53 protein-coding genes, 2 tRNA genes and 1 other RNA gene (2 of these 56 running past the window's edge) are annotated in these 55813 nt (G+C 71.0%); 26 read left to right on the plus strand and 30 right to left on the minus strand.

Translation table 11 applies throughout. From position 1 onward, the window contains the following. The 6 genes from recR to KV097_RS16100 all read right to left on the minus strand — a co-directional run. Window positions 1-172, minus strand: the 5' portion of a protein-coding gene (recR, locus tag KV097_RS16075) for a recombination mediator RecR (RefSeq protein WP_220366426.1). The gene continues 425 nt to the left of window position 1, outside the view; the window shows 172 of its 597 coding nt (coding positions 1-172); its start codon is at window positions 170-172; the stop codon falls past the left edge of the window. A gap of 4 nt (window positions 173-176) precedes the next feature. Continuing rightward, a complete protein-coding gene (locus KV097_RS16080; RefSeq protein ID WP_308289465.1) occupies window positions 177-608 on the minus strand; it encodes a YbaB/EbfC family nucleoid-associated protein in 432 nt (143 codons plus the stop codon). Between the two features lie 8 nt (window positions 609-616). Continuing rightward, window positions 617-1063 carry a hypothetical protein gene (locus KV097_RS16085; protein ID WP_220366427.1) on the minus strand — a complete coding sequence of 149 codons (447 nt, stop codon included), beginning with the start codon at window positions 1061-1063 and terminating at the stop codon, window positions 617-619. After that, entirely contained in the window at window positions 1060-3207 is a 2148-nt protein-coding gene (locus KV097_RS16090; RefSeq protein ID WP_220366428.1) for an MMPL family transporter, read from the minus strand. Before KV097_RS16090 ends, KV097_RS16085 begins: the two co-directional genes overlap by 4 nt. 130 nt (window positions 3208-3337) lie before the next feature. Beyond that, window positions 3338-3988, minus strand: a complete 651-nt coding sequence (locus KV097_RS16095) for a response regulator transcription factor (RefSeq protein WP_220343111.1) — start codon at window positions 3986-3988, stop codon at window positions 3338-3340. Beyond that, window positions 3985-5124, minus strand: coding sequence for a sensor histidine kinase (locus KV097_RS16100; RefSeq protein ID WP_220366429.1), 1140 nt, complete (start codon window positions 5122-5124; stop codon window positions 3985-3987). Before KV097_RS16100 ends, KV097_RS16095 begins: the two co-directional genes overlap by 4 nt. Before the next feature lie 154 nt (window positions 5125-5278). On the opposite strand from KV097_RS16100, the gene KV097_RS16105 reads away from it, so the two are divergent. Genes KV097_RS16105 through KV097_RS16125 form a run of 5 tightly spaced genes read left to right on the plus strand, consistent with a single transcriptional unit; the run spans window position 5279 to window position 9571 of the window. After that, window positions 5279-7129 (plus strand): hypothetical protein, encoded by a 1851-nt coding sequence (locus KV097_RS16105; protein WP_220343109.1) that lies wholly within the window; start codon window positions 5279-5281, stop codon window positions 7127-7129. 1 nt (window position 7130) lies between these two features. Next, window positions 7131-7340, plus strand: coding sequence for a hypothetical protein (locus tag KV097_RS16110; protein ID WP_220343108.1), 210 nt, complete (start codon window positions 7131-7133; stop codon window positions 7338-7340). Then, on the plus strand, window positions 7337-7702 hold the full coding sequence (locus KV097_RS16115; protein ID WP_220343107.1) for a hypothetical protein: 366 nt from the start codon (window positions 7337-7339) through the stop codon (window positions 7700-7702). Before KV097_RS16110 ends, KV097_RS16115 begins: the two co-directional genes overlap by 4 nt. Then, on the plus strand, window positions 7699-9033 hold the full coding sequence (locus KV097_RS16120) for a hypothetical protein (protein ID WP_220366430.1): 1335 nt from the start codon (window positions 7699-7701) through the stop codon (window positions 9031-9033). The genes KV097_RS16115 and KV097_RS16120 overlap by 4 nt, the downstream gene beginning before the upstream one ends. A gap of 43 nt (window positions 9034-9076) precedes the next feature. Continuing rightward, complete coding sequence (locus tag KV097_RS16125; RefSeq protein WP_220366431.1) at window positions 9077-9571, plus strand: DedA family protein; 495 nt, start codon at window positions 9077-9079, stop codon at window positions 9569-9571. A 55-nt stretch (window positions 9572-9626) separates the two neighbouring features. On the opposite strand, the gene KV097_RS16130 is transcribed toward KV097_RS16125, so the two are convergent. From KV097_RS16130 to ffs, 5 genes are all read right to left on the minus strand, one after another. Then, complete coding sequence (locus KV097_RS16130; protein ID WP_220366432.1) at window positions 9627-12368, minus strand: chorismate-binding protein; 2742 nt, start codon at window positions 12366-12368, stop codon at window positions 9627-9629. Beyond that, window positions 12365-13375, minus strand: a complete 1011-nt coding sequence (locus KV097_RS16135) for an alpha/beta hydrolase (RefSeq protein WP_220366433.1) — start codon at window positions 13373-13375, stop codon at window positions 12365-12367. Before KV097_RS16135 ends, KV097_RS16130 begins: the two co-directional genes overlap by 4 nt. A gap of 12 nt (window positions 13376-13387) precedes the next feature. Next, window positions 13388-15370 carry a DNA polymerase III subunit gamma and tau gene (locus tag KV097_RS16140; RefSeq protein WP_220366571.1) on the minus strand — a complete coding sequence of 661 codons (1983 nt, stop codon included), beginning with the start codon at window positions 15368-15370 and terminating at the stop codon, window positions 13388-13390. Between the two features lie 326 nt (window positions 15371-15696). Further along, entirely contained in the window at window positions 15697-16278 is a 582-nt protein-coding gene (locus KV097_RS16145; RefSeq protein WP_220343102.1) for a carboxymuconolactone decarboxylase family protein, read from the minus strand. 85 nt (window positions 16279-16363) lie between these two features. After that, window positions 16364-16460, minus strand: an RNA gene (gene ffs / locus KV097_RS16150) — signal recognition particle sRNA small type. Window positions 16461-16552: 92 nt separating this feature from the next. On the opposite strand from ffs, the gene KV097_RS16155 reads away from it, so the two are divergent. Further along, window positions 16553-16640: transfer RNA gene (locus tag KV097_RS16155), tRNA-Ser, on the plus strand. A gap of 53 nt (window positions 16641-16693) precedes the next feature. Here the strand turns inward: KV097_RS16155 and KV097_RS16160 are convergent. Beyond that, window positions 16694-18820: a DUF6351 family protein gene (locus KV097_RS16160; protein WP_220366434.1), complete on the minus strand. Its 2127-nt coding sequence runs from the start codon at window positions 18818-18820 to the stop codon at window positions 16694-16696. Window positions 18821-18937: 117 nt separating this feature from the next. Between KV097_RS16160 and KV097_RS16165 the strand changes: the two genes are divergently transcribed. Beyond that, on the plus strand, window positions 18938-19234 hold the full coding sequence (locus tag KV097_RS16165; protein ID WP_220343100.1) for a type II toxin-antitoxin system VapB family antitoxin: 297 nt from the start codon (window positions 18938-18940) through the stop codon (window positions 19232-19234). A 2-nt stretch (window positions 19235-19236) separates the two neighbouring features. Further along, window positions 19237-19773 (plus strand): LytR C-terminal domain-containing protein, encoded by a 537-nt coding sequence (locus tag KV097_RS16170; protein WP_255559786.1) that lies wholly within the window; start codon window positions 19237-19239, stop codon window positions 19771-19773. Window positions 19774-19793: 20 nt separating this feature from the next. Here the strand turns inward: KV097_RS16170 and KV097_RS16175 are convergent, their stop codons facing one another. Beyond that, entirely contained in the window at window positions 19794-21119 is a 1326-nt protein-coding gene (locus tag KV097_RS16175; protein WP_220366435.1) for a S1 family peptidase, read from the minus strand. 113 nt (window positions 21120-21232) lie between these two features. Between KV097_RS16175 and KV097_RS16180 the strand changes: the two genes are divergently transcribed. Continuing rightward, window positions 21233-22186, plus strand: a complete 954-nt coding sequence (locus KV097_RS16180) for a siderophore-interacting protein (protein WP_220366436.1) — start codon at window positions 21233-21235, stop codon at window positions 22184-22186. Between the two features lie 9 nt (window positions 22187-22195). On the opposite strand, the gene KV097_RS16185 is transcribed toward KV097_RS16180, so the two are convergent. From KV097_RS16185 to KV097_RS16205, 5 genes are all read right to left on the minus strand, one after another. Beyond that, window positions 22196-23959 carry a GMC family oxidoreductase N-terminal domain-containing protein gene (locus KV097_RS16185; protein WP_220366437.1) on the minus strand — a complete coding sequence of 588 codons (1764 nt, stop codon included), beginning with the start codon at window positions 23957-23959 and terminating at the stop codon, window positions 22196-22198. Next, on the minus strand, window positions 23959-24891 hold the full coding sequence (locus KV097_RS16190) for a hypothetical protein (protein ID WP_220366438.1): 933 nt from the start codon (window positions 24889-24891) through the stop codon (window positions 23959-23961). Before KV097_RS16190 ends, KV097_RS16185 begins: the two co-directional genes overlap by 1 nt. A 250-nt stretch (window positions 24892-25141) precedes the next feature. After that, window positions 25142-25229: transfer RNA gene (locus KV097_RS16195), tRNA-Ser, on the minus strand. A gap of 50 nt (window positions 25230-25279) precedes the next feature. After that, on the minus strand, window positions 25280-25744 hold the full coding sequence (gene tadA, locus KV097_RS16200; RefSeq protein ID WP_301021919.1) for a tRNA adenosine(34) deaminase TadA: 465 nt from the start codon (window positions 25742-25744) through the stop codon (window positions 25280-25282). Window position 25745: 1 nt separating this feature from the next. Beyond that, window positions 25746-26222: a tRNA adenosine deaminase-associated protein gene (locus KV097_RS16205; RefSeq protein ID WP_220366439.1), complete on the minus strand. Its 477-nt coding sequence runs from the start codon at window positions 26220-26222 to the stop codon at window positions 25746-25748. A gap of 111 nt (window positions 26223-26333) precedes the next feature. On the opposite strand from KV097_RS16205, the gene upp reads away from it, so the two are divergent. From upp to KV097_RS16230, 5 genes are all read left to right on the plus strand, one after another. Further along, window positions 26334-26972 (plus strand): uracil phosphoribosyltransferase, encoded by a 639-nt coding sequence (gene upp, locus KV097_RS16210; protein ID WP_220343091.1) that lies wholly within the window; start codon window positions 26334-26336, stop codon window positions 26970-26972. A 76-nt stretch (window positions 26973-27048) separates the two neighbouring features. Further along, window positions 27049-28599 (plus strand): Re/Si-specific NAD(P)(+) transhydrogenase subunit alpha, encoded by a 1551-nt coding sequence (locus tag KV097_RS16215; protein WP_220343090.1) that lies wholly within the window; start codon window positions 27049-27051, stop codon window positions 28597-28599. Window positions 28600-28606: 7 nt separating this feature from the next. Beyond that, complete coding sequence (gene pntB / locus KV097_RS16220; RefSeq protein ID WP_220366440.1) at window positions 28607-29998, plus strand: Re/Si-specific NAD(P)(+) transhydrogenase subunit beta; 1392 nt, start codon at window positions 28607-28609, stop codon at window positions 29996-29998. A 65-nt stretch (window positions 29999-30063) separates the two neighbouring features. Further along, the gene (locus tag KV097_RS16225; RefSeq protein ID WP_220366441.1) at window positions 30064-30942 is read left to right on the plus strand and encodes an SDR family oxidoreductase; all 879 of its coding nucleotides are present in this window, start codon (window positions 30064-30066) and stop codon (window positions 30940-30942) included. A 6-nt stretch (window positions 30943-30948) separates the two neighbouring features. Continuing rightward, window positions 30949-31734 carry a hypothetical protein gene (locus KV097_RS16230; protein ID WP_220366442.1) on the plus strand — a complete coding sequence of 262 codons (786 nt, stop codon included), beginning with the start codon at window positions 30949-30951 and terminating at the stop codon, window positions 31732-31734. Window positions 31735-31760: 26 nt separating this feature from the next. On the opposite strand, the gene KV097_RS16235 is transcribed toward KV097_RS16230, so the two are convergent. From KV097_RS16235 to KV097_RS16245, 3 genes are all read right to left on the minus strand, one after another. Further along, window positions 31761-32399 carry an ACT domain-containing protein gene (locus KV097_RS16235; protein ID WP_220345854.1) on the minus strand — a complete coding sequence of 213 codons (639 nt, stop codon included), beginning with the start codon at window positions 32397-32399 and terminating at the stop codon, window positions 31761-31763. 158 nt (window positions 32400-32557) lie between these two features. Continuing rightward, window positions 32558-33850, minus strand: coding sequence for an FAD-binding oxidoreductase (locus tag KV097_RS16240; protein ID WP_220345853.1), 1293 nt, complete (start codon window positions 33848-33850; stop codon window positions 32558-32560). A gap of 107 nt (window positions 33851-33957) precedes the next feature. Further along, window positions 33958-35130, minus strand: coding sequence for a CdaR family transcriptional regulator (locus KV097_RS16245; RefSeq protein WP_220366443.1), 1173 nt, complete (start codon window positions 35128-35130; stop codon window positions 33958-33960). A gap of 82 nt (window positions 35131-35212) precedes the next feature. Between KV097_RS16245 and KV097_RS16250 the strand changes: the two genes are divergently transcribed. Continuing rightward, window positions 35213-37399 (plus strand): heparinase II/III family protein, encoded by a 2187-nt coding sequence (locus KV097_RS16250; protein WP_220366444.1) that lies wholly within the window; start codon window positions 35213-35215, stop codon window positions 37397-37399. A 21-nt stretch (window positions 37400-37420) separates the two neighbouring features. On the opposite strand, the gene KV097_RS16255 is transcribed toward KV097_RS16250, so the two are convergent. Beyond that, on the minus strand, window positions 37421-38383 hold the full coding sequence (locus KV097_RS16255; protein ID WP_220366445.1) for a hypothetical protein: 963 nt from the start codon (window positions 38381-38383) through the stop codon (window positions 37421-37423). Window positions 38384-38696: 313 nt separating this feature from the next. On the opposite strand from KV097_RS16255, the gene KV097_RS16260 reads away from it, so the two are divergent. Next, on the plus strand, window positions 38697-39824 hold the full coding sequence (locus KV097_RS16260; protein ID WP_220366446.1) for a Fic family protein: 1128 nt from the start codon (window positions 38697-38699) through the stop codon (window positions 39822-39824). Window positions 39825-40035: 211 nt separating this feature from the next. On the opposite strand, the gene KV097_RS19920 is transcribed toward KV097_RS16260, so the two are convergent. After that, entirely contained in the window at window positions 40036-40191 is a 156-nt protein-coding gene (locus KV097_RS19920; protein ID WP_220366447.1) for a flavin reductase family protein, read from the minus strand. 503 nt (window positions 40192-40694) lie between these two features. Here KV097_RS19920 and KV097_RS19440 point away from each other — a divergent pair. Next, on the plus strand, window positions 40695-41498 hold the full coding sequence (locus tag KV097_RS19440) for a collagen-like protein (RefSeq protein WP_255559674.1): 804 nt from the start codon (window positions 40695-40697) through the stop codon (window positions 41496-41498). A 95-nt stretch (window positions 41499-41593) separates the two neighbouring features. Here the strand turns inward: KV097_RS19440 and KV097_RS16275 are convergent, their stop codons facing one another. Continuing rightward, entirely contained in the window at window positions 41594-42100 is a 507-nt protein-coding gene (locus KV097_RS16275; RefSeq protein ID WP_255559788.1) for a flavin reductase family protein, read from the minus strand. A 2-nt stretch (window positions 42101-42102) separates the two neighbouring features. Beyond that, on the minus strand, window positions 42103-43224 hold the full coding sequence (locus tag KV097_RS16280; protein ID WP_220366449.1) for an LLM class flavin-dependent oxidoreductase: 1122 nt from the start codon (window positions 43222-43224) through the stop codon (window positions 42103-42105). Between the two features lie 155 nt (window positions 43225-43379). Here KV097_RS16280 and KV097_RS16285 point away from each other — a divergent pair, with 155 nt between their 5' ends. The 6 genes from KV097_RS16285 to KV097_RS16310 all read left to right on the plus strand — a co-directional run bounded on the left by KV097_RS16285 (window position 43380) and on the right by KV097_RS16310 (window position 47587). Then, a complete protein-coding gene (locus KV097_RS16285) occupies window positions 43380-44198 on the plus strand; it encodes an ABC transporter permease (protein WP_220366450.1) in 819 nt (272 codons plus the stop codon). A gap of 1 nt (window position 44199) precedes the next feature. Next, the gene (locus KV097_RS16290) at window positions 44200-45291 is read left to right on the plus strand and encodes an ABC transporter substrate-binding protein (protein WP_220366451.1); all 1092 of its coding nucleotides are present in this window, start codon (window positions 44200-44202) and stop codon (window positions 45289-45291) included. Further along, window positions 45288-46076, plus strand: coding sequence for an ABC transporter ATP-binding protein (locus KV097_RS16295; RefSeq protein WP_220366452.1), 789 nt, complete (start codon window positions 45288-45290; stop codon window positions 46074-46076). Before KV097_RS16290 ends, KV097_RS16295 begins: the two co-directional genes overlap by 4 nt. A gap of 77 nt (window positions 46077-46153) precedes the next feature. Next, window positions 46154-46447: a DUF4287 domain-containing protein gene (locus KV097_RS16300; protein WP_220343074.1), complete on the plus strand. Its 294-nt coding sequence runs from the start codon at window positions 46154-46156 to the stop codon at window positions 46445-46447. 38 nt (window positions 46448-46485) lie between these two features. Continuing rightward, window positions 46486-46890 carry a secondary thiamine-phosphate synthase enzyme YjbQ gene (locus tag KV097_RS16305; protein WP_220343073.1) on the plus strand — a complete coding sequence of 135 codons (405 nt, stop codon included), beginning with the start codon at window positions 46486-46488 and terminating at the stop codon, window positions 46888-46890. Between the two features lie 46 nt (window positions 46891-46936). After that, complete coding sequence (locus KV097_RS16310; protein ID WP_220366453.1) at window positions 46937-47587, plus strand: helix-turn-helix domain-containing protein; 651 nt, start codon at window positions 46937-46939, stop codon at window positions 47585-47587. A gap of 2 nt (window positions 47588-47589) precedes the next feature. On the opposite strand, the gene KV097_RS16315 is transcribed toward KV097_RS16310, so the two are convergent. The 3 genes from KV097_RS16315 to KV097_RS16325 are packed head-to-tail and all read right to left on the minus strand — an operon-like array spanning window position 47590 to window position 49066. Continuing rightward, window positions 47590-48216 carry a dihydrofolate reductase family protein gene (locus KV097_RS16315; protein ID WP_220366454.1) on the minus strand — a complete coding sequence of 209 codons (627 nt, stop codon included), beginning with the start codon at window positions 48214-48216 and terminating at the stop codon, window positions 47590-47592. Then, entirely contained in the window at window positions 48216-48722 is a 507-nt protein-coding gene (locus tag KV097_RS16320; RefSeq protein WP_220366455.1) for an SRPBCC family protein, read from the minus strand. Before KV097_RS16320 ends, KV097_RS16315 begins: the two co-directional genes overlap by 1 nt. A gap of 2 nt (window positions 48723-48724) precedes the next feature. After that, window positions 48725-49066, minus strand: coding sequence for a metalloregulator ArsR/SmtB family transcription factor (locus KV097_RS16325; protein ID WP_220343069.1), 342 nt, complete (start codon window positions 49064-49066; stop codon window positions 48725-48727). 289 nt (window positions 49067-49355) lie between these two features. Here KV097_RS16325 and KV097_RS16330 point away from each other — a divergent pair, with 289 nt between their 5' ends. Continuing rightward, window positions 49356-50084, plus strand: a complete 729-nt coding sequence (locus KV097_RS16330; protein WP_220345833.1) for a hypothetical protein — start codon at window positions 49356-49358, stop codon at window positions 50082-50084. Window positions 50085-50101: 17 nt separating this feature from the next. Here the strand turns inward: KV097_RS16330 and KV097_RS16335 are convergent, their stop codons facing one another. After that, complete coding sequence (locus KV097_RS16335) at window positions 50102-50674, minus strand: GNAT family N-acetyltransferase (protein ID WP_220366456.1); 573 nt, start codon at window positions 50672-50674, stop codon at window positions 50102-50104. Window positions 50675-50749: 75 nt separating this feature from the next. Here KV097_RS16335 and KV097_RS16340 point away from each other — a divergent pair, with 75 nt between their 5' ends. Both KV097_RS16340 and KV097_RS16345 read left to right on the plus strand, forming a co-directional pair. Further along, window positions 50750-51643: an aldo/keto reductase gene (locus tag KV097_RS16340; protein ID WP_220366457.1), complete on the plus strand. Its 894-nt coding sequence runs from the start codon at window positions 50750-50752 to the stop codon at window positions 51641-51643. 178 nt (window positions 51644-51821) lie between these two features. Further along, on the plus strand, window positions 51822-54020 hold the full coding sequence (locus KV097_RS16345) for an N-acetylmuramoyl-L-alanine amidase (RefSeq protein ID WP_220366458.1): 2199 nt from the start codon (window positions 51822-51824) through the stop codon (window positions 54018-54020). 63 nt (window positions 54021-54083) lie between these two features. Here the strand turns inward: KV097_RS16345 and KV097_RS16350 are convergent, their stop codons facing one another. Then, window positions 54084-55813 carry the 3' portion of a phosphoenolpyruvate carboxykinase (GTP) gene (locus tag KV097_RS16350; RefSeq protein ID WP_220366459.1) on the minus strand. The gene runs 112 nt beyond the window's last position, so the window shows 1730 of its 1842 coding nt (coding positions 113-1842); the start codon falls outside the window, past its right edge; its stop codon occupies window positions 54084-54086.

Consider the following 55813-nt stretch of genomic DNA (forward strand, 5'->3'; position numbering starts at 1 on the left):
TCGCGCAGAACCGCACCTTGTCCTTGACCTCGGTGAGCACCTCGGCGAAGCGACGGACGTCGACCGGATCGGCGTCGAGCAGATAGAACGCGATGCGCTGCGCGCTCTTGGGCCCGATGCCAGGGAGCCGGCCCAGCTCGTCGATCAGATCCTGGACGACGCCTTCGTACATCGCGTCAGAACCCGAGGGCGCCCGCTGCGCCCCCACCGGGCTCGCCGCCGAGCCCACCAGCGAACGGGCCGAGCTTCTCGGCCGCGAGCTGCTCGGCCTGTCCGTTGGCGTCGCGGACGGCGGCGACGACCATGTCACCGAGCATCTCGGTGTCCTCGGGATCGACCGCCTCGGGCTTGATCTCCACCGACACGAGCTCGCCGGTGCCGGTCACCGTGGCCTTGACCAGACCGTTGGCGGCCTGGCCCGTGACCTGGAGCCGGCTCAGCTCGTCCTTGGCGGCGAGCAGCTGCTCCTGCATCTGCTGGGCCTGCTGCAGGAGGGCCGACATGTCGGGCATGCCGCCTCCGGGCTGGTTGGGCCCGCCGAAATCATCACCGAACACCGAGACGTCCTCACGTTGGTACGACCGCGGCGTCTCCGCCGCGAAGTGCACTGGCCAGCCTACCGGCGCGAGCGTGCGGACCGGCCGAGGCGGCGCAGCCCGGTCGCGACCAGGCCCGAGACGAGCCCGACCACGGCGCCGGTGACGACGCTGCTCCCCACGGTGACGATTCGCATGATCACCTCCTCGGCCTGTCGCGGAAGCCTTCCCTCCCACGACCCGCCGAGCCGTGGGTCCTCGGCGAGAAGCGAGTCCCACATCAGGTTGTGGCCGATGCCCAGCCCGATCCCGTACACCGTGCCGACGACGAGAAGCGTCGTCACAGGGGACGGGACGCGGGTCCAGAGGGCCACGACCACCCACACCAGCATCGGTCCGATCGCGAGGAGCGCCGGTCCCCACGCCCCCGTGTCCACGTCGAGGTCGTGCACGACGACCCGTGGGAGCGAGAGCGCCGCGAGCAGGAGGATCGCCCACCACGGCAACCCGAACCGATATCTCGTCATCGGACGCCCCGCGGCCCTCGGGAGGTCTCGATCGTCAGGCGCGGAAGAGCACGGTCCAACCAGCGCGGCAGCCACCAGTTGCGGTCGCCGAGCAGCTCCATCACCGCAGGCACCAGCACGAGCCGCACCAGCGTCGCGTCGATGAAGATCGCGAACGCGAGACCGAACCCGAACAGCTGGAGCTCCCGGCTCGACCCGAGGACGAAGCTCCCGAAGACGCACACCATGATCGCGGCGGCCGCCGAGATGACCCGCGCGGTGCGCGCGAGGCCCTCGGCCACGGCCGTGGCGTTGTCGCCCGTACGGTCGTACTCCTCGCGGACCCGGGACAGGAGGAACACCTCGTAGTCCATCGACAGACCGAAGACGATCGCGATCATCATCATCGGCACCCACGCCTCGACGGGCGCGCTCGAGCCGAGGTCGAGCAGCTCCACGCCCCAGCCCCACTGAAAAACCGCCACCACCGCCCCGAATGCGGCGCCGAGCGACAGCAGGTTGACCAGCACCGCCTTGACGGCGACGGCCAACCCACGGAAGACGAGGACGAGGAGCACCAGCGCGGCACCGAGGACGACGGCGAGGAAGAGCGGAAGACGTTCCGCGGTGTAGTCGGCGAAGTCGACCGCCGCCGCCGTCGCTCCACCGATCGCGACCTCGAGCCCGCTGTCGTCCACCGCCTGCGGGACCACCTCCTCGCGGAGCGTGTGCACGAGGTCGGTCGTGGCCTCGTCCTGCGGTCCGGTCGTCGGGATCACCTCGAAGAAGGCGACGTCGCCGTCGTCGGAGAGCACCGGCGGTGTGGTGGCCGCGACGCCCGGTGTCGTCTCGAGGGCGTCGGCGAGCGCCTTCACGGCAGCGTCGCCGGCGGGGCCGTCGGCTGCCTGCACCGCGACGAAGAGGGGGCCGTTGGCGCCAGGGCCGAAGCCTTCCGCCACCAGGTCGTACGCCCGCCGTCCGGTGTCGGTCGTCGGGCGCGTGCCGGCATCGGAGAACCCGAGCCGGAGATCGAGAACCGGCAGGGTGAGCAGGACCAGCACGGCGGTCGCCGCGAGGGCCGCCGGCCACGGCCGCCGCTGCACCACACGGCTCCAGCGGCGAGCGAGCCGTCCACCGTCCGACCTCGTACGCCGCCGGTGGACCGAGAGCCGGTCGATCCTCCGTCCGGTGATCGTGAGCATCGCCGGCAGCAGCGTCACAGCGGCCAGCATGGTGACGAGCACCGCTCCGGCGATCCCCAGCGCGACACCCGTGATCACCTTGAGGTCCATGAGGACCAGCCCGAGCGAGGCGATGACCACGGTGACTCCGGCGAAGAGCACGGACCTCCCGGCGGTCGTCTGCGCGATCGTCACGGCCTGCGCGGGATGGGTTCCCGCCGCGAGCGCCTCGCGGTAGCGGGTGACGACGAGCAGGGCGTAGTCGATGCCGACGCCGATGGCGATCATCGCCGCGACGGGTGCCGCAAAGCTCGGCATGTCGACCCACCGGGCACCGAGACCGACGAGAGCCACCCCGCTGGCAGCTCCGATGACTCCGACAAGGATCGGCAGGACCATCGCGATCACCGACCCGAAGGCGAAGAGCAGGATGGCGATCGCCGCCAGCACGCCGATCAGCTCGCTCGGCGGCCCGCTCTGGTGCCCCTGCTCGGCGCCGAGGCCACCGACCTCCACGGTCAGGCCGTCCGTGGCAGACGAGCCGCGTACCTCGTCCAGGTCGTCCTGGAGCTCGGCGACGGCTTCGGCGTCCTGGGTCGGGAGCCCTACCGTGACGTAGCCGATCGTGCCGTCGGGAGAGAGCTGGTGTGCTCCGTCGGCGGCGAACGGGCTGCCGACCCTCGCGTCGGGCGCCAGCGCCGTGACCTCGCCGACCAGCGACGCCACCTGCTCGCGCCCGGCCGGTGTGTCCAGGCCGTCCTCGCGCTGCAGGACGAGCTGCGCCTGGGTGCCCGCGTCCGACGAGAAGCCACCCTTCTCGAGGATCTGGACGGCACGGTCGCTCGGCGAGCCAGGGAGGTCGTAGTCGTCACTGGTCTCACCGCTGAACGCCCCCGACAGGGCCGACAGTGCCACCACGACGACGATCCATCCGGCAACGACGAACCACCGCCCTCGCTGGCAGGCTCGAGCAAGTCTCTCCATGGTGTCCACGTCCTCCGCTGATGTCCGACAGGTTCGTCGGCGCACCACGCTAGGAGCGCGGGAAGCGCGAACCAGTCCCTCAGGAGCGGCAGTCGCGTCGCGTCTGGGCGTACGGGTCTCGGGGTCCCCGTCAGTCGACGAGACCGGCACGGTGCGCCAGCACGACCAGCTGGGAGCGGTCGCGGGCGTCGAGCTTCGTCAGGAGGCGGCTGACATAGGTGCGCGCTGTCTCCGGGCTCAGGAACAGCGCCGTCCCGATCTCCTCGTTCGTCTGCCCGAGCCCCACCTGGGTGAGCACCTCGACCTCGCGCTCGGTGAGGCCCGCGAGCCTCTCCTCGCGGGCACGGCGGGTGGGCATCCGCGCGACGCGGTCCATGAGCTGGCGGAGCACCCCGGGCGCGATCTGGGCCTGCCCGCCCGCGGCGCTGCGCACCGCACGCCGCAGCTCGTCGGCGTCGATGTCCTTGAGCAGATAGCCGTTGGCACCCGCCGCGATCGCCTCCACGACGTCGTCCTCGTCGTCGAACGTGGTGAGGACGAGCACCGGCGTCGTGCCGAGGAGCGGGTCGGCGCGCATCGCGCGGATCGCCTCGGTGCCCGACATCACCGGCATCTGCAGGTCCATGAGGACGACGTCGGGCCGCAGCTCACGCGCCTCGCGCACGGCCTCCCTGCCGTCACTGGCCTCACCGACCACCGTGACGTCGTCGGTGTTCTCCATGATCGCGCGCAGGCCGTGGCGGAGAAGGACCTGGTCGTCGACGAGCAGCAGCCGGATCACGACGAACCGCCGCTCATCACCGGGACCGCCGGGATGGACGCCTCGACCGCCCATCCCTGCGGGCCCGCGTCGACGTCGAGGGTTCCACCGAGTGCGCTGACCCGCTCACGCATCCCGCTGAGGCCGTGCCCGTCCTGGATCTGCGGGCCTGCGGCGGCCGTCCCGTCGTCGACGACGCGGACCCCGAGCAGTCCGGGCTCCTGCATGCCGATCCGAACGCTGATGCTGCGCCCGTTCGAGTGACGCAGCGTGTTCGTGATCGCCTCCTGCACAAGACGGAACGCCGCGGCACCGACCTCGGGCGCCACGTCGATCTGATCGACCTGCACGTCGACGGCGTACCCCGCCGCGGTCGGCGCGACGCCCAGGCTGACGACCTCGTCGAGCCCCGCAGCGGGATCGAACTGTCCCCGCCCGCGGAGGACGGCGACCGTCTGACGCAGGTGCGCGGACGCGTCGGTGATCGAGGATCGGACGAGGTCGAGCGCATCTCGACGCGCGTCCTCGGCGAGCGCCTCGCGAGCGATGTCGGAGTAGAGGGCGGCGACCGAGAGCGAGTGCCCGATCGAGTCGTGCAGCTCGCGCGCGAGCCTCATCCGGTCCTCGCGCACCTGGGCGACGTCGTCGAGCTCGCCCTGGCGGGTCAGCAGCCGCGTGACCTGATCGGTCCTCTGCCGGAGGCGGCGACCGACCCGGACGCTGTGCCCCAGCGCGATGGTCGCGACGATCAGGGCAGCATCGCCGCTGAGCTCGTAGCCGAGGACGAACGACGGGCTCTGGCCCTCCAGCAGCCGGTAGCCGGTGGCGGTGACGACGAGGAGCACGCTCGTGACGATCGCCGCACGCAGGTGACCCATCTCGGCGGCCGAGTAGAGCGCCGCGGCGATCGGTACGGCGAGACCGATCGCGGGGAAGCCGGCCGCGTAGTAGCTGAAGAACCCGAGCGACGTGAGTGCCAGCACCAGCAGTGGGTGGCTGCGTCGTACGAGCATGAGCAGGCCCAGACCGAGAGCCCACAGATAGACGAGCGGGTTGACTGCACCCCCGCGGCCCTCGTGGGAGTTCGCGACGACGGCGAGCACGACCGTGACACCGACGCACAGCAGCACGTCGGTCCTCCGTGGGGTCAGGCTCATCACCGTCCCGTCCTCCTCTCACCCCGATGCTAGGGCCGGGCGAGCGATCTCGGTGTCGCCCACGAGCGACGCCTGCGTCTCCTGGGAGCGATTCGTTCGCACCCCCGATACGTGACCGTTGACATGTGACATCGCCGATGTCACACTCCGTCGCATGGCTGATCTCGGACCGTTCGCCTCCCTTGTCGCCGTTGAGCAGCCACCCGCGGGCGGTGCTGCACTGGACCAGGTCATCGGCATGTCCGTCGCCGCCGTCGTCGTCTCGGCGGCCCTGCTGTGGATCGCGTGGGCGCACCGCACCCGCCGCATCACCTGGCTGCAGCGCTTCGGCGACCGTGCCGAGCAGCGTCTCGGCCGGCCAGGCTGGGTCGCCGTCCCGGGAGCGATGCTCGCCATCGCCCTCGTCACCGCGTTCCTCGGCTTCATCTGGGACGTCAGCCTGCACGCGGGAGTCGGACGCGACGAGGGCCCGCTGGCCAACCCGGCGCACTACCTCATCCTCGTCGGCCTCTTCCTGACCTTCGTCGCCGGCGCGACTGCGATGGTGCTGCCCCTCGACGAGGTGCCTGGCCCCGCCGCCGTGAAGATCACCCGCGCCTGGCACGTCCCGGTCGGCGGGCTCCTGGTGGCCGGCGCCGGACTGTACGCCCTGATCGGCTTCCCGCTCGACGACATCTGGCACCGAATCTTCGGTCAGGACGTGACGCTCTGGGGTCCGACCCACATCATGCTCATCGGGGGTGCCGGCCTGTCGTTGATCGGCATCATCATCCTGCTCCGCGAGGGCGACCTCGCGCAGGGCAAGGTCACTGCGCCGCTGCGGGAGCTCCGGGTGCGCATCTCGTACACCGCCGCGTTCGGCGGGCTCCTGATCGGCCTGTCGGTCTTCCAGGTCGAGTACGACTTCGGCATCCAGCAGTTCCGCCAGCCGCTGCACCCCATGATGATCGCGGCGGCCGCCGGGCTCGCCCTCGTCGCGGCACGGCGCGTCCTCGGCAGGGGCGGCGCCGTCCTCGCCGTACTCTTCTATCTCGCCGTGCGCATCGGCACCGCGGTGATCGTCGGGCCCGTCCTCGGCGAGGCGTACAACGTCTTCCCGCTCTACCTGGGCACCGCGGTCGTCATCGAGGTGCTCGCTCTTGTCGCGCCGCTCTACCGGCGTCGCCTGCTGTTCGGCGCGGTCGCCGGTCTCGCGCTCTCCACCGTGGGTCTCGCGCTCGAGGGTCTCTGGGTGGAGGCTGCGTTCGTCCTTCCGTGGACGAGCGACATGTGGCTCGAAGGACTCCTCATGTCGGTCCCGGTGGGCGTGCTCGCCGGGATGGCCGGGGCACTGTTCGGGACCGCGCTCACCACCGGCGAGATCCCTGGCAAGGCCGTGTGCCGCACCATCATCGTGGCCGGCATCGTCGCGGTCGCGGTGTCACTGGGCAACGGGCTGTACGCGACCGTCCCCGACGCGACCGCGAGCGTCGAGCTCACCGACGTCGACGCAGACCCGGCGAGCCGTACGGTCGAGGCGCGTGTCACGTTCGACCCGGCCGACCTCCCCAGCGACGACCCGACCTGGGTCCAGATCACGGCGTGGCAGGGCGGTGGCGACGGCGTCGTCGTCGACCGGCTCCGTGAGACCTCGCCCGGAGTCTGGGAGACGACCAGGCCGATCCCGGTCCACGGCACCTGGAAGACGCTGATCCGCGTCTCCGACGACCGCATCCTCGCCGCGGTCCCGATCTGGCTGCCCGCCGACGCGGCGATCGATGCGGAGGAGCTCGCGGCGCCGTCCGCGTTCACGCGCGCGTTCGTCCCGGAGAGCTCGATCCTCCAGCGCGAGAAGAGCGCCGACCACCCGACGTGGCTCTGGAACGCCGCCTGCACCGTCGTCGCGATCTGCTCGCTGCTGCTGCTGTGGGCACTGGCGTGGGGTGCGGCCCGCGTCGCACGAGCCACCCCGCGCGGCACGACCGCCGACCGGCACGCAGACGACCGCCCGCCCGCCCGCGTCTGACATGCCTCCCGACGCCGTCCTGCTCGCCCACCACCCCCTGTTGCTCACGATCCCGGCCTTCGTCCCGGCGATCGCGATCACGGTGGTCGTGCTCGTAGTCGCCCGGCGCGACCGCGTCGCTGAGGCGCGCGAGCGCGCCCAGCAGGAGGAGGCCGCGCGCGACAGCGCCGATCCGACCGTCACCACCGACCAGGAAGACGACGACCGATGACCCCACCCCGTACGCTCATCGCGCTCGCCCTCGCCGGCCTGCTCACGCTCACCGGGTGTGCCCAGGACCCGCCGGTCGTGGACGGGGACGCCGACGCGCCGATCTCGATCCAGGTGCGCATCGCGGACGGCAAGGTCAGCCCGCTCGGCACCTCGTACGCGGCGGAGGTCGGTCAGTCGATCGTCCTCGACGTCACCTCCGACACCGACGACGAGCTGCACCTGCACGCCGAGCCCGAGGAGACCTTCGCCGTCACGCCCGGCACGCACCGGTTCGAGTTCGCGGTCGAGGTCCCGGGCAGCGTCTCGCTGGAGTCCCACCACGTCGGAGGGACGATCGCCACCATCGACGTCAGTCCATGATCCTCGCCCACGGGGTCGGAGGATCGACCGATCTCCCCGTACCCCTGGAGTACGCGATGGTCGGCGCCGCGTGGGCGCTGACCATCTCCTTCGCCGTCCTCGCGCTCGCGTGGCGACGTCCCCGCCTCGACCCGAGCTCGCCCGGGGTCGCCCTCCCGCAGTGGATGACCCGGGTGGTCGACAGCAATGTCACTCGTGCCGTCCTCGGCCTGGTCGGCGTCGGCTTCACCGCCTGGGTCGCCCTCGCAGCGTTCGGAGGCGACCCCGGTCCCACCAACGGCGCACCCGGTGCCTTCTACGTGCTGCTGTGGGTCGGCATCGTCCCGCTGTCGTTGCTGTGCGGCCACGTCTGGGCGTTCCTCTCGCCCGTGCGCGCGCTGCACGGCGCCGTCTGCTGGGCGCTGCGGCGCGACCCGGCCACCGGTGTGTGGACCTACCCGGCGCGCCTCGGCTACTGGCCGGCGGCGCTCGGCCTGCTCGCGTTCGTCTGGACCGAGCTGGCCTCGCCGGACCCCGGCGCGCTGGCGACCGTACGGGTGTGGCTGGTCGGCTACGTCGCGTACGGGGTGCTCGGCGGGATTGCCTTCGGGCGGCGGTGGTTCGAGCGGGCGGACCCGTTCGACGTGTACGCCGCGTTCGTCGCCGCCCTGTCTCCGTTCGGACGGCGCTCGCCCGACGACCGTCGGATCGTGGCCCGCAACCCGCTCTCCAACCTCGCCGGCCTCCCCGTCGACCGCGGGATCGTGGCCGTCGTCGCAGTGCTGCTCGGCTCGACCGCGTTCGACTCCGCGACCGGGACGCCGTGGTGGATGACCGAGGTCCAGACCTGGTACGCGGGCTCGGCAGCGCTCGCGGTGGCGTACAAGACGCTCGGGCTCCTCACGGCGGTGCTGCTCGTCGCGCTCGTCTTCGTGCTGGCCACCCGCGCCGCCCGTGGGCTGACCCCGCTGCAGCGGCGCGCGATGCCGGGAGAGCTCGCGCACTCGCTGGTCCCGATCGTGGTCGGATACGTCGGCGCGCACTACCTGTCGTACCTCGTCGAGAAGGGGCAGCGCACCGTCATCGCCCTCGCCGACCCGCTCGACCGCGGGTGGGACCTGCTCGGTCTCGGCGGCCTGCAGCCCTCGTACTGGCTGTCCGAGCACCCGCACCTGCTCGCCGTCCTCAAGGTCGGGCTCGTCCTGACCGGCCACGTCCTCGGCGTGGTCGCCGCGCACGACCGCTGCCTCGGTCTCCTGCCGCGTGCCCACCAGCTCACGGGCCAGCTCGCGCTGATGCTGGTGATGGTCGGCTACACGTTCCTCGGGCTGTTCCTGCTGTTCGCGGGGTGAGGGCGGCTGAGGAGGGAGGTGCCGCGGTTCCTAGGCTGGGGCCGTGGACCGCCCCGAAGGACCCGCCCTCTCCGTGTGGCTGTTCTTCTTCGTCGTCGTCTTCCTCCGCGCCCAGGCGACGTACTGGATCGCGCGCGTGGCCACCGTCCAGGTGCTCACCCGTACCCATCCGGCCGGGGGCTGGCGCGCCCGCACCCACGACTGGCTCGAGGGTGGCTCGGCCCAGCGCGGCGCCGACGTCGTACGGCGGTGGGGCGCGCTCGCCGTGCCAGTCTCGTTCCTGACGGTCGGGGCGCAGACCGTCATCAATGCGGGCGCGGGTGTCGTGCGGATGCCGTTCCCGCTCTATCTGGTCGCGATGGTCCCCGGCTGCATGGCGTGGGCGCTGGTGTGGACGACGATCGGGATGTCGGCGTTCTATGCGGCGGTGGGTGCCGGGCTGACGACAGGGTGGGGCGTGGCCCTCGCCGTGGGCACCGTCGTGGGAGTGGTCGGAGCGGTGGTCGCCTTCCGCCGACGCTCGCGGGCGCGCACCTAGGCGCCAGTCGTCAGCGCCAGTCGTCGGCGCCAGTCGTCAGCGCCAGTCGTCGGCGTCAGCCTCGGGACAGGAAGTTCGCCAGCAGGTCGTGCCCACGCGGCGTGAGGATCGACTCGGGGTGGATCTGCACGCCCTCGACCGGGTGCTCACGGTGGCGTACGCCCATGAGCACACCCTCGGCGTTCCGGGCGGTCGGGATCAACGCCTCCGGGAGATCCTCGACGACGAGCGAGTGATAACGCGCCGCGACCAGCGGTCCGTCCAACCCGGCATAGACGCCCTGCCCGTCGTGGTGGATCAGGGACGGCACCCCGTGGACCGGCCTCGGCGCCCGCACGACCTGCGCCCCGTACGCCTCGGCGATCGCCTGGTGCCCGAGGCAGACGCCGAGGATCGGCGTGGTCGGGCCGAGGACGCGGACGGCGTCGATGCTCGCCCCCGCGCTCGAGGGTTCCCCGGGGCCGGGCGAGATGACGACGTGGGTGAATCCACCCGTACGGCGCAGGCGCGCCAGCCCTTCCACGTCGAAGGCGTCGTTGCGCACCACCGTGGCGTCGGCGCCGAGCTCGCGGACGTACTGGGCGAGGTTGTGCACGAACGAGTCGTAGTTGTCGATCAGCAGGACGCGCGTCCCGGCGGCCGCTGAGGCAGAACGGCCAGGCGTCTCGGCCACGGAGCGGTCACCCGGGCTCGACGCTCCGTCTCGGCCCCGGTCGTCCCTGTCCCGGTCGTCCCTGTCTTGGTCGAGGCGGCGGATCCAGTCCGTCGTACGACCGGGGGCTCGTCGTACGACGCCGGTCACCTCAGCGACCGGACGGACCCGGCTGATCGCGCTCGTCACGAACACCTCGCTCGCGCCGGCGAGCTCCGCCAGCGCGATCCTGCGCTCGACCACGGGCACCGCCCGCCCGCGCAGCAGACCGAGGACGGCCTCCCGGGTGACGCCGGGCAGGATGCGCCCGTCGAGCGAGGGGGTGTGGACACCGTCGTCGAAGACCGCGAAGACGCTGCCTCGGCCCGTCTCGAGGACCGTGCCGTCCTCGTCCACGAGCAGCGGGTCCCGCGCCGGCGTCCACGGGGCGCCGGGCAGTGTGTCGAGCACCGCTCGGTCCGTCCACTTCGCGTCACCGAGCCCACCGGGCAGGGCGACCGGACACAGCGTCCAAGGATCGGACGGCACAGCGCCGGTCGGCACCGCGGTGACGGCGACGTCTCCTGTGCGTGGCTCGAGCGTGAGCCGGAGGCGGTGCGACCCCCTGAGCGGACCTGCGGCGGCCCGGGCTCGTACGGCGAGGGCCTCGCGTTCGAGACCGACGCCGTAGACCGACCGCGCCGACCGCACGAACCGCGCGAGGTGCTGGTCGAGATCGACGAGGCGCCCGTCGCGGACCAGCAGCGTGTCGAAGATGCCTGCCGCCGAGTCAGGCTGGCCCGGACCCGGACGACCAGGTCCCGCGAGGCGGGTCGGGACCACAAGCCCGCCGATCGGCGGGCGCGGCGCATGAACGGCGCCGCCGGGCGCAGGCGTCTGCAGCGTGGCACCGACCGCCCGGAGCAGTGGCGCGGCCTTCGTGAAGCACTCTCGCAGCTCGGCGTCGGGATCAGAGTCGGCGACGACCCCGCCCCCCACGCCCAGCCAGACACGGTCACCCCGGATCTCGAACGTCCGGATCACGACGCTCGCCTCCAGCCCGCGCGGCCCGGCGTGACCGATCGCGCCGGTGTACACCTCGCGCCCTGTCGCCTCCTGCTCGCCGATGATCTGCATCGCCCGCACCTTCGGCGCCCCCGTCACCGACCCGGGCGGGAAGGTCGCCCGAAGCAGGTCGGCGTCCGTCGCGTCGGCCGCGAGCGTCGCCTCGACGTCGGACACGAGGTGCCAGACCCCGGCACGACGGCGTGGTTCGGTGGTCGCGGTGACGCGGACGGTGCCCGTCTCCGCCACGCGTCCGAGGTCGTTGCGCACGAGGTCGACGATCATGACGTTCTCGGCGTGGTCCTTCACCGAGGCGACGAGGTCGGCGGGATCTGCCTCAGCAGGCGCGGTGCCCTTGATCGGCGACGACACGACGTGACGCCCGGTCCGGCGCAGATAGAGCTCCGGCGAGAGGCTGACGATCGTCCCCGACCGCCCGGCGACGTACGCCGCGTACGCCGGGGCGAGGGCGGCGACTCCGCTGAGGAACATCTCCAGCCCGGCGGCCGATCCGCCCGCGCCGTCGATCCGCGACTCCAGACGCAGGCAGACGTTGGCCTGGAACACGTCCCCGGCGTGGATGTGGGCGATCGTGCGGCGCACCGCCTCGCGGTGCGCGTCGATCCCGGGCACGGCGACGAACGGCGCGAGCCCGTACGCCGCGGGATGCGGCTCGTCACCCGCGAGCAGGCCGCACAGGCGGGCCCACCGCTCCTCGGTCTGCTCCGGCGAGGCGACCGACTCGAACCACCACACGCCGTCGATCCGACGCAGGACCGTCTCGTAGAGGGCGAGGTCGGCGTCGGGCAGCGGGTCCGTCCGAGGCGGCACGGGACCGACGTCCTCCAGCCGGGCACCGAGCTGGTAGCCCCACCACCCGATCCAGGTGCCCATCTCCCGGGCACCGTCCGGACCGGTGCCGACGTCGAACGGGTCGTCGCCGTCGGCGAGCACTCGCACCGGGTCGTACGCGACGAGAGCGCGGCCCGAGTCCCATGCCCCGACGAGCGCGACGAGCCGGTCTCGACCGCCCAACCGGCGCAGCAGCGGTCCCAGGTCCAGCGGGCCGATCCGGCGCCGGTCGGCGGCCGGCGTGGTCATCCCCCGGCGAGCTCCCGCTGGTCCGGCAGCAGGGCCGCGTCGTGCCGCAGCCACGCGTCGACCGCGTCGTACGCCCTGCTGCGCGGCTCCTCGCGCGACAGGAAGACGTCGTGACGGGCACCCTCGATCGGGACCACCCGGGTGTCGCCGCCCAGGCACCCGGACCACCGCGCGATCTGGCGGACGTCGAGGACGGCATCGGCGGAGTCGACGTCCTCGGAGTATCGCGAGGTGAAGTGCGAGCGCGTCGACCGCAGGACCAGCGCCGGGACGCCGATGTCGAGTCCACGGTGCAGCCGCGCGTGACCGACGCGGACGGCGCGGAGCCACCCGAACGTGACCGGGAAGCCGTTGAGCGGCTTCCAGGCCGTGTCGAAGTCCCACTCACCGTGGTGCGAGGCCGCGAGGCTGGTCCCGTACGCGTCGCTGGGCGCCAGCTTGACCGGCGCCGTCGGCTTGACTCGACCGACGGCCCTGATCGCCTGGGTGCCGACCGAGCGCAGGTAGGCCGCACCGTGAAGGTCGAACCACGGGCTGTTGAGGACGAGACCGGACACGCCGCCGGCTCGCCCGGCGCTCGCCCGACGCCGACGGTCGAGCCACAGCGGAAGGATCAGGCCGCCCGTCGAGTGCGCCGCCAGGAGGACGTCGGCACCGGTCTCCTCACGCACGACGGCGAGCGCCCGCTCGAGCTCCTCGTCGTAGAGCGCGAGGTCGGAGACGAAGTGGGCGGTGTGGCTGGGCTGCAACGAGCGGCCGCACTTGCGCAGGTCGAGGGCGTAGAAGGCGAACCCGCGCTCGGCGAAGAAGTCGGCCAGCTCGGTCTGAAAGAAGTAGTCGCTGAAGCCGTGGACGTACAGCACCGCCCCCTTCGCGTCCTCACCGTCGCGCGGGACACGTCGGACGAGCGTGGCGTCGATGGCCCCCTCACCGTCAGGGTCGGGCCCGAGGTCGATCCGCCGTTGCTCGTAGCCGTCACCAAGGATGTCGGGCCGCCAGCTGCTCATCGTGCTCCTCTGTCAGTCGTGCGGGATCTCGCTGATGACCTGGGCCCCGAGCGTTCTGCTGAGGAGCTCCTCGTGGGAGAGGCCGTCGTTCTCCATCGCGGGGTCGTCGACCTTGGCATGGAGGTCGGGGTCGTAGGCCTCGGGGCGCGCCGAGTCGTCACGCAGGCTGGCTCGCGCGGCCGCGATGGCGTCCGCGCTCGCGCGCTCACGAGGCGGCGGAGCCGTCGGCGGGGCGGGTGAGGGCTCCGGCATCGCCGGTGCCGCGGCAGCCTGAGGAGCGGAGCCGGTCGAGCCCGTCGGGGGCGCCGCGGACTCGTCAGGGCCGCGCGGCGTCGACCCGGCTCGCGCCGGAGCGGCCCCGCCTCCGGCGCTGGGGTCGACGATCGCCTCGACGCGCCACGTGCCTCCGAGCACGTCGACGAGCGCCTGGACGAGGATCGCGTCGGAGCCGCTGCGGGCGAACGAGTCCCGTGCGCCGCTGTTGACGAGCCCGATGGTGAGCGTGGTGCCCTCGAGCGAGTGGACCTGGGCGTTCTGGCTGAGCATCACCCAGGTGAAGCGCCGAATGACGCGCACCTTGTCGAGGATGTCGGGCCACAGACGGCGCACGTCGGCCACTCCGGGCGTGCCGGGCGGTGCGGGCTCGGTGTGCTCGGCGGCCGCGGGGGGCGCCTCCTCGACCGCCGGCGCGGGAGCCGCCGGCCTCGCGGCCTCGGTGGGTGCAGGCGCCGGCGCCGGAGTCCTTGTCGGAGTCGGAGTGGGCGCGGGAGTCGGAGTGGACGCGGGGGCCTGCGCGGGGGCCGGCGCGGGACGCTCGACCGGTGGCGGACCGTCTCCCACGATCGACAGGCGCCGCTCGATCCGGTCGAGGCGGGCCTGCACGCCGTCAGGTGTGGCGTCAGCGCCCGGCAGGAGGATGCGGGCGCACATCAGCTCGAGCAGGAGACGCGGGGCGGTCGCACCCCGCAGCTCGGTCAGGCCGGCGCTGACGACGTCGGCGGCACGGGTCAGGTCGGCGCGGCCGAACCGCGCGGCCTGGTTCTCGATGCGCTCGCCACGGTCGCCTGCGATGTCGATGAGGCCCATGCCGATGGCGTCGGGCACGTTGGCCACGATCACCAGGTCACGCAGCCGTTGGAGGAGGTCCTCGGCGAACCGGCGCGGGTCCTGCCCGGTCTCCACGACCTTGTCGACGGCCGCGAACACCGCGCCGCCGTCGCCCGCCGCGAACGCGTCGATGACCTCGTCGAGGAGCGAGTCGGGCGTGTAGCCGAGCAGCGACGCGGCGAGGTCGTACGTGACCCCGTCGTCGGACGCCCCGGCGATGAGCTGGTCGAGCACGCTGAGGGTGTCGCGGACGGATCCGCCGCCGGCGCGCACGATCAGCGGAAGCGCCGTCGCCTCGAGCGGAACACCCTCCGTACGGCCGAGCTCCTCGAGGTAGGAGGTGAGGGTCTTGGGCGGCACCAGCCGGAACGGGTAGTGGTGGGTCCGGGACCTGATCGTGCCGATGACCTTCTCGGGCTCGGTCGTCGCGAAGATGAACTTCAGGTGCGGAGGTGGCTCCTCGACGAGCTTGAGCAGGGCGTTGAAGCCCTGGCTCGAGACCATGTGGGCCTCGTCGATGATGTAGACCTTGTAGCGGCTGTTGACGGGAGCGAAGAACGCCCGCTCGCGCAGGTCGCGGGCGTCGTCGACGCCACCGTGGCTGGCGGCGTCGATCTCGATGACGTCGAGGCTCCCCGGGCCTCCGCGCGCGAGGTCGCGGCAGCTCTGGCACTCGCCGCACGGGTCGGCGACCGGGGCCTTCTCGCAGTTGAGCGCGCGGGCGAGGATGCGCGCACTCGTCGTCTTGCCGCAGCCGCGGGGGCCGGAGAAGAGGTAGGCGTGGTTGACGCGGTTGTTGGCGAGCGCGTGCCGCAGCGGGTCGGTCACGTGCGACTGGCCGATCACCTCGGCGAACGTCTCCGGGCGATAGCGCCGGTACAAGGCCATGGGTTCGTCCACGCGTCAACCCTAACGATCGTCCCTGACGTCCGAACCGCCCTGTCGTGTGCACCGTGATCGCCGTGCGATGCGCAAGGCCCCGCGACACGCGCATCGGCGTCGCGGGGCCTTCCGGGGGTTTGCATCTACGCACGGCGCCCGAGGCGCACCTGCACTGTCCTACCGTGCGATCCGGACACCGTGCAAGGGTCCAGAGAAGAGAACTTCGACCTTTTCGCGTCGTCCAGAGGGTCGTACACAGAACGTGCTTCACCATCCACAGATCGCGGCCGTTATCCACATTTTCCCCACAGGCGGCAAGGGGCTTGGACGGGCTACTCGGCGGCGACCGGCCGTCCGTACGCGACCGCAGCGACGACCTCCTCGGGCGCACCGACGACGAGCTGTCGGTCAGGCTCCGCACCCAGCGCGTCGTTGACGGTCGAGAAGGCGAGCCGTTGTGCGACGAAGGCCGTCGCCTCGAAGATCTCGCGGTCACCCAGCCCGACGGCGCGCAACCGCGCGACGTCCTCCGCGGTCGTCGCGTTCGGGTCCTGGACCACGACAGTGGCCCATGCCGCGAGGGCACGGGTCCGCGGTGCGAGTGCGTCGACGGCGCCACTGAGCACGCCGGCCGCCGTCGCCGTACCGGCCAGGCTCGCCAGCCGACGGCCCCAGGCGAGGGCACAGTACGAGTCGTGGCGCGCCGCCGCGGTCGCCGCGACGAGCACGGCGCGGTCCTCGTCGGTCAAGGCGCTGTCGCGGCTGACGGCCGCGCGTGCTGCCGTGGCCGCGTCGTTCACGTCGGGCCGCCACGCCCACAGACGGGTCAGGTTGTTGACGTACCCGTCGGACTCGAGGTCGGCGTCGTAGAGGGCGCGCACCGGGTCGTCGTGCGGAGGCTCGTCGAGGAACATCAACCCAGCATGCCCTCCGTGCCGAGCACCGAGCACGGACTTGCACGTCCCGCGCGGTTCCCTCCCGAGCTCCTGCGTCCGGACATGAAAAGGTCCCTCGCGCACCCGATAGAGCTCACTTACCCTTGCTGCCTTCCGGCCCTGGGGGAGTTGGGCGAGATACCGCCGCGCGAGGGACTTCAGTCATCGTACCGAGACCGCTCAAGCACGCGGAAGCGGGGCATCCCCTCCCCCTGATTTCGGCCCGGCCCGACCCAACAGGTAACCTGCTCGCGGAGGATTCGCATAGTGGCCTAGTGCGCACGCTTGGAAAGCGTGTTGGGTTAACGCCCTCAGGGGTTCGAATCCCCTATCCTCCGCCACACCGACGAAGGCCCGGACCGCGCTGCGGCCCGGGCCTTCGTGCACGTCGGCCTCAGAACCTCTGCCACGGACGAGCCGCCGGGGCCCAGCCGCGAGACTTCTTGGTGTAGTCGCACACGCCGTCGGGGAAGGCTGCCCGCATCCGCGACCGCTGCGCGGACGTGAACGCGACGCCGTAGTCCGACCAGCGGATCGGCCGCAGCGCGCAGGCCACGATGTCCTGGGTCATGGGCTGCCCGGCAACCTGACGCGGGTTGGAGCCGATCCGGTAGACGGAGCTGCACGCATCGCCACCCGCCTCCCAGTCGGTCGGCACGAGGCGACCGTCGGGCAGCCAGCAGGAGTCGGTGAGGGCAGCGGGCTTGTTGCGCACGACCTTGGCAGCCTTCGACCCCCGACGGTCGTCGCCACCGATCGCCGTCAGCCAGTCCTCCATCGACTGCAGCGCCTGCGCCGAGGCCGCCGCGGCCAGCTCCGGCACCGGCAGGTACGCCACGATCACCTGGTTGTCCGCGTCCCCGTTGGCCTTGCGCAACCGATCGCGCATCACGAAGGACCACTCGGCGGTGTGGAAGTTGGCAGGGACGCCCGCCACGTCGGCGTACGTGCGGAGATCGATGATCGGCGTCTCCGCGAGACCGCGGGACGCCGTGTTGAGCATGCCGTACCGGTACGACGCCCGGACCGCCCGCAGGTCGGCGCGGCTGCGTTCGGGGACCACGGCGCCGGCCGGGTCGTAGCCGCCGATGCGCTCGTTGAGCGTGACGAACTGCTCCGCATCGATCGCGCCGGACCTCAGCGCCTCGAGCCCGTACTGCTGGCCGATGTTGTCGAGCGGGCTGCGCGCGAAGCCGGTGCGCGGGTCCCGTCCGACCTGGTTGACGAACTGCTCCATGGCCGCACACCGGATGCCGTCGGGGTTGGTGACGGGATCCCAGCGAGCCTCGACCGGGATGATCGGCGGGCACGAGTCCGTGGCGGTGAGCCGGTTCCCGAACGCCACGTCCCACGACTGGCAGCTGCTCGCGTTGAGGAACCCGGTCACGGCACGCTTCTGCTCCGGGGTCCACGACGCGCCCTCGCCGGCGTAGAAGCGCTGCAGGAGGCGGCAGTCGGCGTTGACGCCGTTGGTGCTGACGACGTCGGGGAAGCTGATGCTCGGGATGATGCCGTCGACGATCCCGGGGTAGGTCTCCGCGATCGTGTACTGCTGGATCGCCCCGCCCGAGCCACCCCACCCGATCGTGTGCACCGGGACGCCGTACGTCTCGACGACGTGCTCCTTGACCATCATCGCCGTCTCGGCCGAGATGATCGGGCTGCAGTTGTTGTCGAGGACGTTGAGGGACGACGACGCGACCACGTAGCCCTTGGCCAGCATCGTGGCATCGAGGACGCCGCCGGTGGCCGCACCCTGGTGGTAGCCGCCGTTGCAGCCGCCCCCGAAGGTGTAGACGATCCGGTCGTTCCAGGTCGACTCGGGTGCCGTCGGCGACGGGTCGGTGCCGTCGTAGATTCCGGCGACCTGGTAGACCGCCCGGTTGATCGTGCCGGTCTCGAGCCGCACCACGAACGGGACGGTCCTGCCGCCGACGGTCACGGTTGCCGCGTCGGCGGGGACCTGGCTCGGGTCGGCGAGCGGCTTGAAGCTGCTCCCGGACCGGTACTGGTAGGTGACCTTGGTCGGAGCCTCGCAGTCGGGCTGCTGCGCCGGCGCGAGGCCGTACGCCTCGGTCTCGCAGTAGAACGGCTTCTGCTGCGGCCCCGACAGGAGGGGACCCGTGAGATCGTGGTTGGTGACGACCTCGGCGGCCATCGACCAGCCGCGGTGGACGGTGACGACGTTGCGTCCCTTGCGCAGCCCGGTCACGAGACCGGTGCGGCTGCCGTCGGCTTGCGCGACGAGCGAGGTCTTCGTACGCCGGCCGTTCACCAGCAGCGTCACCCGCGCGTCGGCGGCGGCTCCGGTGACCCGGACGAGGACGTCGCCACCGCTGACGAGGTCGGCTCGCGGGTTGGAGACCGTCTCGACCGCGAGGCGGCCCTTGCCCCCGCCGTGGGAACCGGGAGAGCCGTGCGCCTCCAGGGATCCGCTGGCCGGCGACGGGGCCGTCAGCACGAGTCCCGAGACCAGCAACCCGAGCGTCGGAGCCATGAACGTCGAACGCCTCAACCTCATGAGCAACGCCTCTCACCACAGGGAACCGGCGCCTGCCGGAGCGGGCGTCGGCATCCCGCGGGACGACGCTAGTGTGTGACGTCCGTCACGTCCAGATCGCCTGACTACACTGCAGGGGTGATCTTCAGAGGAGTGGGCGAGGGGCGGCCGTACCCTGACCACGGACTGACCCAGAGCCAGTGGGCAAAACTGCCGCCCCAGCAGGTCCGGCTCGACACGCTCACGACGGTCAAGCGCCAGCTCGACCTCGCCAGCCTCCTCGACGACGACTCCACGTTCTTCGGCGACCTGTTCCCGCACGTCGTCAGCTGGCAGGGCGAGCTCTACCTCGAGGACGGGCTGCACCGTGCCCTCCGCGCGGCGCTGCAGCAACGCCAGGTCATGCATGCCCGTATCTACGCGATGGACCGGTGACCATGACCCGCGGGCTGCGCACGTTCCTCACGATGTCGGTGCTGAGCGCCATCCTGATCGGCGGCACCTACACCGGTGTCCAGCTCCTGTTTGCCAAGGCGCCCGAGCTGCCAGACGCCGACGCGACGACCGCCTGCCGCAACCGCGTGCTGGAGCCCGGCGAGCAGATCGCGCCCAACCAGGTCCTGGTCAACGTGCTCAACGCCGGCGGCCTCTCCGGCATGGCGAACCGCACGGCGCTCAACCTCCAGGGCATCGGCTTCCTCCCCGGGACTGTCGGCAACGCACCGGAGGGCACGAGCATCGCCAACGTCCGGGTCGTCGCCCCAGAGCCCAAGCGGGTCGACGCCCGCCTGGTCGGAGCGCAGTTCAAGGGCAAGGTGCAGTACACGAAGGGCACCCCTGAGGACGACGCCACCGTCGAGGTCTACATCGGCAAGAAGTTCAAGGGACTGAAAAAGAACCCGGTCATGGCGCTCAAGGCCAAGAACCGCGTGACCATCTGCGTGCCCACGCTGGCCGTCGACCCTGGCGCCTGACCGGGCTCTCCCCTGTCGGGTCAGCTCGTGACCGCGATCACCCCGAGGTGGTTCGAGATCGAGTTGTAGCGCTCGGCGTACATCCGGACCCCGCTCATGTCGTACGCGACCACCATCGCCCGGATGGAGGCCCGCGACTGCGTCGTGTTGCGCTGGTAGACCGGACCGCCGCTGTCTCCCAGACGGGCGATGACCCGGTCGTCGCTCCGTCGGCCCCGCATCAGGTAGGTGCTGCACGTGGCCGGCTTGGCCGGATCGTCGCAGTACGAGGCGGACAGGCTCTTGATCTCGATCCCGCACACCGACTTCGTCACCGCGCCCGACGCACACACGTTGTCGCCGACCGCGCCGTCATTGGCCCCCGTGACCGTACGGACGTTGAAGTTGTCGAGCCCGTCTGTGTAGATCGAGTTCGTGTACGTGGAGCCGGCCAGGCGAGCCTGGTCGTAGGCGGGGTAGTTGCTCCGCCCGGCGATCTGCCCGAAGTAGTACGACCCGGAGTACCACGAGGTCCCGTTCGCGCCGCAGTGTCCGGCGGTGACCGAGTAGCGCGTGCTCGAGGACTTGCTGCGCACGGTGAAACCCGACGAGCAGACCTTGGAGGGGCTGGTGATCCGAGCGCCTCCCCAGTGCGGCGAGGTGTCGGAGGTGCGCGACGCTCGGGCCGCACTGCCGGTGTAGCGGACCACCACCGCACCCGCGCCGACTCCTTCGACCGGCGCTGCCTGCCGATCGAGCCGTGCGGCCTCTCGTGGCGGCGCGGCGGCAACGTCGACGACGACCGCTTCGAGCTCGGGATCGAGATCCATGGAGTAGCCCGCGGTCGGCGCGGCGTCGGCCGTGCGCCACTGCTGCGCCGTGACGCCGACCCAGGCGTCGCGCAGCTCCTGCGCCGTGCGCTCCGACGTCCGCACGGTGAGGAGACGGCGTGCGGTGGAGGAGAGACCAGAGGTGAGGCGGTTCACCAGTGCCGCGCCGTCGGTGCCCCGCGTCACGACGAGGGTGTAGCCGGCCGTCGGGCTCCCCGTCACGCCGATCACTCCGGCATCGAGGCTCACGGGGACTCCGTCGGCAGGCTTGTCACCCTGCGGGGTGAGCAGCTCCGTCACGCGGTCGGCGACGGCGCGCTGCAGCGAGGTCGCGATGGGACCGTCGTAGGCCAGAGCAGGCGGCTGGTCAGATGCTGCGGCTGCGTCTTCGACTGCTTCGGCCTCGGCGACGAGGGCCCGCTTGTCAGGGGTGAGTGCAGCGTCGTCGCCCTGAGCGGCACCCCCTGCGGCAGTGAGGAGCCCGATCCCGAGGACCAGGGCTGCGATGGCGGTGATGGGCTGGCGTGGAGTCGGCATGATGGGCTCCTTCGTCGCATGGCTCGTACCAGGAGGCTAGTGGGTCTTCGTCTGGACCGCTTCAAGGTTCTTTGGTTAGCCTTACCTTTAAGCCACACTCAGGAGGAGCCACGGTGACCATCACCATCGAGAAGGCCGTCCAGCCTTGGCGGTTCTTCGACGTCACCGTGGCTCGCACGGTCCGCCTCTCGCGCTCGTTCGTCCGCATCACCTTCCGGGGGGACGATCTCGACGCGATGTCGGCGAACGGTTTCGACCAGCGCATCAAGCTGCTGCTCCCGGATACGACCGGCGGCTACGAGCACGTCCCGTCCGCACCTGACTGGTACGACCGGTGGCGGAGCCTCCCCGACGAGCACCGCAACCCGATCCGTACGTACACCGTCCGCGCGTCGCGTCCCGCGCTCCGCGAGGTCGACGTCGACGTGGTGCTGCACGGCGCGACCGGACCGGCCGGCCGCTTCGCCGCGACGTGCCGACCGGGCACGCCCGCCGTGCTGATGGGCCCGAACGCCGCCCACCCCGGTCCGCACGGCGGACTGGAGTTCGCCGTCCCGAGCGCCGACCGACCCGTGCTGATCGTGGGCGACGAGACGGCGGTCCCCGCGATCTCCCGGATCCTGGAGGACCTGCCGAGCGACCGTCGCGGTCACGTCATCCTCGAGGTTCCGTACGCGGACGACATCACCGACCTCGCCCGACCCGCAGGCGTCTCGCTGACCTGGATCGCGCGCGAGGGGAGCCGCCACGGCCAACGGCTCGTCCCCGCGGTCCGACGGTGCGCCTCGGCGATGCTGGGGATCCCCGCACCGGCCGAGGGCGAGGCCGGTGACGGCGAGGCGGGTGACGTCGCCCTCGACGAGGTGGTCGGCGACGAGCTCGTGTGGGAGGTCGCGCTCGACGACCAGGGCATGCCCCTGCCCCCGACCGGCGATCTCTACGCCTGGCTGGCCGGCGAGGCGTCGGTGATCAAGACGCTTCGACGGTTCCTGGTGAGCGAGAGCGGCGTGGACCGCCGGTCGGTGGCATTCATGGGCTACTGGCGCGACGGCCGCCCGGAGATGTGACCGCGCGGATCACAGCGCCGCGCTGATCCGCGGATCGGTCGACGGCACCGGCGCCTCCGCTCCCACCCACGGGTCGCCGTCGAAGTACGTGGCAAAGATCTGCTCGGCCGTGCGCGTCGCGATCGCCTGCGTGGTCAAGGTGGGGTTCGGTCCGCCGAGGGAGTTCGCCAGCACCGAGTTGTCGGCGATGAAGAGGCGCTCCACTGCCCTGGCCTCACCCGTCGGACCGACGACCGACGTGGCCGGGTCGGCGCCCATCCTCATCGACGACTGCGTGTGGAGGATGAGCGGCGCCCAGTCGATCCGGTAGACCTTGCGCGCCCCCGCTGCGCGCAGGACCTCGGCCGCCCGGTTGGCGAGGAAGTTGCGCCGCCGCACGGTGTCAGCGGAGCGTCTCGTGAAGTCCATCTCCACCCGGGCGGGCGCGCCGTGCTCGTCGCGCGGATACAGCGGCGAGAGCCGTACGCGGTTGTCCGGCTCCACGTCGTCGGCGGTGATGACGAGGACGCCGAGGAGACGGTCGATGCCGTTGAGCATCACGTCCTTCAGCTCCGAGCCCTGGAGCCGTCCGGAGACGCCGTCCCATGCTCCGCGCTTGCCTCGGCCGAGGTCGTACATCTCGCGGATCCCGCTCCCGCTGTGGCTCATGCTGAACGCCTGGAGCGCCGGCGGAAGCCCACCCTGCTCGAGGCAGCCGTACCCCGGGAACTCCGCCCGCGCCGCCGAGGCCGGACCGCGCGACGCGCCGGTGTCGCGGTCGAACGTCCCGACCACGGAGTCGAGGTAGTGGTCGGTCAGACCCCGACCGACCCAGCCGTTCGGGTTCGGCAGTCCTGACCCCAGCCAGAGCCGCGGTGTCTCGACACACCCCCCGGCGAGGACGACCACGGCGGCGTCCTCCCGGACGGTCTCCGTGTCGTTGTCGGTCCGGTATGTCACGCCCGTAGCGACGGTGCGCCCGCCCCGCTCCTCGGTGTGGACCTGGGTCACGAAGGCGTCGGTGACGAGCTGGGCGTCACGGCCCGCCGCGGCCCACGCCGAGGCCGTCACCGCCATCGGGACATAACTGTTGTCGGTGGAGCGCCTCGCGAACTGGTTGCGCGGCGCCTTGAGCGGCGACCGGCACCCCTGCGCGCAGAACCCGCAGAAGGTGCAGCCCTGCGCCTGCGGATAGACGAGCAACGACGAGTCCGAGGTCCGACCTGCCGTCCCCTGCGGCTGCAGGATGGCGTTCTCCTGGGGTCGGAACGCGATGCCGTGGGTGTCCTTCGTCGTCTGGACGGGCAGCCCGAGGGCCTCGCACCCGTCGAAGAACACCCGCTCCTTGCGGCCCATCGGCGCCGTCTGGACGGGAAGCGTCGCCTCGACCCACTCGTAGTAGGGCACCAGCTCCTCGTACGGGAAGGGGAACAGGTGATCGGTGTCGTACGCGTCGCGGTCCGCGCCGTCGTACCCGGCGAAGGCGCCACGGTAGGCCCGAGGGCTGTTGCCGTAGTAGTGCAGCGTCGTCCCACCGACGCCGGTGACGTTCCAGAGGTAGGAGTTCTGAGGTTGGTCGCGGATCCAGGCAGGCCGGTCGCGGTCTGCGGGTCCGACGCGGAAGTAGCCGTCCTTGGGGTTGAAGGCGTCGTTCTCGAAGTGGGTCCACTCCCGCTCAGGTTGCGCGTGCGAGGAGCCGCCCTCGAGGAGCAGCACGTCGAGCCCGCGTGCGGCGAGCTCGGCGGCCACGACCGGTCCGCCGCCTCCGGCGCCGACCACGATGACGTCGCGCATCAGCCCTCCACCTCCGTCCGGCCCTGGTAGTAGCCGAGGAGCTCGGCGTGCCCGTCGGGCGGTGTGGTCCTGCCTGGCAGGTAGTTCGTCTGGTCCCACCCGATCGGGCGGCGGACGAGCCGCTTGGTGGCGCGGTCGTACGCCGACTGCTCGCTGTACATGCCGTCGGACGGCAGCGCGAGGAGCGCCATCGCGAGGTAGTGGACCAGGCCCCGCAGCTCGTCGGCGAGGAAGTCGCCCACGATCGGGCGGAGCACCTTCACCACCGTCGGCTCGTCGCTCTCCAGGTCGGCGAAGACGCGGGCCTTCTCGGCGTACCGCAACCGCGCGAACGGCGAGTTGAAGCCCAACCGCAGCAGCGACGCCGGGACCAGGACGGCCGCGGTGACGTTGAGCAGCAACGCCACCACGATGGAGGCGGGCAGGTGCTCGTCGTTCTCGAGCACGATCGTGAGCGCCTCGTCGAGGCGCTGGGCCCGCCTCAGCCCTGCCCGGGTGACCACGTACGGCAGGGGCCTCGGCAGGGCGCCGAGCTGCCGCGTCCCGTCGGTGAGCAGCGGGATGACGATCGAGTCGGGGAGCGGGATGTAGCCGTCGAGGGTGTCCATCAGGAACTGCGGCGTGCGGGTGGCGATGCCCCCGGCCTCGCGACGGACCTCGAGCTGACGGAGCGAGAAGGCGTCGGGGCCGGGATAGCAGAACGCCGCGACCCCTCCGAAGGTGTCGGCCGACAGGCGCTGGAGCTGCGGGCGCAGCCAGGCCAGGAGGGCTTCGAGGGCGTCGTCGGTGGTGGCGGCACGGGCCGGTGCGGCGAAGAGTGCGGGTGGAGCCGCGGCGGCGAGGCCGAGCACGCCGGCTCTGGCCAGGAACGCACGGCGGCCCCAGTCGGTCTCGATGGGTCGGGGGTGGTTGTCGGAAGTCGGTGCGGGCACGGGGGTCTCCTCTCGAGGACTGGCCGCACGTTTCCCACCTGCCACGAGATGTAACACAGATAGCAACTCCGAGTTGCGCCGTACGCACCCAGGCGCCTCCCCACCCAGCCCACCCCACGATTCGGTGAGGAGATCGGGGCTTTCCGCGATCGAGACCCGATCTCCTCACCGAATCGGCGGAGGGGAGCCGGCTGCAGGAGGGGGCGTACGACAGCGAGCCCCGCCCGGGGATCCCGGACGGGGCTCGTCATGGCGGTGGCGGTGGGATTTGAACCCACGGTAGGTTGCCCTACACAACATTTCGAGTGTTGCACCTTCGGCCGCTCGGACACGCCACCGCAGAAGAGATTACCGGACCTGCTGCCCGCCTCCGGAACCGGGTCAGGGCTCAGCGGTGCTCAGCAAAGAAGGCCAGCAACTGGGCCCGCGCCTCCTCGGCACGCACCCCTCCGCGGACCTCAGGGCGATGGTTGAGCCGCCGGTCCCGGACGACGTCCCACAACGAACCGACCGCGCCCGCCTTGTCGTCGTACGCCCCGAACACGAGGCGGGCGACGCGAGCGAGGACGAGCGCACCCGCGCACATCGTGCAGGGTTCGAGCGTGACGACGAGGGTGCAACCGTCGAGTCGCCACTCGCCCCGCGCGGCCGCCGCGGCCCGTAGCGCGATCACCTCGGCGTGCGCCGTCGGGTCGCCGTCGCGCTCCCGCGCGTTCCAGCCCTCGCCCAGGACGGCTCCGTCAGCGTCGACGACGAGCGCCCCGACCGGGACGTCGGCGGTCTCGAGGGCGCGTGACGCCAGGTCGAGCGCCCTGCCCATCAGGGCGTCGTCGTGGACGAGCGGGGACGACACGTCAGCCGACGAGCGCCTGGTAGGCGTCGCCGAACCCGAGCCGTTCGGCGATGTCGCCGAGCACCTCGTCCGGGTACGCGTCCGGATCGTCGAGCATCACGGCGAGATCGATCGCGCTCACACCCAGGTCGGCCAGGATCTCCATGTCACCGGCAGGCTGCGGCTCGTCGTCGTCCTCCGGGTCGGGGAGGTCGAGCTCGTCGGCGACGGAGCTGGCGAGCGGCCACTCGTCGACGGCGGTGATGTCGGACAGGAGAAGGAGCGTGCTGCGGCCCCAGACGCGCACGAGCACGAAGAAGTCCTCGTCGACGGCGACCATGCCGATCACACCGCACTCCGAAGGGAACGGGCGCAGCGCCCGCTCGACCTCCTCGATGTCTCCGGTGACACCGGCGGGAAGGCGGGTCAGCTGCCAGCCGCCCTCGTCACGGTAGGCGGCGACCGCGACATCGACCTCGCCCTGCAGATCGTCCTCCACGGCCACACCCCCTTGACGCTCGTCGTCGTGCACGTACCCGCAGGATGGCAGACGATCACACCCTCGTGTAGGGGAGTCGCCGGCAGATCGTCGCTCGGTAAGGTTCGCCGCATGGACATCCACGTCGTCGACCACCCGCTGGTGGCCCACAAGCTCACCACGCTCCGCGACTCGAGGACCGACTCCCCGACCTTCCGGCGGTTGACCGACGAGCTCGTCACGCTTCTGACGTACGAGGCCACCCGCGACGTCCGGGTCGAGCCGGTCCTCGTGCAGACCCCGGTGTCGCCGGCCGAGGGCGTACGCCTCGCGCCGCCGAAGCCGCTCATCGTGCCGATCCTGCGCGCCGGCCTCGGCATGCTCGACGGCATGCAGCGCCTGCTCCCGACGGCCGAGGTCGGCTTCCTCGGGATGATCCGCAACGAGACGACCCTCGAGCCCGCGACGTACGCCGAGCGGCTGCCCGACGACCTGACCGGCCGCCAGGCGTACGTGCTGGACCCGATGCTCGCCACCGGCGGCACCCTCTCGGCGGCGATCGCGTTCCTCGTCGGTCGAGGGTGCACGGCGATCACCGCGATCTGCCTGCTGGCCGTGCCCGAGGGCATTGCCCGTGTCGAGAACGACCTCGCCGACGTCGAGGTGCCGGTGTCGCTGGTGGTCGCCGCGGTGGACGAGAAGCTCAACGACGTGGGATACATCGTGCCGGGTCTCGGGGACGCCGGTGACCGGCTGTACGGCGTCGCCTGAGGCGTTAACCTCCGCGCAATGAGACGCACGTCTCACCCTCTGGTCGACGCCAGTCGCTGCCGATAACGTCTCCCGAATGAAGATCGGCGTGGTCAAAGAGACCTCGCCGGGCGAGACCCGTGTCGCCGGGACCCCGGCGACCGTGACGCAGCTGATCAAGCTGGGTTATGACGTCGTGGTCGAGTCCGGCGCAGGCGAGGCGTCCAGCTTTTCCGACGAGGCCTACGTCGAGGCCGGCGCCTCGGTCGTGCCCCGCGACGAGGCGTGGCGGTCCGACCTCGTGCTCAAGATCAACGCCCCCTCGCCGGACGAGATCGGCCTCCTTGCCGACCACGCGACCCTCATCAGCCTGCTGTCCCCGGCGCTGAACGAGAGCCTCGTCGACGAGCTGACACAGCGTCACCTGACCGTGCTGGCGATGGACGCGGTGCCGCGCATCTCCCGCGCCCAGTCGATGGACGTCCTGTCGTCGATGGCCAACATCGCCGGCTACCGGGCCGTCGTCGAGGCGGCGCACGAGTTCGGGCGGTTCTTCACCGGCCAGGTCACGGCCGCCGGCAAGGTCCCCCCGGCCAAGGTGCTGGTCGCAGGCGCCGGGGTCGCGGGACTGGCAGCGATCGGCGCGGCGAGCAGTCTCGGCGCGATCGTCCGCGCCACCGACCCGCGCCCTGAGGTCGCCGACCAGGTCAGGTCGATCGGCGGCGAGTACCTCCCGGTCGACGTCGAGCAGCAGGAGGCGTCCACCGACGGCTACGCCAAGGCGACCAGCGAGGACTACGACCGCCGCGCCGCCGAGATCTACTCCGAGCAGGTCCTCGACGTCGACATCGTCATCACGACCGCGCTGATCCCCGGGCGTGCCGCACCGCGGCTGCTGACCGAGGCCGACGTGGCGAGCATGAAGCCGGGCAGCGTCATCGTCGACATGGCCGCCGGCCAGGGCGGCAACGTGGCCGGCTCCGTCGCGGGGGAGAAGGTCGTCACCGACAACGGGGTGACGATCCTCGGCTACACCGACCTCGCCGGGCGCCTCCCGACGCAGGCCTCCCAGCTGTACGGCACCAACCTCGTCAACCTGCTCAAGCTGCTCACGCCGGCCAAGGACGGAGAGCTCGTCCTCGACTTCGACGACGTCGTCCAGCGCACGGTCACCGTGGTCCGAGACGGCGAGAAGACGTGGCCGCCACCCCCGGTCGCCGTCTCGGCGGCGCCCCCGGCAGCCGCTGCACCCGTTCCCGTACCCGCGACCAAGGCCAAGGCGCCGGCCAAGCCTGCCGTCACGTGGGGCCTCATCGGCACCGGGATCCTCGCGCTCTTCCTCGTCAACGCCTTCGCGCCCGCGCCGCTGCCGGAGCACATCACGGTGCTCACGCTCGCGGTCGTCGTCGGCTACTACGTGATCGGCAAGGTGCACCACGCCCTGCACACGCCGCTGATGTCGGTGACCAACGCGATCAGCGGCATCATCGTCGTCGGCGCGATGCTGCAGATCTCGGTCGACGACGGGGCCGACAACGCCACGGTGATCCGTGTCCTCTCGTTCATCGCGATCCTCTTGGCCTCCATCAACGTCTTCGGCGGCTTCGCCGTGACCCGTCGCATGCTCAGCATGTTCTCGAAGGACTGACGCCGCCATGACCGCACAGAGTGCTGCCACCGCGGCGTACATCGTCGCGTCGCTGCTGTTCATCCTGTCCCTGGCCGGGCTGTCCAAGCACGAGACGTCACGCAACGGTGTCTGGTACGGGATCGCCGGCATGGGGATCGCGCTCGTGGCGACGTTCGTGCTCGTCGCCGACGTCGCCGACGCCGACGCGATCGCGCTGCTGCTCGTGGCCGTCGCGATCGGCGCCGCGCTGGGACTGTGGCGGGCGCGGAGCGTCGCGATGACGCAGATGCCCGAGCTGATCGCGCTCCTGCACTCCTTCGTCGGCCTCGCCGCGGTGCTGGTGGGCTGGAACGGCTACCTGGCGCCGAACCACCTGACCGGCTCGCTGGCCGACATCCACCACGCCGAGATCTTCATCGGCATCTTCATCGGCGCCGTGACCTTCACCGGCTCGATCGTCGCCAACCTCAAGCTGTCGGCGAAGATGCGGTCGGCGCCGCTGATGCTGCCGGGCAAGAACCTCATCAACACCGGCGCGCTCGTCGTCTTCGTGATCCTGACGGTCTGGTTCGTCATCTCCCCGAACCTCACGCTGCTGATCCTCGTCACCGTCGTCGCGCTGGCGCTCGGCTGGCACCTCGTGGCCTCGATCGGCGGTGGCGACATGCCCGTCGTCGTGTCGATGCTCAACAGCTACTCGGGCTGGGCCGCGGCGGCGTCAGGCTTCCTGCTCAACAACGACCTGCTGATCGTGACCGGCGCGCTCGTCGGGTCGTCGGGTGCCTACCTGTCCTACATCATGTGCCAGGCGATGAACCGCTCGTTCCTCTCCGTCATCGCCGGCGGCTTCGGCATCGAGGCCGCGACCAGTGACGCGACCGACTACGGCGATCACCGCGAGATCACCGCCGCCGATGCTGCCGAGCTCCTCAAGAACGCGCGGTCGGTCGTCATCACCCCCGGGTACGGGATGGCGGTGGCTCAGGCGCAGTACCCGGTCGCCGACCTCGTCCGTAGGCTGCGCGACCGCGGCATCGAGGTTCGCTTCGGCGTGCACCCGGTCGCCGGCCGCCTCCCCGGGCACATGAACGTGCTGCTCGCCGAGGCCAAGGTCCCGTACGACATCGTGCTCGAGATGGACGAGATCAACGACGACTTCGCCGAGACGTCGGTGGTGCTGGTGATCGGCGCCAACGACACGGTGAACCCCGCCGCAGCCGAGGACCCCACGAGCCCGCTCGCCGGGATGCCGGTGCTGCGGGTGTGGGAGGTCGAGAACGTCATCGTGTTCAAGCGGTCGATGGCGGCGGGCTACGCGGGCGTCCAGAACCCGCTGTTCTTCCGCGACAACACCCAGATGCTGTTCGGGGACGCCAAGGAGCGGGTCGAGGACATCCTCCGGGCACTCGCCACCTGACCTGACCGCCACCATGTGACATCGAGGGTGGCGCATGGCGGGATACCGACGGTATCTTGGCGGCCATGCCCTCATCCTTCACCGGCAAGGTTGCCGTCGTCACCGGTGCCGCACGCGGCATCGGCGCAGGTGTCGCCCGCGAGTACGTCCGTCGTGGAGGTCGCGTCGCGCTCCTCGGCCTCGAGCCCGACGAGCTGAAGTCCCTCGCCGCCGAGCTGGGTGACGCCGCCGCCTGGTGGGAGGCCGACGTCCGCGACACGGCCGCGGTCCAGTCCGCCGTCGATGCCGCCGCGGACCGCTTCGGCCGCATCGACCACGTGCTCGCCAACGCCGGCATCGCCGCGTACGGCACGGTGCGCCAGATCGATCCCGGCGCGTTCGAGCGGGTGGTGGACGTGAACCTCAACGGCGTCTTCCGGACGCTCCGCGCGGCAGCTCCGCACGTGATCGCCACGAAGGGATACGTCCTCGTCGTCTCCTCGCTGGCGGCATTCACACCGCTCGCGGGCCTGGCGCCGTACAACGCGAGCAAGGCGGGCGTCGAGGCCCTCGCCCTCGCGTACCGCCAGGAGATGTGGGTCCACGGCGTGAAGGTCGGCGTCTGCCACCCCTCGTGGATCGACACCGACATCGTCCGCGGGGCGGAGGACGACCTCCCGTCGTTCAAGGCGATCCGCGGACGGCTCCCGTGGCCGGCCAACGGCACGACGTCGCTGGAGGAGTGCGTCGAGGCGGTCACGCACGGGCTGGAGAAGAAGAAGCGCCGGGTCTACGTCCCCAAGGGGGTCCTGGTCGCCAACCTCACCAAGCCGCTCTTCTCCTCAGCGGTCGCCGAGCCGATCGCCAAGCGCCTGGTCAAGAGGACGGTGCCGCAGATGGAGCGCGAGGTCGCGGCGCTCGGCCGCAGCCACTCGGCGCACGTCCCGGTGACCGACGCGAAGTAGGACTCCGTGCGCCGTCACCGCCTGCTCTCTCCTGCCCTCGCTGCTGCACTCCTGATGCTGGCCTGCACCGCATGCGGTCAGGACCTCGTAACCGGGACGTACGAAGGACCGCTCGCTGTCGAAGGGCGGCAGGGTGCTGCGCACCAGGTCGTGGAGTGCGACGGGACCGCGGAGGGCGGCAACGGCTATCCGGACGAGCACGACGACGGCGCGCTCAGCGACGATGCGGAGGAGGCGCTGCGTACGGCCTTCGACGAGCGGCAGCTCGACGGGGTCCGCGACGGCTACCGGGTGGTTCGAGCGGACGGTCCCCGCACGCTGTTCACCTTCACTGCCGACGGCCGCGTACGGCAGGCCGTGATCGCCCGCGACGGCGAGGCCTTCGGCGAGAAGGGGTGGTACGTCGAGTCCTGGGCGCGCTGCGACTACGCCGAGCTTCCCGAGGAGGTGGCCGAGGCGGCGGGGGTCCAGGTGTGGTCCGACGCCACCGGCCGGGTGTCGACCCGCCGGATCACCTCGTACGCGGGAGCGGAGCATTGCGCCTGGGAGCACATGACCTTCCTCAGGGTCGGCAAGGCCGAGTACGTCCGGGAGCCCGATGCCAGCCTCGCCGACTTCTTCGCAGGGCCCTACGCCTCATCGGTCGCGCTCGCTCCCGACGCCAGGGACACCGGCTTCCGTCGTGGAAGCGACCACCTGTGGCTCTCCGCCGACGGCGCCTGGGCCTACGTCGGGAGCGGTGAACGGGTCGAGCGCTGGCCCCGGGTCGTCGAGCGGCTGGGCTGCATCTGACGTCGGCGCCCGGCTCGAGCTGGCGGTCAGAGCGCGGCGGCCACGGACGCCGCGAGGGCCACGATGTGCCCGAGCCGGGCCAGCTCGGAGTCGAGGACCGGCGGACCACCGTGGCGGCCGAAGACGACCACCGCGTCGCGCTGAGGCACCGGGGCGCCGGCGAGCACCATCGAGCCCCAGTCGGGGACGTGGGCGAGCCGCTGGGCCTGCTCGAGCGTGAACCACTTCTCGACGTCGGGGACCCGCTCAGGTGCGGTCGCGGTCGCGTGGAGGACCTGCTGGCCGTCCGGACCGAGGGCGAGCAGCAGAGCCCAGTCCGAGCGGAAGGTCTCGGGCACCCGGTCGACCAGGCTCTCCAGGGCACGCGCCGGCTCGGCGGTGAACGCCTCGACAGCCTCGAGGTCCATCGAGAGGTTGGCCCCGGCGTTGTAGCGCGAGATCCACTGAACGCGTACGCCGTCGAGCCGGTGGCACGCGGTGATGAGCTGGTCGGGCATCGTCGTCACCGGCAGCTCCAAGAGCACGTCGTCGACGGCCTTGCCGTCGCCGCGGTGCTCCACGATCTCGATCGCGTGGATGTCGGCTCCCGCCTCGCCGAGTGCGCTGGCGACGGCACCGAGCGACCCGGGGACGTCAGGAAGCTCGATGCGCAGCAGAAACGCCATGGGTCGAATCCTCCGTTCAGCCGATCGCGCCGGGACCGGACGCGTACGCGGTCGACGGTGACCACGGCAGGTGCTCCGGGCCGAGCATACCGACTCAGAACGGCCGCCTGGAGCCCTCGACCTGATTCGACCGAAATGTCAGCAGGAGATGAGATACCTCAGCGCAGAGGGTCGAGGTGACGCGCGTACGCAGGCGCCTGGCGGCCCGTCATCGCGTCCGCCACCATCCGCCCGGTGAGCGGCCCGAGGGCGATGCCCCACATTCCGTGACCACCCGCGACGTGGACCCGCGGCGAACGCGTCGCTCCGACCAGCGGCAACCCGTCGGTCGTGCACGGGCGCGAGCCGACCCACTCCTCCTGCCGTGCGTCCCAGTCGACGCCGGTGAACATCGGCCGCGCCGACGCCACGATCGCCTCGATCCGCGCCGGCTCCAACGGGGCGTCGGGGTCGCGGAACTCCATCGTCCCCGCCACGCGCAGGCGATCACCGAGCGGTGTGCACGCGACGCGCTCGACCGGGAAGTAGATCGGGTTCTTGGGCATCTGCTCGGGGACGACGGTGAAGCTGTAGCCACGACCGGCCTGGACGACGCGCTTCACCCCGTACGCCCGGGCGAGATCACCGAGCCATGTCCCGGTGGCCAGGACGACGGCGTCGGCGCGCAGCCGCTCGCCGGTGCGCGCGAGCACCTCCACCCCGCGTGCCCCGAGGTCGAGCACGTCCTTCACGTCGAACCCGGCGCGGATCTCGCCGCCGCGAGCCACCACCGACTCCGCCAGGGACCCGACGTACGCCGGCGGGTTGACGTATCGCTGCCCCAGCATCCGGACACCGGCGCGTACGCCGTCGCCGAGGGTCGGCTCGAGCGAGCGGATCTCCTCACCGCTCAGCAGGTCGTAGTCCACCGAGCCGCCCGAGGAGACGACATGGGCCAGCTCCTCGACGAGCGTCGTGCGGTTCTCCACGGAGCTGAACCCCGCGAGGAACGGGTCGGCGTCCTGGATCGGCTCGTCCACCGCGTGGCCGGCAACACCGCCGTCGCCCAGCACGTCGTAGGCGCCGAGCGCGTCACGGTTGAGGGCCGCGAAGACCGCCATCGCCGAGCGCCACCGCTTCGGGGTGCAGTTGCGCGCGAAGCCGACGAGGAAGCGCAGCAGCTTGGGGTCGGCCGTCAGCGGCACGTAGACCGGAGAGGACGGGCTGAGCATCGCCTTCAGACCGTACGAGAGGACGGCGGGCTCGGGCAGCGGCAGCGTGAGCGCGGGGGAGATCCACCCGGCATTCCCCCACGACGAGCCGGCCGCGACGCCCGCCCGGTCGACGACGGTGACCTGGACGCCGCGCTCCTGGAGGAACCACGCCGTCGACAGACCGACCATGCCTGCCCCGGCGACGACGACGTGCTGCGGGGTGCTCGACGCGCTCGCGGCGCTGCCCGGTGTGCTCATCCCCTCATGGTCGGACGGCATGGCGTCCCGCGGGCTGTGCGTTCGGCCACGATCGGCGAGGCACCGGTGTGCGATCGCACACCCGTCACGCCCGCGACCGCGCGGGCTCAGGCGTCGAGCTCGCGCAGCTTGACGTGGAGTGCCAGCAGGAGACGGGTGTCGGGGTCGTCGACGTCGACACCGACCGCCTGGGACGCGCGGCGGAGCCGGTTGCGGAGGGTGTTGGGATGCACGTGCAGCGACGCCGCTGCCGCACCGACGTCGCCGCCGTGGGCGAGGTAGGCGCGCGCGCTCGACAGCAGGTCGGCGTGGTGCTCGGCGTCGAAGCGCTCCAGGGCCGTGAGGGGACTGAAGTCCTCGTAGCCGGCGAAGGCGTCCGCGGCACGCATCGCGACGACGTCGGTGAGGGTGCTCCGTACGGTCTCGACGGCGCCCGTACGACCGCGGCGACGCAGGACGCGGACGACGCCGTCGGCGTCACGGGCCGAGAGGTCGATCGCCTCGGGGGACTCCACCGTACGCCCGACGCCGACGACGAGAGGGCCGTGAGAGCGGGCGAGGAAGTCGCGGGCCAGCCGCGCGGCCGTTGCTTCGTCGCCGGCGACCACGGCGTAGACCACACCGTCCACCTGGGCGGCAGCGGCGCTCGGCGCCACGGCGGCGAGGTGGAGGACGAACGCTCCCGCCCGGTGGGCGGGGACCACGTCGTCGGGCCGGTCCGACGCGAGCACGACCACGGTGCAGGGCGAGCGGAGCCCGGCCGAGTCCGCCGCACGCGCGGCGTCGTCGCCCCCGCGCAGCAGTGCCTCGACGACCTCGACGGTGCGGCGGCGGGAGGAGTCGGCGCGCTCCCGCTGGCGGACCAGCCCGCGCGCGACGACCGGCGCGCCGTCGAGCAGCGCCTGCCGCTGCACCTTGGTCAGCCCGGCGGGTACGGCCGCCCAGACCGACCCGAGCAGCGTGCCCGTCTCGTCACGCACGGCCACGATCGCCCGCTGCGTCATGCCGGAGCCGGGAAGGTCCACGGTGACGACGTCCTGGGACCGCGAGATCTGGCTGTAGACGCCTGCCTCGTCGAGCAGCGTGCGGTAGTGCGGGGGCACCTGGCGGCCGAGGATCGTGGTGATGCGGGCGTCGTCGACGGCCTGCGAGCGGTCGGCGTCCAGGCTCTGGGAGTAGGCCAGGACGTTCGCCTGGGGGTCCTCGATCGTGATCGGTGCTCCGACGAGCTCGGCCAGCGAGTTCGCCAGCGACGTCAGATCGTCGTCACGCAGGTCCATGCGGGAAATGTACGGGGTCTCGCCGGATACCGGCTCGAGATGACTTCCGGGCGACCCCCCGGTCTGCAACTATGGCTGGCCTATGCCTTTCCCCCGCAGCATCGCCCCGCGCCGCCGTACGCCCGTGGTTCGCCGACTCACCGGCGTCGCCGTCGCCGCGGCGCTGAGCGTCTCCGGCGTCGTCGCCGTCCAGGCCGTCGCCGCGCCGAGCCCAGCGGCCGCCGCCGCGGGCTACGACGGGGTGTGCGAGAACATGCACACGCTCGGCTCCCTGACGCGCGCCGACCTCGACCGCGCGCGAGCGATCATGAACGGCCGCGTCGACATGGGCCAGTACGGCACCATGACCCTCGCCGCCAACCCCTCGTGGAAGCCGCAGGCCGGGCTCGACCTGGCCGGCGACCGCTACATCCACTCGCTGCACTGGGCGTTGCCGCTGCTCAAGACCGGCCTGGGCCTCGGCGACGCCGAGGGTGCGGCGATGCAGGCCCGGTTCACTGCACTGATGGTCGACTGGGTCCGCGACAACCCGGTCAAGAAGCGCACCTACTGGCAGAACCACCCGCAATACCTCGGCTTCCGCATCGGCACCTTCGTCTGCATGAGCAGACTCGCGGCGTCGGCGACACACCGCGCCTGGGCGGGCAAGCAGCTGAAGGCCGAGCTGCCGAAGGCACTCGCCTACGGCACCTCTGGCAACAACACGATGATGAACCTCAAGCTCGCGGCCTACGCCGGGGCTCGACAGGCCGGCACCGAGGCGCAGCGCGTCAGGCTGCGCGACCAGACGGTCAACGTCGCCCAGCGCCTCGCGCACGCTGATGGCTCCGACCTCGAGGGCGCGCCGGGCTACGGCCTCTATCTCGGCACGATCATGCACCGCGCCGTCAATGTCTTCACGCTGTACGGCGCGACGTCGTCGGCGTCGAAGGTCGCGACGATGCTCAACGCCCGCGGCTCGTTCTATGCGCAGGCGAGCCGGCCCGACCGCTACCTCGAGACCATCGGCGACACCCACCTCCAGAAGATCCCGTCGGGTGTCTTCAGCGGGACGTCCGAGGCCGAGTGGGTCCGCACCTCGGGCAAGGCGGGCCGCAAGCCGAGCGCCACCTATCGCCGTTACGCCGGCGGCTACGCGTTCGGCCGGTCCGGCTGGGTCCCGGGCGTCGACACCTCCTCGACCTTCTACTCCGTCCGTACGGCCGACCGCTACGCCCTCCCGTCGCACCGTCACGCCGACACGACCGCGATGACGATGTACGCCGACGGGGTCTCGTGGATCGCCGACCCCGGCCCGTACGCGTACAACGGCTCGGGGCTGCGCTCGGCGATCATCCGGCGCACGGCCCACAGTGCGCTCGTCGCTCCGGGCACTCCCAACCGTGCGGTGTACGGCCGGGTGCAGGCGTCGGCGACATCGGCCTCGACCGACCGCACCTGTGTCTACGACCCGGGCTACCTCGCCAGCAGCGGCTTCGAGCTGGCACGGTGCGTCTACTACCTGCGCGGCATCGACGCGGTCGTCGTGGAGGACCTCGTCCGCGCGACGAAGACGTCCGGCACCGTGCAGCAGCAGTGGGTTCTCCCGTCGGGCGTCGGTGCCCGGGTCGGCGGCCGCGCCGTCGCGCTCACCGGGACAGACTCCACGGGCACCGTCCGCAACGCCCGGTTCCTGACGACAGGGGCACCCCGCGTCTCCGGCGCCACCACGTCCGCCGGCACGCTCGGTCAGTCGTACGGCCGCTCGACCCGCGGGTCGGTCGTCCGGGTGCCGGTGAGCGTGGCGACGGGTCGGACGGCACGCGTCGTCACCGTCCTCACCGCCAGCGGCAACCCGGGTCTCGCCCGGACCTCCGTGGGCGGCCGTACGGCGCTCAAGGTCTCCGTCAACGGTCGCGCCGCCACCGTCGTCACGTCGGTCAACGAGTTCGCGCGGTTGGCCGCCAAGGTCAGCTTCTCCCGCTCGAAGGCCAAGGTGCGGGTCGGGCAGAAGGTCCGCTTCAAGGCCCGCGTCACCTCGGTCGGTCTCCCCGCCAAGCGCGCGAAGGTCGTGCTGCAGCAGTGGCGCAAGGGCAAGTGGCGCAAGGTCAAGACGCTGCGCACCTCCAAGACCGGCCGGGTGTCCACCAAGGTCCGCATGACCTCCAAGGGCACCAAGCGCTACCGCGTGGTCGTGCGGGCCAAGAGCGGCAGCAAGGGCTGGAAGTCGACGGTGTCGACCACGCAGACGGTCAAGGTCCTGAAGAAGAAAAAGAAGAAGAAGCGCTAGCCTCGGCCGCGCCGGGCGCCGTCACATCACCCGTGCCGTCGGCCTCGGCGCCGTCTGCGCGAGCAGCGAACGCCAGACACCGTTGCCGACGACCGAGCTCGACCCCATGCGGCGGGCGCTCTTGTAGGAGCGCATCACCCCACGCGACCGTGCGTCCCAGACGCCGCTGACCCGGATGCGCAACGCCTGCTGGACCGCACGGACGGCCGGGCCGCGCGTGCCCGAACTGATCCGGAGCCCGGAGTAGGCGACGAGCGTCCGGTGCAGCGTCGACGAGCCCGCGCGTGCGGTCACCCGCGGATAGCGAGGGCACGGGGTCGCCCGGCGCTTCGTGTAGCGCGCGGCCCAGTTGAGGTCGGCCGGGCGGCAGGGCCCGTAGTTGACCTTGGCCACGGACTTGTCCCAGTACGAGGTGTAGCCGCGTGCGCCGGGCCACGACAGCGAGAGGTGCACGTGGTTGCGGTGGCAGGTGGTGTCGTACGCCGTCCCGGCGCGGCTCTTGGCGGTGCAGCCGTTGTAGACGCGCCAGCCGGGGCGGTAGGACGACCAGATCTTGTTGTTCCAGATGATGTACATGACGCCGAGGCGGCGGGCGTTCGCGTAGCGGTTGCCCCGGCCGTCCGAGCGCAGCAGCCACGCCGCCAGGTCGGTGCCACGCTTCTTGCCGCGGACGGTCCGTGCGTTGGTCGTCCAGTCGATCGCCCGCCCGTCGTGGTGCTCGCTGGTCGCCGTCGAGCAGTCCCGAGCTCCCGACCACCTGGTCACGGGCCAGGTGCGGACGAGGAGCGCGCCCAGGCGGGACGTCCCCTTGTGCGGCTTCGCGCAGCTGATCGGTCCGACGTACGGCGCGCCCGCCTCGATCGCGGCCGGAAGGCCGGACGGAGTCGGTGGCGCCTTCGCGGAGGCCGGTGCGATCAGGGCGAGAGCGAGGACGGACGGCACCACCAACAAGGTCGCTGCGCGCCCGAGTTGCGTACGAGACATGACTTCCCCCAGGTGTCCACCCGACGCATCGGCAGGCTCGCCGACTTCCCCACGCCCGGTGGCACCGTGCCCACGCTACGTATCTCGGCAGAGGATGCATCTCGAACGTGGAGGCGCTCGATCTAGGCCGCTGGAGCGAGATCGCAAACGAGAGCACCTACGGCGTTAGTATCACTTAGTCAAATATGTGATACTAAGTGCCATGGAGGTCTCAGATCGCGGGTGGCCGTCGGTTTCTCTCGAACGGCGACGGTGGCGAACAAATCCCGATCTTCGCAGCACCGACGGCCGCCGTCCCAGCCGAGCGGATCGGATGCTCGATCACGTCGAGACCGAGATTCCAGCACGGATCGGCGCGCTGTCCCCACCGCTCACGGCGGACACGGCCGCCCTGTGCGAGGCCGCTGGCCAAGGAGTCGTGTCACTCGACGCTGGCCCGGGCCGTTACCTCTCGTCCCTCGCGGAGTTCCTCACGCGGACGGAGTCGGTGGCCTCGTCGCGGATCGAGCGTGTGTACGCCGACCTCGACGATCTCGCGCGCGCCAGCCTCGGCGAGGAGTCGACGAGGAGCGCGACGAGTACGCTCGCCGCCACCCTGGCGCTGCGTGAGCTCACGGAGTCGTGCGATGACGGCGCCCCGCTGTCCGAAGGTGCGATCCTGTCCGCGCATGCGGCGCTGCTTGCCGATGATCTCCTCGAACACCGCGCGGCCGGAAGCTATCGTACGCAGCAGAACTGGATCGGCGGCAGCGACTTCACCCCCCGCAACGCTGCGCACGTTCCGCCCCCTCCGGAGGTTGTCCAGGACCTGATGTCCGACCTGGTCGACTTCGCCAACCGCGACGACCTCAGCCCCGTCGCCCAGGCCGCGGTCACGCATGGACAGTTCGAGGCGATCCATCCGTTCAACGACGGCAACGGCCGAATCGGCCGCGGTCTCATCAGCGCCGTGTTCCGCCGTCGCGGGACGACGCGTCGCACGGTCGTGCCGATCGCCGCGGTGATGCTCGCGGACGTGGACACGTACTTCGACAGGTTGGCGGACTATCGCGCGGGTGACGTGGAACCGCTCGTCCGGTACGTCGCCTCGGCTGCCATGACGGCAACCGAGGCCGCGGAAGCATCCGCAGAGCGGTTGGCGGCACTGCCCTCTCTCTGGGAGGAGCGCGTCGGAACCCGACGCGGCTCCGCCGCACAGACACTCGTCGGAACGCTGCTCGAGCATCCGATCGTCGACATCGCAGCCGTCGAGGCGATCACGGGGGCGTCACGTGCGAGGTCGTACGACGCGATCGACGCCGTGGAGGACGCAGGCATCCTGCACGAGATCACCGGCCGGTCCCGCAACCGGATCTGGGTCGCTGCCGATGTGATGGACGAGATCGCTGCCCTCGAGGAACGGATCGGGGCTCGCACGCGGCCGTCGGCGCGCTGGCGTTGAACCGAGGACCTACGGTTCCGCGGGTACTGCGCACGAGGGGTGCACCGTCGCCGTCCGTGTCGAGACCGGTCCTGTCCTCGATCACGCGTGGGTGCCGAAGCCGCGGCGCCAGTAGGTGAGCGAGCGGGTGCGTCGTGCCGGTCTCGGCCACAGAGACGTGCCCCAGGGACGAGGACGTTGCCGCCCAGGCGCGATCCCAGCCGTACGCGGGTCAGCAGCGACGAACGCGCGTCGAGTGAGACAGCATCATCGGCGGCTCCATCGACAACGACATGAACGCGCTGACGGTCGTGCCGTGGGGGACGCCGTCCTCGAGCACCGTCACGACGGACACCGCGGCCGCGACGTATCTCGGCAGAGGATGCATCTCGAACGTGGAGGTGCTCGATCGAGGACGCTCCGGGCAGTCCTGTCCGCACAACTGGGCGTGACGGGGTGGTGGCCGCTGCGCCGCGATGCCGGTGATCGTGACGCGGATCTCAGGTCAGGCAGGAGTGCGGGCATGCACTCTCGCTAAAATCGAATGCGTACAAAGAGGACATACGGCCGGCGACTTCGACCCGTTTGGCTGGAGATCGCCGCGCCCGAACTCCACCGACCTCGGGAGGTCTCCATCGGGTACAACAGCCGAATCTCGGACCGGTCGTCCGGATCCGCTCACCTGTCCAGACTCCGCCTCGCGGAGCGCCCCGCAGACCTTGCCGACCTCGCTCGTGGTCGCGACACCACCGTCTGTCTCACCCTGTGCTTCTGACACGGGAGCGACCACGAGACTCTCCACCCCATCGCGCTGACGCCCCGCGCGGGCACCTGCTCGTCTCCCGATGTCCGACGGGCACAAGGCCCACCGGCTGATCAAGGAAGGATCACATGTCGAAGCTGAAGCAGCACTCCAAGGCCATCGCCATCGGCGCGGCCTCCGTCCTCGCCATCGGTGCCCTGTCCTCGGGGAGTGCCGTCGCAGCGGCCAAGATCGGCGCCAACGACATCCGTTCCGACGCCGTCCGCTCCAAGCACATCAAGACCGGGCACGTCAAGTCCAGCGAGATCAACGACGGAACCATCCGGAAGCGCGACCTCGCGCCGGGGGTTCAGGACAAGCTCGACCGGACCGGCAAGCCCGGCGCCCGGGGCGCCAAGGGCGAGAAGGGCGATCCCGGCGCCCAAGGGCCCCAGGGCGCTGAGGGCGCCAAGGGCGAGAAGGGCGATCCCGGCGCCCGGGGGCCCCAGGGCGAGAAGGGTGAGAAGGGCGACCCGGCGACCGATGTCAAGGGCGGTTTCGCCGGGAAGATCGAGGACGGCGCCGTGATCAAGAACATCGGCGGCAAGTTCAGCGAGGGAAAGACCCAGGTCGGCAACAGCATGACGCTCGAACCCGGGACGTACCTGATCAACGGGTACGCGGGCTTCGACCGGATCGACGACAAGAAGGCCTCGAGCCCCGTCCTCCAGCTCGCGATCCGTTCGGAGTCGGGACAGGAGATGGGAACCGCGTTCACCGGTGAGTTCCCGACCGGCAACATCGAGCAGAGCACCTCGGTGACCCGTGTCGTCACCATCGACGAGACGACCAAGGTGAACGCCTTCGTGTTCGGCTACAACGCCGACGGCAGCTCGACGGGCAGCGGCAACTACGTCGCCGGCGTCTCGGTCACCGCGGTCCGCGTGGGCTGACGACGACATCGCGCAAGGGACCTCGCCGAATCTCGTGGTGATTCGGCGAGGTTCTTTCGTCGCACGGCTCGGCGCGCGCCCAGCGAGTCGGCAGGTCAGGAGTGCGTGCCGAACGCTCGGCGCCAGTAGGTGAGCGGGCGGGGGTGCGCCGTGCCGGTCTCGGCCGCGCGGACGTGCCCGAGGACGAGCACGTGGTCGCCCGCCGGGACGAGCCGGTCCACGTCGAGGGCGACCCACGCGTGGCGTTCGCGCAGGGCCGGCGCGCCGTCCTCGACCTGCCAGGCGAGCTCGGCGAACCGGTCGCCGCCCTTGGTCGCGAAGCGCGTCGCGACCGGGCTCTGACCGTCGGCGAGAACGTTGACACCCACGCGCGATCCCAGCCGTACGCGGGTCAGCAGCGACGAACGCGCGTCGAGTGAGACCAGCATCATCGGCGGCTCCATCGACAACGACATGAACGCGCTGACGGTCGTGCCGTGGGGGACGCCGTCCTCGAGCACCGTCACGACGGACACCGCGGCCGCGACGTGGGACATCGCGGCGCGGAAGGCGTGCTGGACGTCATCGAGGGCTGATGCCGCGAGATGGTCCGCTGGTGCCATCGTCACGCCAGCAGTCCCCGCTGACGCAGGATCGGCGTCACGCCCTCGGCGAACCAGTACGCCTCCTCGACGTGCGGGTAGCCCGACAGCACGAACTCGTCGATCCCCAGGGCGGCGTACTCCCCGATCAGGTCGGCGACCTCCTCGTGGCTGCCGACGAGTGCCGTGCCCGCGCCGGACCGGACGAGCCCGACGCCGGACCACAGGCCGGGATAGACCTCGAGGCTGCGGGCGTCGCGCGGCGCAGAGCCGCCGTGGAGCTCGCGCATCCGCTTCTGCCCTTCGGACTCGCTCGAGGCCAGGACCGCCTGTGCCTTCGCGACGTCTGCCGGGTCGAGATCGGCGAGCAGCCGGTCGGCGACCTCCCACGCGTCCTCGGTGCGGTCGCGGGAGATGGTGTGCAGACGGATACCGAACCGGACGTCGCGCCCCTCCTCCTCCGCGAGCTTGCGGATCCACGCGATCTTGTCGGCGACCTGCGCCGGCGGCTCACCCCACGTCAGATACACGTCGACCTGCCGTGCCGTCACGGGACCGGCCGCCGCGGAGGAGCCCCCGAGGTAGATCGGCGGGACGGTCGCCGGCTTGCGGGTCCGGGCGTCGGTCACGTCGTAGTACGCGCCCTGCCGGTCGTACCCGTCGCCGGTGAACGCGCCGCGGAAGATCTCGAGGAACTCCTCAGCGCGGGCATAGCGGTCGTCCTTGGTCACGTGGTCACCGAAGCGCCGCTGCTCCGAGGGATCGCCGCCGACCACGACGTTGATCGCCAGGCGGTCGCCGGAGACGCGCTGGAACGTCGAGGCCATCTGCGCCAGCAGGGTCGGGCTGACCAGCCCTGGCCGCGCGGCGATGAGGAACTTCAGCCGGGTGGTCTGCGACAGCAGCGCGGACGCGATCACCCAGGCGTCCTCGCACGGGGTGCCGGTCGGGGTCAGCACCGACTCGAAGCCGAGGCGCTCCGCAGTCCGCGCGACGTCGACGAGGTAGTCGAGGTCCGGCTCCCGGTATCGACCGGCCGTGTGGGCGGCGCCGCCGGCCCGGGCGAGCTCGGTGGGGACGCTGTGCCCGCCCCCGACGAGGCTTCGGCTGTCGCCGGTCGTGGGCAGGAACCAGTGGATCTTCATGCGACTCCTCGGTGACGGCGGCAGACCGAGCCAACCCTCCCTCGTAGACGCTCTCCGGGCACGGGTATCGCTCACCCCGGGTGAAACGAGACCGGTTCGAGCCGCCCGGCGAGAATCGGGCCGAGGCGGCGGCGGGGCGCCGTACGGTCCCGATCATGCTCCGACGACCGCACCGCCTCGGCTGGCTCCCGCCGCTGGCGACCGCTGCCGCCGTACTGCTCACCTGGTCGCTGGTGGCGGCCTCCGGCTGGGTCCAGCCGGCGTACCTCGCTCCGAGCCCTCTCGAGGTGTGGGATGCGTTCGTCCGGGCCAACACCTACCACCCGATCGGTGGCGGCATCGACCGCGTGGTCCGCGGGGAGGAGAACTACTTCCTCTGGGAGCACCTCGTCGTCAGCCTGCGCCGCATCGGTATCGGTCTGGCCCTCGCGGTGGTGGTCGGCGTCCCGCTCGGCCTGGTGATGGGCACCGTCCCGTCCGTACGGCGGGTCGCCGGGCCCTATCTCGACGTCCTGCGGTCGATCCCGCCGCTGGCCTACATGGGCTTCCTCGTCGCGTGGTTCGGCATCTACGACACGTCCAAGATCTGGTTGCTGTTCCTCGCTGCGTTCCCGCCGATCGCCCTGGCGACGATCAACGGGGTCCGCGGCGTGCGCGAGGACCAGGTCAACGCCGTCCTCTCGCTCGGCGCCTCCCGGCGTCAGGCCGTCACCTCCGTCGTCCTGCCCGCGACGCTGCCCGACATCCTCAGCGGTCTGCGGGTCGCCGTCGGGTTCGCGTGGACCACCGTCGTGGCCGCGGAGCTGGTCAACGGCCTGCCCGGCATCGGCGGGCTCGCCTATCTCTCGGGCACGCAGAACAAGATCGCGCTGTCGGTGGCCTGCATCCTCGTCATCGGTCTCACCGCCATCGCGCTCGACGCCGTCATCCGTCTCATCGAACGAACGCTCGTCCCCTGGCGAGGAAAGGCCTGACATGAAGCCCGAACCGATCAAGAACGTCCGCTCCAAGGCTGTTGCGGCCGCCACCCTGTCCGCGCTCGCGCTCCTGACCTCCGGCTGCGTCGGGGGTGACGAGAAGGCCGCGGCGGGGGGAGGCTCGGGTTGCCCGTGGGACGCCGACGAGTCGATCACCTCGACCGTACGGATCGGCTACCAGAAGATCCCGAACGGCGATGTCGTCGTGAAGGACCAGAAGATCCTCGAGAGCTGCGCGCCCAACGCCACGATCAGCTGGAGCAGCTTCGCCTCCGGCGGCGACGTCGTCCAGGCCTTCGGCGGCAAGAGCCTCGACCTCGGCCTCATGGGGTCGTCCCCGGCCACCAAGGCCCTGTCGGCGCCGCTGAACCTGCCGGTGTCGGTCGTCTGGATCCACGACGTCATCGGTGCGGCCGAGTCGCTCGTGGTCCGTGACGGTGCCGCGACCGACATCACCGGCCTGAAGGGCAAGACGATCGCGACGCCGTTCGGCTCGACCGCGCACTTCTCGCTGCTCCAGGCGATCAGCGACGCGGGGCAGAAGGCGACCGACTACACGCTCGTGAACGCCGACCCCGAGCAGATCGCGCCGGCCTGGTCGCGCGGTGACGTCGACGCCTCCTGGGTGTGGGACCCGACCCTGAGCGAGCTCAAGAAGGACAAGGGCACGGTCATCCTCACCAGCGAGGACACCGCGAAGGCGGGCAAGCCGACGTACGACGTGGGTGTCGCGGCCGACGACTTCATCGCCGAGAACGCCGACTTCCTCGCCCTGTGGGCCAAGGCTCAGGACTACGCGGTCGCACAGATCGCCGACGACCCGGACAAGGCGGCCGAGAGCGTGGCGGTCGAGGTCGGGGTGACGACCGACGAGGCCAGGGCGCAGTTCGACGGGTTCGTCTACCTGTCCGCCGCGGAGCAGGCCACGCCGGACTACCTCGCTGGCAAGCTCGGCGCCGACCTCTTCGCGACCGCGCAGTTCCTGCACAGCCAGGACGGCATCGCGGCCGTCGGCCCGGAGTCCGCGTACGCCGATGGCGTGGACGCGAGCGCGGCGGAGGCGGCGGCGAAGGCGAGCTCGGCGAAGTGACCGTCCAGTCGGTCCGGACGCACGCCGACGCGATCCGCGTCACCGAGGTCGAGCACGTCTTCGCCTCCCGCGCCACGGAGGTGCCGGCGCTGGACCGGATCGATCTCACGATCGAGCCCGGCGAGCTGGTCACGCTCGCCGGGCCGTCGGGGTGCGGGAAGACCACGCTGCTGCGTCTGGTCGCCGGATTCATGGCGCCGTCGTCGGGTCGCATCGCGGTCGGCGAGCGCGAGGTGCGGGGTCCTGGGGCCGAGCGGGGCGTCGTCTTCCAGCAGCCGACGCTCTATCCGTGGCTCGACGTCCGCGGCAACGTCGTGCTGGGGCCCCGACTGCGCGGGGTCGCGAAGGGCGAGCGGCGGGCGCGCGCTGACACGTACCTCGCGATGGTCGGGCTCACCGACGTCGCCGAGCGACGGCCGTACGAGCTGTCGGGCGGGATGCAGCAGCGCGTCCAGATCGCCCGCGTCCTCGCGAACGATCCCGACATCGTCCTCATGGACGAGCCGTTCGGTGCCCTGGACGCCCTGACTCGTGAGCGGTTGCAGGGCGAGCTCCTGACCCTGTGGCGCGCGACCGGCAAGACCGTCCTGTTCATCACCCACAGCGTCGACGAGGCGGTGTTGCTCGGCTCGCGGGTCCTGGTGATGAGCCCGCGACCGGGGCGGATCGTGCTGGACGAGACGGCGCCGTTCGCCAGGGCGTCGGCAGACGTCGACCCCGCCGAGCTACGAGCATCGCCGGAGTTCGCTGCGATGACCCGCCGCGTGCGGGAGGCGATCGCGTGACGGTGCGATGACTTCTCCGGGCACGCAAGGTCTGACCGGATGAGCACGCGCTGACCTTCCCCACAAGGAGAACGACCATGTCCTTCCAGGCCTACCTCGACGCGATCGAGAAGAAGACCGGCAAGACTCCCCGCGAGCTGGTCGAGGAGGCGCGCGGACGCGGCTTCGCGGAGCCGGGTGCGAAGGCGGGGCAGGTCGCCGCGTGGCTCGACGAGGAGTACGGCGTGGGGCGCGGTCATGCGATGGCGCTGTGGCACGTCATCCGCAACGGCCCCCAGATCAGCTCCAAGCACGTCGGGACGGAGGGTTCGCACAGCGACCCCTCCGACACGCTCTGGTTGGACGGCGCGGCGACCAAGCCCGCCGGGTGAGGTAGCACCCGCGGACGGTCCCGGGGCACGATCGAGGCATGCGAAGCGACACGATCGAGATCCGGACCGGCAACCGCCCGGTCGTCCACGACCTCACCCGCGACTGCGAGCGGTTCGTCGCCGACGAGGGCGACGGACTGCTCAACGTGTACGTCCCCCATGCCACCGCGGGCATCACAGTCATCGAGACGGGCGCCGGGTCCGACGACGACCTGCTGAACTCCCTCGACGACCTCCTGCCTCGCGACGACCGGTGGCAGCACCGGCACGGCGCCCCCGGCCACGGACGCGACCACGTCCTGCCGGCGTTCATCGGGCCCTCGGTCACCGTGCCGGTCCTCGCCGGGGCGATCGCTCTCGGGACCTGGCAGAGCGTCGTCCTGGTGGACACCAACGTCGACAACCCTGTCCGCCAGGTACGGCTCAGCTTTCTCGCAGGGTGAGGGGCAAGGTCGAACACTTCCCTTCACGATCGCGTAGACTTGTGTTGTGGCCCTGATCGGCGTACGCGAGGCAGCAGAGCGCCTCGCCATCACCCCTCGACGCGTGCACCAGCGCATCGAGGACGGCACGCTGCCCGCCGTCCGCATCGGCAACCAGTGGGCGATCGACCCCGGCCGTCTGCCGCTGGCGGCCGCTCGACCTTCGCGGCCGCTCTCGCCTCGGATGGCGTGGGCGCTGCTCGATCTCCTGGCGGGAGGGTCGCCCACGGTCGCGTCGACCGAGCGCGCCCGCCTGCACACGTACGCCGAGCGCCTGCGGGCGTCCGACGACCCCGCCGCGCTGCTGCGGGCCTGGATGGCGCGGCGAGCCGATCGCCAGGAGTTCCGAGTTGCCCCCGGCGATCTCGACGACCTGCGCGACGACGAGCGCGTGCACCTCTCAGGAGTCAGTGCCGAGGGGAGCTTCATCGTGAGCCCCACGCTCGAGGCGTACGCGGCGACGACGGACCTGGACGGCCTCGTCGATGACTACTTCCTCGTGCCCGCCCCCCGCCAGGAGGGCAACGTGGTCCTCCACGTCACCGACGTGGTTCCCGACACGAGGGGGTGGCCGGTGCTGGCGGCGGACCTGGCCGAGCACCTCGGGTCTCGCGAGAGCGCCCGTGCGTCCGAGCTCGTCCGGGCCGGGTCGACCTGAGGTCAGCGCTCACGCTGACGAACGGCGTAGGTCAGGTGCGTCACCCGCGGGGAGGACTCGGCGCGGACCTGCTCCAGGGCGACGCGTTCGGCGTCCACACCCTCGAAGAGGCGGACTCCCTTGCCGAAGAGCACGGGCGACAGCGCGATCGAGAACTCGTCGACCAGGCCCGCGTTCAGGTGTTCGAGGATCGTCGCGCCGCCGCCCGAGATGCGGACGTCACGCTCGCCGGCGGCCTCGCGGGCCTGGTCGAGGGCGGACTCGATGCCGTCGTTGACGAAGTGGAAGGTGGTACCGCCGGGCCGCTCCCACGGGTCACGCTTCTCGTGCGTCACGACGAAGACCGGCGTGTGGAACGGCGCCTCCTCCGGCCACGCCTCCTCGCCGGCGTCGAACATGCGCTTGCCCATGACACTCGCGCCGGTGCGCTCGAAGGTCGCTCGGACGATGTCGTTGTCGCGCCCCTCCTCGCCGCCCCCGCCGAGCTTGAGGTTCTCCCGGAAGAACCGCTGCGGGAAGACCCACCGTTGCAGCTCCATCCACTGTCGACCCATCAGCTCGTCGGTGGACTCGGGCGCGATGAACCCGTCCAACGACATCGACACGCTGAAGAACACCGTGCCGGCCATCAGTCGTCCGCCCCCTGCTCGGCCATCTCGGCGACGTACGCGGCCAGGTTGCCCAGCGTCTGCTGACCACCCTCGATCGCGTGGTATTTCTCGGCCGCCTCGTCACGCAGCTCCTTGGTGGGGAACACCGTGCGCATCTCGATGCGGGTCGCCGTCCCGTCGCGCTCGAACGTGAGGACCGACTCGAAGGCGTTCGGGTCGCCGCGGGACTCGCCGTGAAGCATCGCGATCCGCTCCGGCCGGGTGATCTCCGTCCAGGTGATCCACTCGGGGTAGTCCGTCCCGTCGGGTCCGTGCATCACGAAGTCCCACTCCCCGCCGGCGCGGAACTCCAGCGACGTCGTCGTCGTGGTGAACCCGTCCGGCCCCCACCACCGCGACAGGTGCCGCACCTCGGTGAACGCCTCGAACACCAGCTCCGGCGGGGCGTCGATGACCCGGGAGATCACGATCTCCCGGTCGGCCGTCGCGGACTGCACCGGCGCTCCTGATCCTGTGGTTGCCATCGCTACTCCTCCTGTCGTGCCTGCTTGAGGTCCTGCACGTACGCGTCCAGCCGGTCGAAGCTCTCGTTCCAGAACTGCTCGAACCCGCCGGTCCACTCGTGGACCGGTCGCAGCCCGCCGGCGTCAAGGCCGTACAGCCGCTGCTTGCCCACCTTGCGGTCCTGCACCAGGCCGACCTCGCGGAGCACACGCAGATGCTTGGACGCTCCCGGCTGGGTCATGCCCAGCTCCTCGGCCACCTCGGTCACGGGCCGCTCGCCCGCGCGCAGCAGCACCAGGATCTCCCGGCGCTGCGGCTCGGCGATCGCGTTGAAGACGTCCGACGTCGTCGCTGCGCGTGCCATAGGGACGATCATATGCCTATATGGGAATACGTCAAGAGGGTCGCGTAGGCGTGGCACGCAGAACGAAGGACGGCGATGTGGCCGTTGCTCCACACCGCCGCCCCGGACCACCCTGGACTCCAGGACGAGCGACCGGCAAGGGATTTCGATCCTGATCGAAAGGCTCCCCGACACGGCGGTGGGGCCGGTGCTGGCAACGGACCTGGCCGAGCACCTAGGATCCCGCGAGAGCGTCGGCGCGACCGAGCGCCGGTCCCGCCGAGGTCGTGCAGAGGTCAGGAGGTACGGCGTGAGCATCGCGCTCCCCGTCATGAGCGCCGAGCAGGAGGCGTCCTGGTTCGGCCTTTTCCACCTCGCCGAGACCGTCCCCGAGGGCTGGACGCTCGTCGGTGGACAGATGGTCCACCTGCACTGCGCCGAGCGCGGCGTCGATCCGTACCGCTCGACGCCCGACGTCGACGCCGTCCTGGACGTCCGTGGCCACCCGCAGATCCTCATGACCGTCACCTCCGCGCTGTCCGAGGCGGAGTTCGAGCCGCGCGGACTCACCGCCAGCGGCAAGCAGCACCGCTGGGTCCGCGGCGCGGCGACCATCGACGTCCTGATCCCCGCCTTCACCGGTCAGCCTGGGCGCGGGGTCGGAGCCAGCGGGTTCCCCGCTCTCGCCACTCCGGGCGCCATCTATGCGCTGCGCCGCTCGGAGCCGGTCAAGGTGACCGTCGGGGACACCACCGGCACGATTCAGCGCCCGACGCTCCTCGGCGCGCTCGTCATCAAGTCGGCCGCCTACTCGATCACCGTCGACCCCCACCGCGGGCGCCACCTCGACGACCTCGCGCTGCTCGCGTCGATGCTCACCGCACGCGACCTGCGGGGCGCCGAGCTGTCCAAGGGTGAGGCGAAGTACGTCCGCGAAGCCGTCCCGGTCGCCCAGAGCCACCTCGCCACCACGATCATCGAGGGCGCGCCGGACGGGCTCGCCCGCTTGGCGCGACTCTTGGAGCGCTCACCCGCCTGAGCCGTGCCACCCCACGATCAGCCGCGGTTCCACTCCGCGGCGAGGATCCCGTACTGGCAGCCGTCGATCCAGCCGAGCTCGGAGTGCCACGAGTCGCGGACGCCGTACTGCTCGCGCCGCATGCCCAGCTTCTCCATCACCCGGGCAGAGGCGGTGTTGGCGGCGAAGCAACCGGCCGTGATCCGGTGCAGCCCGAGCTCGGTGAAGCCCAGCTCCAGCAGCGCCCCGGCCACCTCGGTCGCGAACCCGCGCCCTGCGTACGCGGGGTCGAACGAGTAGCCGAGCGTGCCTTCTGCCGCTCGCCACGGCTCCCCGTCCTCGCGTTGCCCCAGCCCGTCCTGCACCCCCAACGATGCGAGCCCGACCACGACGTCACCGAGGTGGACGAAGACTCCGTGGTCGAGCGGATCGTCGGCGCTGGCCAGCCAGGCCTTGCGAAAGGAGCCCGGATCGACGGTCGTCCGCAGCAGCCACCGCGTCACGTCGGGGTGGTTGCGCCACCGGAGCACCTCGTCGACGGCCTCGTCGGTGGGCAGCCGCAGCTCGAGCCGCTCGGTTCTCCGCGGCCAGCCGAGCTCAGGAATCGTCACCCGGTGAGACAACCAGAGGACCGGGAGGCGTTCAACGCAGTTTCGTCGTGCGCGACCGAGTGCCAGACTCCCCCGATGACCTCCACGACGATCACTGCCGACAGCGCCGGAAGGTGGCAGCTGGGTGACCTCACCGTCAACCGGATCGGGCTCGGCGCGATGCGGCTGACCGGGAGCGCCGCGTTCGACCTCGGCGAGCCGAGCGACCGCACGAGGTCGCTCCGGGTGCTGCGGCGCGCGGTCGAGCTCGGCGTCGACCACATCGACACGGCCGCGTTCTACTTCTCCTCGCTCCGCTCGGCCAACGAGCTGATCTGCTCCGCACTCGCGCCGTACGGGGACGACCTCGTCATCGCCACCAAGGTCGGGCCCGGCAGGGACGCCTCGGGGGCGTGGCTGCCACCGGCCCGCCCCGACCAGCTGCGCGGCCAGGTCGAGGAGAACCTCCGCCAGCTCGGCCGTGACCACCTCGATCTCGTGTACTTCCGGAAGATGCCCTCCGTGACGTCGATCAGCGAGCACGTCGGGGCGTTGTCAGACCTGCGCGACGCCGGTCTGATCCGCCACATCGGCGTCTCCGGCGTCGATCGTGGGCACCTCGACGAGGCGTTGTCGATCACTCCGGTGGTCTGTGTGCAGAACCGGTACGGGATCGGGTCGAGCGGCGACGCCTGGGACGTCCTCGAGGCCTGCCGCGCACGCGGCATCGCCTTCGTCCCGTTCTTCGCCGTCGCCGGGCAGGGCGCCGAGCGAGGTCGGTCCGCAGCTCGTGAGGACGCCGAGGTCCTCGACATCGCGGCGGCGCACGGCACCACTCCGGCACAGGTCCGGATCGCCTGGACCCTCCAGCAGGGCCCGCACGTCCTGGCGATCCCGGGGACCGGCGACCCCGCCCACGTCGACGAGAACGTCGCAGCCGGCGCTCTCCGACTTACCGCCGACGAGCTCGACCGACTGGCGTCTTCATGATGCGGAGCGCATCTCGACGGCGAATCACAACGAGCAAGGGGCAGGTCGGCGTCGAGCCGTGGTTTACGTAACAAATATTCGTCCCAGGTGTTGATACGTCTCGTGGTGCAACCAGCGTGGGGTGCGCTTGCATGCAGGGATCACCTGAATCCGATCAGGTGTCGAAGGGAGCCCTCGCGTGCGATCCTCACTCCTCCGGGTCGGCGTCGTCGCCGGCGCGTCAGCACTGGTGCTGGCGACGATGCCCGCCTCGCTCGTCTCCGCGTCACCCGTCACCGACCCCCCGGCCGTCAACTGCCAGTCAGTCCTCGCGGCTCCCACCCTCGACGCGGCGTTCGACGCCGCGGCCGAGGCCGCCGACGTCCCGTCGGATCTCCTCAGAGCCGTCTCCTACATGCAGTCTCGCTGGGAGGGCCACGACGGCCGGGTCAGCAACGACGGCGGGTACGGCATGTTCAACCTCAAGTCGACGACGACGGCCGTCCCCGACGGGGCGGGCAAGGGCTCGACCGACCGCTCCCCACGACGTACGGCCAGCCAGCTCGAGCGCGCCGCCGAGCTCACCGGGATCCCCGCCTCGACGGTCCGCAGCGACGACCGCGCCAACGTCTGCGCAGCCGCGGCACTGACCGCGTCGTACGCGCCCGACCTCGACGCGTCCACGCCACCGCAGAGGTGGACCGCGGCGATCGCCCGCTTCGGGTCCGCCGACACGTTCGAGCGTCAGGTCCTGAGCACGCTCCGTGAAGGACGCGCTCGTACGACCTCCGGCGGCGAGACGGTGACCCTCGATGGCGACCCGACGGTCGAGGTCGCCCCGCCGTCCGCGAGCGATCCCGAGACCGACTGTCCGCCCGACCTCGGGTGCGAGTGGATCCCGGCCGGCTACGAGAAGCTGGTCCCCGCCGACCCCGACAGCACCGGCAACTACGGCAACCACGACAAGGCCGACCGCACCGGGCCTGGCGGGCCGAAGCTCAAGTACATCGTCATCCACGACACCGAGACCGCGTACGACCCGACCATCGGACTCGTGACAGACCCGGGCTACCTCGCCTGGAACTACACGATCCGGTCGTCGGACGGCCACATCGCCAACCACCTCGACCCGAAGGACGTGGGCTGGCACGCGGGCAACTGGTATGTCAACGCCCACTCCATCGGCATCGAGCACGAGGGCTGGGCGGGGTCGGCGGGCTGGTTCACCGAGGCGATGTACGAGCAGTCGGCGAAGCTGGTGCGCCACCTCGCGCACGAGCACGACATCCCGCTCGACCGAGCCCACATCATCGGGCACGACCAGGTCCCGGGAGTCACCGCCGGCGCCACGAGGAACGTGCACTGGGACCCGGGGCCGTACTGGGACTGGGAGCACTACTTCGACCTCGTCCAGGCGCCGATCGGCCAGTCGGCCAAGAACACCTCGTCGGTGAAGGCCGGCGACGTCGTCGAGGTCCGTGGCGGCTACGCCGACAACGTCAACACAATCACCGGCTGCCAGCAGGCCTCTCCGGGGTCCGGCGACTGCGTCCCTGGCCAGGGCACGAACTTCGTCCTCGCCTACCAGTCGCCCTCGCTCGAGGCCTCGCTGGCGAACGACCCGGGCTGGAAGCCCAACGGCGCCGCGGGGACGACGTACGCCAGCGACATCAGCGCACGCATCCAGTCGGGGCACAAGCTGGTCGTGGCCGAGGTGCGCGACGAGTGGCTCGGCGTCTGGTGGGCGGGCTCGTTGGTGTGGGTCCACAACCCGGCGACGAGGCCCGTCGTGCTCCGGACGACCGCCAAGACGGTGACGACGACGTCGACGACCGCGGCACCGATCTTCGGTCGCGCCTATCCCGAGCCGGAGGCGTACGCGCCGTACGAGATCCCGGTGCAGGCGATCGCGCCGCTGGAGTACACGCTCGGCGCCGGACAGACGTACGCCGTGAGCGACGACGACGTGGAGACCGACTACTACTACGCGCAGTCCTTCGACGGCTCGATCCCCGACGACCGTACGGACGTGAAGGGCAAGCTGCGCTACTACCAGCTCTGGTACGCGCACAAGCAGGTGTTCGTGAAGGCCGACGACGTGACGCTGCGCGATCCCGGCAAGCGCGCCGTGGTCCCGACCCGGCTGCCGAAGATCACCGGCGAGGCGAAGGTGGGCTCGACGCTCACCGTCAGCAACGGACGGTGGTCGCGTGAGGTGACGGACTTCCGCTACACCTGGCTCGTCGGGGGTCGTCCGGTCGCCGGCGCGACGGGCTACACCTTCACCCCGCGGCCCGGGGACGCCGGCAAGCGCGTCGTCGCGGTGGTGTCCGTCGACGACCCGGCGCTCCACCCGATGCTCGCTCCGTCGCTGCCGACGACGAAGGTCCGGCGCTAGACACAGCGATGAGGCGTTTCGACCACCATCTGGTCGAAACGCCTCATCGTCGTCAGCGGACTGTCAGGCCTCGGCGTCGAGCGCGGCCTTGACGCGGCGGTGCGCCTCCCAGATCTCGTCGGGCACCCGATCGAACTGCGCGAGGTGCTCCTCGCGGAAGCCCATCTCCTGCCGCCAGCGCTCCACGTCGATCGACAGGATCGTCTCGAGGTCATCCTTGGCGATGTCGACGCCGTCGAGCATCAGCTCGTCCTCGGTGGGGATGATGCCGACCGGGGTCCGACGCCCGGTGACCTCACCCTTCTTGAGCTGGATCAGCCACAGCAGCGGGCGCAGGTTCTCGCGGTATCCCGGCCACAGGAAGTGGCCGTCCTCCGGGTCACGCTGGAACCAGTTGACGTGCGCGAAGATCGGGAGCTCCTTCGCGGCCCCGACCACGTCGAGGTAGTGCCGCGCGTAGTCGCCCTCGCCGTAGGCCATGAACGGCCGGTTGGACATCGGGTCGTAGCGCAGCTGCCCGTCGACGCCCTCGGCGGCGAAGGTCGCCTCCGCGCCCAGGGTCAGCCCGTCGTACACGCCCTCGGCGAGATCGCTGATCGCGCGGATCAGCGGCTCGCGGTCGCGCGTACGCCCACCGAAGATGATCGCGTCGATCGGCACGCCTGACGCGGCGTTGTAGTCCGGCGCGATGTTGGGGACGTTGTCGAGCGTCGTGGTGAACCGGCTGTTGGGGTGCGCCCACGGCTCTCCGGCCTGGTCGGGCGTCCGGTCGGCGATCGGGTCGCCCTTCCAGTCCAGCCAGCCGGTGACGTCGGCCGGCGGCTGGGGCGTACGGCCCTCCCACCAGACCTCCTGCGTCTGGGGGTTGTAGGCGACGTTGGTGAAGATCGCGCCCGTGCCCTCCGCGATGGACTGCAGCGCCGTCGGGTTGGTCGTCTCGTTCGTGTCCTTCGCGACGCCGAAGACGCCGTACTCCGGGTTCATGCCGTACAGGCGGCCCGACTTCTCGTCCACCCACAGCCACGCGATGTCGTCGCCGTAGAACGACACGTGATAACGGTCGCCGAGGGCGTCCGGCGGCAGCATCATCGCGAGGTTGGTCTTTCCCGAGGCGCTCGGGAACCCGCCGCAGATGTGGTAGGTCTCGTCGGTCTCCTTGTCGTGGATCCCGATGAGCATGTACTGCTCGGCGAGGTACGTGCGGGAGTCCCAGCCGTCGTACGCGCCCTGGCGCAGCCCGTGGGCGATCTTCCCGAGCAGCGCGTTGCCGCCGTACGACGAACCGAAGTGCAGGATGGTCCGCTCGTCGGCGACGGTGACGAAGTAGCGCTGGTCGTCGGGCGTCCCGTGCCCCAGCGACTCCAGCTCACCGGTGACGTGGACCGCGCGCACGAAGCCGTCGGGCTCATCCAGGTCGTTGACGAAGTCCGCGCCGACGCGAGCCATGCGGATCATGTGCAGCACGACCGTGCGGGTGTCGGTGAGCTCGACGCCTGCGGCCCACGGCGCGAGAGCGTTGCCCGGAGGTGCCATCAGGTACGGGATGACGTACATCGTCTTGCCGATGAGGGCGCCGCGCATCTTGCTCTCGAGCAGCGGCTTCATCTCCGACGCCGGACGCCAGTTGTTGTAGACCCCGGCGTCGGACGGGTTGTTGGTGGCGACGATCGTGCGCTCCTCCGAGCGCGCCGTGTCCTTGTGATAGCTGCGCGAGTAGTAGCGCCCCTCGCCCGCAGGCAGGAGCTCACCGGCCGCGAGCGCCTCGTCGATGAGGCGTGCGTCGTCGTCCGCAC

It is taken from the genome of Mumia sp. zg.B17, assembly GCF_019550915.1.
In the GTDB taxonomy this organism is placed as follows: Bacteria; Actinomycetota; Actinomycetes; order Propionibacteriales; family Nocardioidaceae; genus Mumia.

Excerpts from the sequence above, each read along its gene's own strand:
- KV097_RS16185 (WP_220366437.1), bottom strand. The coding sequence starts at position 23,959 with ATGCGCGACGTCATCGTGGTCGGCGCCGGAGGCGGCGGACCGGTCGTG.
- KV097_RS16325 (WP_220343069.1), bottom strand. The coding sequence starts at position 49,066 with ATGGCACGCGCAGCGACGACGTCGGACGTCTTCAACGCGATCGCCGAG.
- pntB (WP_220366440.1), top strand. The coding sequence starts at position 28,607 with ATGACCGCACAGAGTGCTGCCACCGCGGCGTACATCGTCGCGTCGCTG.
- KV097_RS16215 (WP_220343090.1), top strand. The coding sequence starts at position 27,049 with ATGAAGATCGGCGTGGTCAAAGAGACCTCGCCGGGCGAGACCCGTGTC.
- KV097_RS16340 (WP_220366457.1), top strand. The coding sequence starts at position 50,750 with ATGACCTCCACGACGATCACTGCCGACAGCGCCGGAAGGTGGCAGCTG.
- KV097_RS16275 (WP_255559788.1), bottom strand. The coding sequence starts at position 42,100 with ATGGCACCAGCGGACCATCTCGCGGCATCAGCCCTCGATGACGTCCAG.
- KV097_RS16175 (WP_220366435.1), bottom strand. The coding sequence starts at position 21,119 with ATGCCGACTCCACGCCAGCCCATCACCGCCATCGCAGCCCTGGTCCTC.
- KV097_RS16240 (WP_220345853.1), bottom strand. The coding sequence starts at position 33,850 with ATGAGCACACCGGGCAGCGCCGCGAGCGCGTCGAGCACCCCGCAGCAC.
- KV097_RS16255 (WP_220366445.1), bottom strand. The coding sequence starts at position 38,383 with ATGTCTCGTACGCAACTCGGGCGCGCAGCGACCTTGTTGGTGGTGCCG.
- KV097_RS19440 (WP_255559674.1), top strand. The coding sequence starts at position 40,695 with ATGTCGAAGCTGAAGCAGCACTCCAAGGCCATCGCCATCGGCGCGGCC.
- KV097_RS16130 (WP_220366432.1), bottom strand. The coding sequence starts at position 12,368 with ATGACCACGCCGGCCGCCGACCGGCGCCGGATCGGCCCGCTGGACCTG.
- upp (WP_220343091.1), top strand. The coding sequence starts at position 26,334 with ATGGACATCCACGTCGTCGACCACCCGCTGGTGGCCCACAAGCTCACC.
- KV097_RS16170 (WP_255559786.1), top strand. The coding sequence starts at position 19,237 with ATGACCCGCGGGCTGCGCACGTTCCTCACGATGTCGGTGCTGAGCGCC.
- KV097_RS16260 (WP_220366446.1), top strand. The coding sequence starts at position 38,697 with ATGCTCGATCACGTCGAGACCGAGATTCCAGCACGGATCGGCGCGCTG.
- KV097_RS16140 (WP_220366571.1), bottom strand. The coding sequence starts at position 15,370 with ATGGCCTTGTACCGGCGCTATCGCCCGGAGACGTTCGCCGAGGTGATC.
- KV097_RS19920 (WP_220366447.1), bottom strand. The coding sequence starts at position 40,191 with ATGCATCCTCTGCCGAGATACGTCGCGGCCGCGGTGTCCGTCGTGACG.
- KV097_RS16235 (WP_220345854.1), bottom strand. The coding sequence starts at position 32,399 with ATGGCGTTTCTGCTGCGCATCGAGCTTCCTGACGTCCCCGGGTCGCTC.
- KV097_RS16135 (WP_220366433.1), bottom strand. The coding sequence starts at position 13,375 with ATGAGCAGCTGGCGGCCCGACATCCTTGGTGACGGCTACGAGCAACGG.
- KV097_RS16085 (WP_220366427.1), bottom strand. The coding sequence starts at position 1,063 with ATGACGAGATATCGGTTCGGGTTGCCGTGGTGGGCGATCCTCCTGCTC.
- KV097_RS16280 (WP_220366449.1), bottom strand. The coding sequence starts at position 43,224 with ATGAAGATCCACTGGTTCCTGCCCACGACCGGCGACAGCCGAAGCCTC.
- KV097_RS16245 (WP_220366443.1), bottom strand. The coding sequence starts at position 35,130 with ATGGACCTGCGTGACGACGATCTGACGTCGCTGGCGAACTCGCTGGCC.
- KV097_RS16090 (WP_220366428.1), bottom strand. The coding sequence starts at position 3,207 with ATGGAGAGACTTGCTCGAGCCTGCCAGCGAGGGCGGTGGTTCGTCGTT.
- KV097_RS16305 (WP_220343073.1), top strand. The coding sequence starts at position 46,486 with ATGCGAAGCGACACGATCGAGATCCGGACCGGCAACCGCCCGGTCGTC.
- KV097_RS16145 (WP_220343102.1), bottom strand. The coding sequence starts at position 16,278 with ATGTTCCTCGACGAGCCTCCGCACGACGACCCGGTGCGCGCCCTCTAC.
- KV097_RS16320 (WP_220366455.1), bottom strand. The coding sequence starts at position 48,722 with ATGGCAACCACAGGATCAGGAGCGCCGGTGCAGTCCGCGACGGCCGAC.
- KV097_RS16290 (WP_220366451.1), top strand. The coding sequence starts at position 44,200 with ATGAAGCCCGAACCGATCAAGAACGTCCGCTCCAAGGCTGTTGCGGCC.
- KV097_RS16300 (WP_220343074.1), top strand. The coding sequence starts at position 46,154 with ATGTCCTTCCAGGCCTACCTCGACGCGATCGAGAAGAAGACCGGCAAG.
- KV097_RS16160 (WP_220366434.1), bottom strand. The coding sequence starts at position 18,820 with ATGAGGTTGAGGCGTTCGACGTTCATGGCTCCGACGCTCGGGTTGCTG.
- KV097_RS16120 (WP_220366430.1), top strand. The coding sequence starts at position 7,699 with ATGATCCTCGCCCACGGGGTCGGAGGATCGACCGATCTCCCCGTACCC.
- KV097_RS16315 (WP_220366454.1), bottom strand. The coding sequence starts at position 48,216 with ATGGCCGGCACGGTGTTCTTCAGCGTGTCGATGTCGTTGGACGGGTTC.
- KV097_RS16225 (WP_220366441.1), top strand. The coding sequence starts at position 30,064 with ATGCCCTCATCCTTCACCGGCAAGGTTGCCGTCGTCACCGGTGCCGCA.
- KV097_RS16105 (WP_220343109.1), top strand. The coding sequence starts at position 5,279 with ATGGCTGATCTCGGACCGTTCGCCTCCCTTGTCGCCGTTGAGCAGCCA.
- KV097_RS16100 (WP_220366429.1), bottom strand. The coding sequence starts at position 5,124 with ATGAGCCTGACCCCACGGAGGACCGACGTGCTGCTGTGCGTCGGTGTC.
- KV097_RS16285 (WP_220366450.1), top strand. The coding sequence starts at position 43,380 with ATGCTCCGACGACCGCACCGCCTCGGCTGGCTCCCGCCGCTGGCGACC.
- KV097_RS16115 (WP_220343107.1), top strand. The coding sequence starts at position 7,337 with ATGACCCCACCCCGTACGCTCATCGCGCTCGCCCTCGCCGGCCTGCTC.
- KV097_RS16250 (WP_220366444.1), top strand. The coding sequence starts at position 35,213 with ATGCCTTTCCCCCGCAGCATCGCCCCGCGCCGCCGTACGCCCGTGGTT.
- KV097_RS16110 (WP_220343108.1), top strand. The coding sequence starts at position 7,131 with ATGCCTCCCGACGCCGTCCTGCTCGCCCACCACCCCCTGTTGCTCACG.